This window comes from Streptomyces venezuelae (genome assembly GCF_008642375.1).
Lineage (GTDB): Bacteria > Actinomycetota > Actinomycetes > Streptomycetales > Streptomycetaceae > Streptomyces > Streptomyces venezuelae_G.
The window spans coordinates 7,317,332-7,375,002 of sequence record NZ_CP029194.1 but is presented as its reverse complement, the minus strand read 5'-3'; the positions used below and the strand labels follow the sequence as shown (position 1 = coordinate 7,375,002).

The 57,671-nt window shown below is 71.6% G+C and carries 23 protein-coding genes and 3 pseudogenes (2 of these 26 running past the window's edge); 15 read left to right on the top strand and 11 right to left on the bottom strand.

What is annotated here, in order from left to right; translation table 11 throughout:
- The 6 genes and pseudogenes from DEJ46_RS33605 to DEJ46_RS33585 all read left to right on the top strand — a co-directional run.
- A protein-coding gene (locus DEJ46_RS33605) for a type I polyketide synthase (RefSeq protein WP_150272409.1) crosses the window boundary here: on the top strand, positions 1–6,448 show its 3' portion. The gene continues 2,045 nt to the left of window position 1, outside the view; the window shows 6,448 of its 8,493 coding nt (coding positions 2,046–8,493); its start codon lies off the left edge, out of view; the stop codon is at positions 6,446–6,448.
- A 114-nt stretch (positions 6,449–6,562) separates the two neighbouring features.
- Positions 6,563–8,407: pseudogene (locus DEJ46_RS40980) on the top strand (type I polyketide synthase); the annotation flags it as partial.
- A pseudogene (locus DEJ46_RS40975) lies at positions 8,405–9,723 on the top strand (acyltransferase domain-containing protein); the annotation flags it as partial. The pseudogenes DEJ46_RS40980 and DEJ46_RS40975, both read left to right, overlap by 3 nt.
- A gap of 201 nt (positions 9,724–9,924) precedes the next feature.
- Complete coding sequence (locus tag DEJ46_RS33595; RefSeq protein ID WP_411757841.1) at positions 9,925–17,379, top strand: SDR family NAD(P)-dependent oxidoreductase; 7,455 nt, start codon at positions 9,925–9,927, stop codon at positions 17,377–17,379.
- 4 nt (positions 17,380–17,383) lie between these two features.
- A complete protein-coding gene (locus DEJ46_RS33590) occupies positions 17,384–29,065 on the top strand; it encodes a type I polyketide synthase (protein ID WP_150272403.1) in 11,682 nt (3,893 codons plus the stop codon).
- Between the two features lie 44 nt (positions 29,066–29,109).
- Positions 29,110–35,499 (top strand): type I polyketide synthase, encoded by a 6,390-nt coding sequence (locus tag DEJ46_RS33585; protein WP_150272401.1) that lies wholly within the window; start codon positions 29,110–29,112, stop codon positions 35,497–35,499.
- A 115-nt stretch (positions 35,500–35,614) separates the two neighbouring features.
- Here DEJ46_RS33585 and DEJ46_RS33580 read toward each other — a convergent pair whose 3' ends face one another.
- A complete protein-coding gene (locus DEJ46_RS33580; RefSeq protein ID WP_150272399.1) occupies positions 35,615–36,571 on the bottom strand; it encodes an AraC family transcriptional regulator in 957 nt (318 codons plus the stop codon).
- 81 nt (positions 36,572–36,652) lie between these two features.
- Here DEJ46_RS33580 and DEJ46_RS33575 point away from each other — a divergent pair, with 81 nt between their 5' ends.
- From DEJ46_RS33575 to DEJ46_RS33560, 4 genes and pseudogenes are all read left to right on the top strand, one after another.
- Positions 36,653–37,498, top strand: coding sequence for an NAD(P)H-binding protein (locus DEJ46_RS33575; protein ID WP_150272397.1), 846 nt, complete (start codon positions 36,653–36,655; stop codon positions 37,496–37,498).
- A gap of 557 nt (positions 37,499–38,055) precedes the next feature.
- Positions 38,056–39,558, top strand: a complete 1,503-nt coding sequence (locus tag DEJ46_RS33570) for a flavin monoamine oxidase family protein (protein WP_223835309.1) — start codon at positions 38,056–38,058, stop codon at positions 39,556–39,558.
- A gap of 223 nt (positions 39,559–39,781) precedes the next feature.
- A pseudogene (locus DEJ46_RS33565) lies at positions 39,782–39,946 on the top strand (methylmalonyl-CoA mutase family protein); the annotation flags it as partial.
- A gap of 172 nt (positions 39,947–40,118) precedes the next feature.
- Positions 40,119–40,331 carry a DUF5988 family protein gene (locus DEJ46_RS33560; RefSeq protein WP_150272395.1) on the top strand — a complete coding sequence of 71 codons (213 nt, stop codon included), beginning with the start codon at positions 40,119–40,121 and terminating at the stop codon, positions 40,329–40,331.
- 69 nt (positions 40,332–40,400) lie between these two features.
- Here the strand turns inward: DEJ46_RS33560 and DEJ46_RS33555 are convergent, their stop codons facing one another.
- From DEJ46_RS33555 to DEJ46_RS33535, 5 genes are all read right to left on the bottom strand, one after another.
- Complete coding sequence (locus DEJ46_RS33555; RefSeq protein WP_150272393.1) at positions 40,401–43,421, bottom strand: alpha-mannosidase; 3,021 nt, start codon at positions 43,419–43,421, stop codon at positions 40,401–40,403.
- Between the two features lie 30 nt (positions 43,422–43,451).
- Positions 43,452–44,717 (bottom strand): glycoside hydrolase 5 family protein, encoded by a 1,266-nt coding sequence (locus DEJ46_RS33550; RefSeq protein ID WP_150272391.1) that lies wholly within the window; start codon positions 44,715–44,717, stop codon positions 43,452–43,454.
- Between the two features lie 40 nt (positions 44,718–44,757).
- Positions 44,758–45,600, bottom strand: a complete 843-nt coding sequence (locus DEJ46_RS33545; RefSeq protein WP_150272389.1) for a carbohydrate ABC transporter permease — start codon at positions 45,598–45,600, stop codon at positions 44,758–44,760.
- Positions 45,601–45,603: 3 nt separating this feature from the next.
- Positions 45,604–46,476, bottom strand: a complete 873-nt coding sequence (locus tag DEJ46_RS33540) for a carbohydrate ABC transporter permease (protein ID WP_150272387.1) — start codon at positions 46,474–46,476, stop codon at positions 45,604–45,606.
- A gap of 158 nt (positions 46,477–46,634) precedes the next feature.
- A complete protein-coding gene (locus DEJ46_RS33535; protein ID WP_150272385.1) occupies positions 46,635–47,918 on the bottom strand; it encodes an ABC transporter substrate-binding protein in 1,284 nt (427 codons plus the stop codon).
- Between the two features lie 120 nt (positions 47,919–48,038).
- Between DEJ46_RS33535 and DEJ46_RS33530 the strand changes: the two genes are divergently transcribed.
- The 4 genes from DEJ46_RS33530 to DEJ46_RS33515 all read left to right on the top strand — a co-directional run bounded on the left by DEJ46_RS33530 (position 48,039) and on the right by DEJ46_RS33515 (position 53,461).
- A complete protein-coding gene (locus tag DEJ46_RS33530) occupies positions 48,039–49,055 on the top strand; it encodes a LacI family DNA-binding transcriptional regulator (RefSeq protein ID WP_150272384.1) in 1,017 nt (338 codons plus the stop codon).
- A 271-nt stretch (positions 49,056–49,326) separates the two neighbouring features.
- A complete protein-coding gene (locus DEJ46_RS33525) occupies positions 49,327–51,771 on the top strand; it encodes an endo-beta-N-acetylglucosaminidase (protein ID WP_150272382.1) in 2,445 nt (814 codons plus the stop codon).
- Between the two features lie 186 nt (positions 51,772–51,957).
- Entirely contained in the window at positions 51,958–52,374 is a 417-nt protein-coding gene (locus tag DEJ46_RS33520; protein ID WP_190623023.1) for an STAS domain-containing protein, read from the top strand.
- Positions 52,375–53,008: 634 nt separating this feature from the next.
- A complete protein-coding gene (locus tag DEJ46_RS33515; RefSeq protein WP_150272378.1) occupies positions 53,009–53,461 on the top strand; it encodes an SRPBCC family protein in 453 nt (150 codons plus the stop codon).
- Positions 53,462–53,801: 340 nt separating this feature from the next.
- Here the strand turns inward: DEJ46_RS33515 and DEJ46_RS33505 are convergent, their stop codons facing one another.
- The 5 genes from DEJ46_RS33505 to DEJ46_RS33485 form a co-directional block, all read right to left on the bottom strand.
- Positions 53,802–54,098, bottom strand: coding sequence for a DUF2188 domain-containing protein (locus DEJ46_RS33505; protein ID WP_141298334.1), 297 nt, complete (start codon positions 54,096–54,098; stop codon positions 53,802–53,804).
- 125 nt (positions 54,099–54,223) lie between these two features.
- Complete coding sequence (locus DEJ46_RS33500) at positions 54,224–55,345, bottom strand: glutamate--cysteine ligase (protein ID WP_150272375.1); 1,122 nt, start codon at positions 55,343–55,345, stop codon at positions 54,224–54,226.
- Between the two features lie 151 nt (positions 55,346–55,496).
- Positions 55,497–55,670, bottom strand: a complete 174-nt coding sequence (locus DEJ46_RS33495) for a CsbD family protein (protein WP_150272374.1) — start codon at positions 55,668–55,670, stop codon at positions 55,497–55,499.
- A gap of 86 nt (positions 55,671–55,756) precedes the next feature.
- On the bottom strand, positions 55,757–56,434 hold the full coding sequence (locus DEJ46_RS33490; RefSeq protein WP_150272373.1) for an HAD family hydrolase: 678 nt from the start codon (positions 56,432–56,434) through the stop codon (positions 55,757–55,759).
- A 10-nt stretch (positions 56,435–56,444) separates the two neighbouring features.
- Entirely contained in the window at positions 56,445–57,410 is a 966-nt protein-coding gene (locus DEJ46_RS33485; RefSeq protein WP_150272372.1) for an LLM class F420-dependent oxidoreductase, read from the bottom strand.
- 219 nt (positions 57,411–57,629) lie between these two features.
- On the opposite strand from DEJ46_RS33485, the gene DEJ46_RS33480 reads away from it, so the two are divergent.
- Positions 57,630–57,671, top strand: partial view of a HemK2/MTQ2 family protein methyltransferase gene (locus tag DEJ46_RS33480; RefSeq protein ID WP_150274990.1) — the start only. It continues 648 nt past the right edge of the window; the window shows 42 of its 690 coding nt (coding positions 1–42); it begins with the start codon at positions 57,630–57,632; its stop codon lies off the right edge, out of view.

The window sequence follows — 57,671 nt, the reverse complement described above, 5'->3', positions numbered from 1 at the left end:
GGTGAACGGTCCGTCGTCGACCGTCGTCTCCGGACCTGCCGCGGACCTGGAACGGCTGGTCGCCGAGTACGGAGCGGCAGGCGTCGACGCCCGCATGATCTCCGTCGACTACGCGTCCCACTCCGCGTACGTCGAGGAGATCCGCGACGAGGTGCTCGCGGCGCTCACCGACATCCGCCCCCTCGGTGCCGACCTGCCGTTCTACTCGACGGTGACCGGTGGCCTCCTCGACACCGCAGGACTGACCGGGGAGTACTGGTACCGCAATCTCCGGCAGACGGTGGAGTTCGAGCAGGCGATCCGGTCGGCGTCCGCGGACGGTCACCGGACGTTCGTGGAGTGCAGCGCCCACCCGGTGGTCGGGGTGGGCATCGGTCAGATCCTCGACGAGGTCGACGCGGACCGCTCCCCCGCCGACAGGTCGCTCGTCACCGGCACCCTGCGCCGGGACCACGGCGACCTGGCGTCGTTCTTCGACGCCCTCGGGCGTCTGCACGTCAACGGGGCCCCGGACACCGACGCCGTGGACTGGCACGCCGTCCACGCGGGCCGGCACGCCCGTCGCGTACCCCTGCCCACGTACGCCTTCCAGCGCAGCAGGCACTGGCTCGACGTGCTGGAGACGTCCGCGTCGCTCACAGAGGACGGAGAGAACGGAGAGAACGATGAAGCCAACGATGAAGCCTTCGAAGCCGTCGGGGATGTCAGAGACGTCAGGGGCGACAGGGGACTCCGGGCCGACGCGGACGTCGCGGACGGGGAGGGTGCCGGGCGTTCCGCCGACGACTTCCTCTCCGTCGTCCGCGAGGCCGCCGCGGTCGTACTGGGCCACTCCGCTTCTGAATCGGTACCCGTGGACCTGTCGTTCAAGGAACTGGGCTTCGACTCTGCGGGCGCCCTGGAGTTCCGGGTCACCCTGGGCGAGGCGACCGGACTGCGGCTGCCCGCCACGCTGACCTTCGACCACCCCACCCCCGGCGCCGTGGCCCGCCACCTCGCGGCGCTCACCGGCGGAACGGCGGGGAGCACCGCGCCGGACCGCACCAGACCGGCCGCCCCGGACGACGAGCCCATCGCGATCGTGGCGATGAGCGGCCGCTGGCCCGGCGGCGCCGACGACCCCGACCAGCTGTGGCAGCTCGCGCTCGACGGCGTGGACGCCATCACTCCGTTCCCCTCGAACCGCGGCTGGGACATCGAGGACCTCTACGACCCCGAGCCCGGCAAGCCGGGCAAGACCTACACGCGCCAGGGCGGATTCCTGCACGACGCCGACAGGTTCGACGGCGCGTTCTTCGGCCTGAGCCCGCGCGAGGCGACCGCGATGGACCCGCAGCAGCGGCTGCTCCTGGAGTCCGCCTGGGAGGTGGTGGAGCGGGCGGGCATCGACCCGGCCTCGCTGCGGGGCAGCAACACCGGTGTGTTCGTGGGCCTGATGCCGCAGGAATACGGCCCCCGGCTCCAGGACACTCCGGAGGAGCACCAGGGGCACGCCCTCACCGGCGGTTCGTCGAGCGTGGCCAGCGGACGGCTGTCCTACGTGCTGGGGCTGGAGGGCCCGGCGATCACCGTGGACACCGCGTGCTCGTCGTCGCTCGTCTCCCTGCACCTCTCGGTGCAGTCGCTGCGCCGCGGCGAGTGCGACCTGGCCGTCGCGGGCGGTGCGACGGTGATGTCGACACCGGGGATGTTCACCGAGTTCGGCCGGCAGCGCGGACTCGCCCCTGACGGCCGCTGCAAGTCCTTCTCGGACACGGCGGACGGCACCGCGTGGGCAGAGGGTGTGGGGCTGTTGCTCCTGGAGCGGCTCTCGGACGCGCAGCGCAAGGGGCGTCGCGTGCTCGCGGTGATCCGGGGCAGCGCGGTCAACCAGGACGGCGCATCCAACGGCCTGACCGCACCCAACGGCCCCGCGCAGGAACGCGTGATCCGGGCCGCCCTGACCGACGCGGGCCTCTCCGCACGTGACGTCGACGTCGTCGAGGCACACGGCACCGGCACGACACTCGGCGACCCCATCGAAGCCCAGGCCCTCCTGGCCACCTACGGACAGGACCGCCCCGCACACCAGCCCCTCTACCTCGGCTCGCTCAAGTCCAACATCGGCCACACCCAGGCCGCCGCAGGCGTGAGCGGCGTGATCAAGATGGTGCAGGCGATACGGAACGGCACGGTGCCCGGCACTCTCCACATGACCGAGCTGTCGCGCCATGTGGACTGGTCGGCGGGAACGGTCGCGGTTCCGAGCGATGCCGTGGCCTGGCCCGAGACGGGGAGGCCGCGCCGGGCGGGCGTGTCGTCGTTCGGCATCAGCGGGACGAACGCCCATCTGATCGTGGAGCAGGCACCTGCGGTGGAGGAGCCCGCACGGGCGGCTTCGGGTGTGGTCGTGCCGTGGGTGCTGTCCGGTCGTACGGATGAAGCCGTACGGGAGCAGGCGGCCCGGCTGGCGGAGCGGGTCACGCAGTCGCCCGAGATCGACCTGGCCAGTGTCGGGTTGACACTCGCCACCGCTCGAAGCCGCTTCGAACGAGGTGCCGTTGTCGTCGGGGCCGACCGCGAGGAGCTCCTGACCGCGCTGTCCGAAGTGACAGACGGCCGCACGCCGTTGGTGGCTCGGGCCGGAAGTGGGGTGGCGATGTTGTTCGCCGGCCAGGGTGGCCAGCGGGTGGAAATGGGCCGGGAGTTGTACGCCGCCCATCCGGTGTTCGCCACGGCCGTCGACGACGTCCTGACCGCCGTCGACAAGGAACTCGCAGGGTTCGTCGACCACCCCGTCCGCGACGTCCTCTTCGACACCACCGACACCGGCCTGCTCGACCAGACCGTCTACACCCAGAGCGCCCTGTTCGCCATCGAAGTAGGCCTCTACCGGCTCCTCGAATCCTGGGGCGTCCGGCCGGCCTGGCTCGTCGGCCACTCGATCGGCGAGATCGCGGCCGCCCACGTAGCGGGAGTGTTCACGCTGGAGGACGCGGCGCGCCTGATCGCCGCCCGAGGCCGGCTGATGCAGGCGCTGCCGGACGGGGGTGTCATGGCAGCGATCGAGACGACCGAAGCCGAAGTCGTGCCGCTCCTCGACAACGCCGTGGGCATCGCCGCGGTCAACGGACCCGCCTCCGTCGTCGTCTCCGGCGAACACACCGCCGTCGAACGTGTCACCGCTCACTTCGAGAACGCGGGCCACCGGGTCAAACGCCTCAAGGTCAGCCACGCCTTCCACTCGCCCTTGATGGAACCGATGCTCGACGACTTCGCCGAGGTCGTGAAAAGCCTGACGTTCCACGCGCCGTCGATACCCATCGTCTCCACCGTCACGGGACTCGCCGTCGAACCGGACACCCTCACCGACCCCGCCTACTGGGTCCACCACGTCCGCACCACCGTCCGCTTCCACGACGCCATCACCCACCTCGCCGACCACCACACCGGCGGATACGTAGAGATCGGCCCCAGCGGCGTACTCGTCGCACAGACACAACAGATCCTGGACGCCAAGGGCCGTGAAGGACACCTCGTCCTCCCCACCCTCCGACCCGGCCAGGCAGAAACCCACACCACCCTCACCACACTCGGCCGGCTCTACGCAGCCGGCACCGGCATCACCCCCCACTGGCAGACCATCCTCGGCAACCACACCCCCCTCACCGACCTCCCCACCTACCCCTTCCAACGCCAGCGCTACTGGCTCAACGCCTCGGACCCCACCGCAGACGCCGCCGCTCTCGGTCTCGCCCCCCTCGGGCACACGTTCCTGCACGGTGGCGTGGAACTCGCCGGGGGTGAGGGAGCGGTCCTCACCGGGCGGTTCTCGCTGGATTCCCATCCTTGGCTGGTGGACCACACAGTGCTCGGCCGGGTCCTGCTGCCGGGGACGGCCTTCGTCGAACTCGCCCTGCGAGCAGCCGATTTCATGGGATGCGCCCGGGTCGAGGACCTGACACTGTCCGCGCCACTGATCGTGCCCACGGACGGCGACGTCCAGGTCCAGGTGTCCGTCGGCGCGGCCGACGAGCGGGGCGGGCGGTCGCTGACGGTGCACGCGCGGGACGACGGCGGGGAATGGACCCGTCATGCCGAGGGGATGCTCGGCGCCGGCGCCGTGGCACCGGCCGGGGCCCAGGGGTCCTGGCCGCCCCCGGAAGCGGTTGCCGTGGACGTCGAGGCGCTCTACGACACCCTGCTGAGCGGCGGCTACGCCTACGGCCCCGCGTTCCGCGGCCTGCGGGCCGTCTGGCGGGCCGGCGACGAGCTGCTTGCCGAGGTCGTGCTGCCCGAGGGGTCCCCGGAAGGGTTCGGGCTGCACCCTGTTCTCCTCGACGCGGCCCTGCACCCGGTGGTCGGGCTCGCTCTCGGCGGGGAGGAGCCGACCGTACGGCTGCCGTTCGCGTGGACCGGGGCGACGCTGCACGCCACGGGCGCCTCCGAGCTGCGGGTGCGCATCACACCGGACGGCGAAGGGGCCGGGGGCGTGACGATCAGCGCGGTCGATCCGGCGGGCGCGCCCGTCGTCTCCGTACGATCGCTGCGTCTGCTGCCCGTCCCCCTCGACCGCATCGAGGCCGCCGACCGGGCGGTGCCGTACCGCGTGGACTGGTTGCCAAGTGACACGACGGCGACGGAGGCGGCCACACGGCCGACCGGTTCGTGGGTCCTGATCGGCGAGGGCGCCGGCGCGGGGCTGCCGGAGGTTCCCGTCCACCGCGGCCTGGGTGCGCTCGGCGACGACGCGCCGGAGGTGGTCCTGTTCGATGCCCGTGGCGGGCTGGACGGGTCCGGGGCGGACGACGACCGTTTGGTCGCGGACATGCACGCTGCCGTGGCCGGGGCGAGCGGCTTCCTGTGGTCCTGGCTCGCCGACGAGCGCTACGCCGAGTCGACGCTCGTCGTCGTCACCCGCGGTGCGGTCGCCGCCGGCGAGGGCGACGTGCCGGACCTGTCGACGGCGCCGCTGTGGGGCCTGGTGCGGTCCGTGCAGGCCGAGCACCCGGGCCGGATCGTTCTGCTCGACGTGGACGGGCACGCCGCGACGCCTGCGGCCGTCGTCGGTGCCGTGGCCGGTGGCGAGCCCCAACTGGCCGTCAGGGCGGGCTCGGTACTCGTGCCCCGGCTCGTCCGTGCGAAGCCGCGCGAAGGGGAGCAGGAGGCGGGGCTGTCGCCGACGGGCACGGTCCTGATCACCGGCGGCACCGGTACGCTCGGGGCGCTCGTGGCCCGGCGACTCGTCACCCGGCACGGCGCCCGGCACCTGCTGCTCACCGGCCGGCGCGGGCCCGAGGCGCCCGGCGCCACGGAGCTGGCGGCGGAGCTGACCGAGCTCGGAGCGCACGTCCGGATCGCGGCGTGCGACGTCGCGGACCCCGACGAGCTCGCCGCTCTGCTGGCGGGCGTTCCCGAGGAGCACCCGCTGACGGCGGTCGTCCACGCCGCGGGCGTACTGGCCGACGGCGCCTTCGCCTCCCTCACCGACGAGACGTTCGCGACGGTCCTGCGCCCCAAGGCCGACGCCGCCTGGAACCTTCACCGGCTCACCGCCGACGCCGATCTCGCCGCGTTCTTCCTCTTCTCCTCGGCCGTGGGCGTGATGGGCAACGCCGGCCAGGCCAACTACGGCTCCGCCAACTCCTTCCTCGACGCACTCGCCCAGTACCGCGCCGCACACGGCCTGCCCGCGACGGCGGCCGCGTGGGGGCTGTGGGCGGACGAGGGCGGAATGACCGAGGCCATGACGCAGGCCGATGTGGTCCGCATGGGCCGCCGCGGACTCGCCGCCATGTCCACCGCGCGGGGCCTCGACCTGTTCGACACCGCCCTGACGGACCGGGACCCGTTCCTGGTGACGGCGGTCGTCGACACGGCGGCGTGGGACCCGGAGAGCGGTTCTCCGGTGGTTCGGAGTCTGGTCCGGGGCCGGCGGCGCCCGGAGGCGGCCAGCGGTGCGGCGCCCGCGCGACCGCTGGAGCAGGACCTGGTGGGCCGGCCGGCCGAGGAGCAGCACGACGTGCTCCTCGACCTGGTCCGGCGTACCGCCGCGGGGGTGCTCGGGCACGGCAGCCCTGACGCCGTACCCCCGCGGACCGGCTTCCTCGAAGGCGGATTCGACTCCCTCGGCGCAGTCGAGCTGCGCACCCGGCTGAACCTGGCCACAGGCCTGCGGCTGCCCACGACATTGATCTTCGACTACCCGACTCCGGACGCGGTCGCCGACTATCTCCGTACCCGGCTCGTGGGCGAGACCACGGTCTCGGTCATGGCCGAACTGGAACGCTTCGAAGCCGTCGTGGCGGCGCTCGCCTCGGCCACGGAGGGCGGCGCCGAGCGCGCCGCCGTCGCCGGCCGCCTCGGCGAGCTGCTCCGGCGGCTCGACTCCGAAGCGGAGGCGGAGATCTCGGCGGCGACCAATGACGAACTCTTCGCGCTCATCGACGAGGAGCTCCAGCTGCCGTGATCCGGGGCCCGTAAACCGGCCCCCTGACCCAGCTCCCCCTTCCCAGCCCCCGATCTGCCGGACCCGGCCCCCCACTTGGCAAGGAGATTGATTTCCGTGGCGGACGACCAGAAGCTGCGTGACTACCTGAACCGGGTCACCGTCCAGCTCAAGCAGGCCCGCGCTCGCCTGCACGAACTGGACGAGCCCATCGCCATCGTCGGCATGGCCTGCCGCTACCCGGGTGACGTGCAGTCGCCGGAGGATCTCTGGCGGCTGGTGGACGAGGGGCGCGACGCCGTGACCGGCTTCCCCGCCAACCGCGGCTGGGACCTCGACGCCCTGTACGACCCCGACCCCACCACGACGGGGACGTCGTACGTGCGCGAGAGCGGGTTCGTGCACGACGCCGACGAGTTCGACGCGGAGTTCTTCGGCATCTCCCCGCGCGAGGCGCAGGCGATGGACCCCCAGCAGCGGCTCCTCCTCGAGTCGGCGTGGGAGGTGCTGGAGAGCGCCGGCATCCGGCCCGGTCCGCTGCGCGGCAGCTCGACCGGGGTGTTCGTCGGCATCATGGCCCAGGAGTACGGCCCCAGCCTGCTGAACCCGTCTCTCGACGCCGTCGACGGCTACCTGGTGACGGGCAATCAGCTCAGCGTGGCCTCCGGGCGCATCTCGTACACCTTCGGCTTCGAGGGTCCCGCGATGACCGTCGACACCGCGTGCTCGTCGTCGCTGGTCTGCGTCCACCTCGCCGCGCAGGCCCTGCGCAACCGGGAGTGCGACCTGGCCCTCGCGGGCGGCGTGGCGGTGCTCTCCACTCCCGGCTTCTTCATCGACTTCAGCCGGCAGCGCGGGCTCGCCGCGGACGGGCGCTGCAAGGCGTTCGCCGCGGCCGCGGACGGCACGAGCTGGAGCGAGGGCGTGGGCATGCTCGCGCTGATGCGCCTCTCCGACGCCGAGCGCCGGGGCCACCGGGTCCTCGCCGTGATCCGGGGCAGCGCGGTGAACCAGGACGGCGCGAGCAGCCAGCTCAGCGCCCCCAACGGGCCCTCGCAGCAGCGGGTCATCCGGCAGGCCCTGGCCGACGCCCGGCTGACTCCGGCCGATGTGGACGCCGTCGAGGCTCACGGTACGGGCACGCCGCTGGGCGATCCGATCGAGGCCCACGCCCTGCTCTCGACGTACGGGCAGGACCGTCCGGCGGACCAGCCGCCGCTCTACCTCGGTTCGCTGAAGTCGAACATCGGTCACACGCAGGCCGCGGCGGGCGTCGGCGGCATCATCAAGTCGGTCATGGCCATGCGCCACGGCGTACTGCCTCGCACCCTCCACGTCGACGCACCCACACCGCACGTCGACTGGCACGAAGGGGCGGTGGATCTGCTCACCGAGGCACGGCCGTGGCCCGAGACGGACCGGCCGCGGCGGGCCGCCGTCTCGTCGTTCGGGATCAGCGGCACGAACGCGCACGTCATCCTGGAGCAGGCACCGGCCGCGGCGCCCGCGGACCAGGAGACGGAGCCCGCGGACCAGGAGACGGAGCCCGCGGACCAGGAGACGGAGCGGCGGGACAGCCCCGGCGCAGAGGGCGCCGCCGAGGAGCGCGTCAAGGCCGGCGCCGCCGAGGACCGCTTCGAGGCCGGCGCCCCCGGGGACACGGACGTGCCCGTCCCCTCGCTGTGGGTCCTCTCGGGAAGCACGGAGCAGGCTGTACGGGACCAGGCGGCTCGGCTCCTCGCGCACGTGACCGGCGCCCTCGCCGGCGACCCCGCGATCCGCCCCGCGGACATCGGCTTCTCCCTGGCCGAGACGCGGACCCACTTCGACCGGCGAGCCGCGGTGGCGGGCGATCACGAGGAGCTCCTCAGCGGCCTCGCGGCCCTCGCGGAGGGGCAGCGTGACGTGGGCCGGGTGCCCGTGTCCGGCCCACGTCCGGTGTTCGTCTTTCCCGGCCAGGGCTCACAGTGGGTGGGGATGGCGGCCGAACTGGCCGCGTCGTCACCGGTGTTCGCCGAGTCCCTCGACGCGTGCGGGCGAGCCTTGGCGCCGTTCGTGGACTGGTCCCTGACGGACGCGCTGTCCGACCCGGAACTGCTGGAGCGCGTCGACGTGGTGCAGCCGGTGCTGTTCGCGGTGATGGTGTCGCTGGCGCGGCTGTGGGAGTTCCACGGTGTCGTGCCCGCAGCGGTCGTGGGGCACTCGCAGGGCGAGATCGCCGCCGCCGTCGTGGCCGGAGCACTCTCCCTCGACGACGGCGCCCGTATCGTCACCCTCCGCAGCAAAGCCATCGGCGAACTCCTCAGCGGACACGGCGGCATGATGTCCCTCGCCACCTCCGCCGAACGAGCCGCCCAACTCATCACCGAAACATCCCAAGCCGACAATGCTTACGATGCCGACCTGGCGGAGCGCGTCGGCGTCGCCGTCGTCAACGGCCCCGCCTCCGTCGTCATCGCCGGCGAACCCCAAGCACTCGCACTGATCGCCGCCGCATGCGAGGCCCGGAACATCCGCCACCGCCTCCTCCCCGTCGACTACGCCTCCCACAGCCCCCAGGTCGCCACCATCGAGGAACGACTCCTCACCGACCTCGAACCCGTCACCCCCCACACCTCCACCACCCCTTCTACTCCACCGTCACCGGCACCCTCCTCGACACCACCCAACTCGACGCCACCTACTGGTACCGCAACCTCCGCCAGACCGTCCTCTTCGAAAACACCACCCGCACCATCGCCGACACCGGAACCCACCTCTTCATCGAGATCAGCCCCCACCCCGTCCTCACCTCCAGCATCCAGGACACCCTCGCCGAACAGGCCCCCGAGACGGTGGCCTTCGGCACGCTGCGCCGCCGCAACGGCGGCCTCGGACGGTTCCTGAGCGCCGTCGGCGAGTCGTACGCGCACGGGCTGACCCCCGACTGGTCCACGGTCTTCGGCGACCGGACCCGCCGCGTCGACCTGCCCACGTACGCCTTCCAGCGACGCCGCCACTGGCTGGACCCGGTCGCCCCGGCCGACCCCACGCAGCTGGGGCTCGCCGTCACCGAGCATCCCCTGCTCGGTGCGGTCGTGCACGCGGCCGACAGCGACACGGTCCTGTTCACCGGCCGCGTCTCGCTGACGGCCGATCCCTGGCTGGACGACCACCAGGTCTTCGGCACGGTCCTCGTTCCGGGCGCCGCCCTGGTCGAGCTCGCCGTCCACGCCGGTGACCACGTCGGGGCGGCCGTCCTCGACGAGCTGGTCATCGAGACGCCCCTCGTCCTCACGCCGGACCGGCCTCGACTGCTTCAGGTGTCCGTGGGCCCGGAGGGCGACGGCAGCCGCTCGCTCGCCGTGCACAGCCGGGCCGATCAGGAACCCGCCGAGTGGACCCTCCATGCCACGGGATCGCTGGGCACGGACGCGGGCACGGGAACCGGAACGGGCGCGGGCACGGACGCGACGCTCTGGCCGCCGGAGGGGGCGCGCGAGCTGGACCCCGCCGCGATGTACGACACGCTCGCCGACCTCGGTCTGTCCTACGGCCCACTGTTCCAGGGAGTCCGCAGCGCGTGGCGCGCCGGCGACGCGCTCTACGCGGACGTCGTCCTGGACGCGGAGGCGGAGGCGGACACCGGCTTCGGCATTCACCCCGCGCTGATCGACGCGGCACTGCACACCTATGCCCACGAGGCCTTCACGGACGGAACCGTCCGGCTGCCGTTCGCGTGGAGCGGTGTCCGGCTGCACGCCACCGGAGCCACCGCCCTCCGCGTACGCCTCACCCCCACCGGCGACAACACCGTCACCCTCCACGCCACCGACCCCACCGGCCAACCCGTCCTCACCGTCGACACCCTCACCACCCGACCCATCGCCGCCGACCAACTCGCCACCGCCGCACGCGCCCCCGGTGAGGAGACGCTGTACGAGGAGTCGTGGACACCCACGTCCCTGCCCGGGGCCGAGCCCGCCACCCTGTTCCCTGCGGACGACGTCCTCGACGGCAGCGAACCGGGCGACGGCATCGTCGTGCTGGACGTCCCGGCCACCCCGGGAGAACCGCTCACCCCGCTCACCACCACCCGTACCACCGTCCACCGTGTCCTCGACGTCCTGCAGCGCTGGCTGGCCGACGAGCGTTGCGCCGAGTCGACGCTGGCCGTGGTCACGCACGGACACTTCGACGCCGATCCGGCCGCCTCGGCCGTCTGGGGCCTCGTGCGGTCCGCGCAGTCGGAGCACCCCGGCCGGATCGTGCTCGTCGACACCGCGTCCGAGGGGGGGCCGGACCTCTCGACACTGGTGCCCGCGGCTCTCGTGCTCGGCGAACCGCAGCTCGCAGTAAGGCCCGACGAGGTCCTGGTGCCGCGTCTCGGACGCTTCGCACGCTCCAGCGCGCCCCTCAGCGCGCTCCCCGGCACGCTGCCCACCGAGCCCGCGCCGGAGCTCTCGCCCGGGATCTCTCCCGAGCCCGGTTCCGACCCCACGCCCTGGCGGGCGGACGGCACGGTGCTGATCACCGGCGGCACCGGGACGCTCGCCGCACTCGCGGCCCGGCACCTGGTGACCGCGCACGGCGTCCGCCATCTGCTGCTGACGAGCCGGCGCGGCATCGCCGCGACGGGCGCCCCCGAACTGGTGGCGGAGCTGGAGGAGCTGGGCGCGAGCGTGACGATCGCGGCCTGCGACGTCGGCGACCGCGACGCCCTCGCCGCCCTCCTCGCGAGCATCCCCGGCGAGTACCCGCTCACCGCCGTCGTGCACACGGCAGGTGTCCTGGACGACGGCCTGGTCACCTCCCTGACCGAGGACATGACGGAAGCGGTCCTGCGCCCGAAGGCCGACGCCGCCTGGCACCTGCACGAGCTGACCCGGGACCTCGACCTGTCGGCCTTCGTCCTCTACTCGTCGTTGTCCGGCCTGATCGGCGGGCCCGGGCAGGCCAACTACGCCGCGGCCAACTCGTTCCTGGACGCCCTGGCACGGCACCGCACCGAGCTGGGCCTGCCCGCCGTCTCCCTCGCCTGGGGCCTGTGGGCCGACGCCAGCGCCATGACCGGTCAACTCTCCGACCTCGACCACCGGCGCCTCACCCGTACGGGCCTCGCCCCGATCGACGCCGAGGCCGGCATGGCGTCCTTCGACGCCGCCCTCGCCCTCGGGCGCCCCGTCGTCGCGATCACCCCGATCGACCGGGAGGCGCTGCGCGCCGCCGACCCCGTACCGGCCCTTTTCCGCAGCCTGGTCCGCGGCGCGCGCCGGCGCGCCACAGGCGGGGCCGCCGAAGCGGGCCCGCTCGCCGACCGGCTGCTCCGGCTGCCGGAGGCCGAACAGCGGGAAGCCCTCCTCACGGTCGTCCGCGAACAGGTCGCCCTCGTCCTCGGGCACACCGACGCGTCGGTGGTCCGGATCGGGCAGGCGTTCCGGGACCTCGGCTTCGACTCCCTCACCGCGGTCGAACTGCGCAACCGGCTGACCAAGGCCACCGGCACCCGACTCCCCGCCACACTCGTCTTCGACCACCCCACCCCCGAAGCGCTCGCCCTGTTCCTGGGCGCCAGGCTGGGGCTCGGCGAGACCAGGACGACCCAGGCCGCCCCGGCCGCGACGACCGACGAGCCCATCGCGATCGTCGGCATGGCCTGCCGCTTCCCCGGAGACGTACGCACCCCGGAAGAGCTGTGGCAGCTGCTCGAATCCGGCACGGAAGCCCTGTCCGACCTGCCGGGCGACCGAGGCTGGGACCTCGGCAGGCTGCGCGACGACCCCTCGGACCCGGACGCCGTCGCCATCTTCCGCGGCGGATTCCTGCACGACGCCGCGGAGTTCGACCCGTCCTTCTTCGGGATCTCGCCCCGTGAGGCGACGGTCGTCGACCCGCAGCAGCGGTTGCTCCTGGAGACCGCCTGGGAGGTGGTGGAACGGGCGGGCATCGACCCGGCCTCGCTGCGGGGCAGCAACACCGGCGTGTTCGCCGGCTCCATGCACCGTGACTACAGCGCACGGTTCACCGGCAGCCCGGACGGCTACGACGAGGTGCTCGGCACCAGCAACGCTGGGGGTGTCGTCTCCGGCCGGATCTCCTACACCTTCGGTTTCGAGGGACCTGCGGTCACGCTGGACACGGCCTGCTCGTCGTCGCTCGTCGCCATGCACATGGCCGGGCAGTCCCTGCGGTCGGGCGAGTGCGACCTCGCCCTGGCCGGCGGTGTCACCGTCATGTCCACCCCGGAGACCCTCCAGGAGTTCAGCCGCCAGCGCGGCCTCTCCACCGACGGCAGCTGCAAGGCGTTCGCGGCCGGGGCCGACGGCACGATCCTGTCCGAGGGCGTGGGGGTGCTGCTCCTGGAACGGCTCTCGGACGCGCAGCGCAACGGACACCGCGTGCTCGCGGTGATCCGCGGCAGCGCGGTCAACCAGGACGGCGCCTCCAACGGCCTGACCGCACCCAACGGCCCCGCGCAGGAACGGGTCATCCGCCGGGCACTGGCCAGCGCCGGCCTGTCGGCGGCGGACGTCGACGTCGTCGAGGCCCACGGCACCGGCACGACACTCGGCGACCCGATCGAGGCCCAGGCCCTCCTGGCCACCTACGGGCAGGACCGTCCCGCAGACCAGCCGGTACTGGTGGGGTCCCTGAAGTCGAACATCGGCCATACGCAGGCCGCGGCAGGCGTCGGCGGCGTGATCAAGATGGTCGAGGCACTCCGCCGTGGGGTCGTCCCGAAGACGCTCCACGTGGACGAGCCGAGCCCGCACGTGGAATGGGACAGCGGAGCGGTGGAACTCCTCACGGAGAACCGCACCTGGCCCGAGACAGGAAGGCCGCGCCGGGCAGGCGTGTCGTCGTTCGGCATCAGCGGCACCAACGCCCACGTCATCGTCGAGCAGGCACCCGAGGTCGAGGAGCCCGCACGGGCGGCTTCGGGTGTGGTCGTGCCGTGGGTGCTGTCAGGCCGTACGGATGAAGCCGTACGGGAGCAGGCGGCCCGGCTGGCGGAGCGGGTCACGCAGTCGCCCGAGATCGACCTGGCCAGTGTCGGGTTGACACTCGCCACCGCTCGAAGCCGCTTCGAACGAGGTGCCGTCGTGGTCGGGGCCGACCGGGAGGAGCTCCTGACCGCGCTGTCCGAAGTGACAGACGGCCGCACGCCGTTGGTGGCTCCGGTCGGCAGTGGTGTGGCGATGATGTTCGCCGGCCAGGGCGGCCAGCGAGTCGGCATGGGCCGAGAACTCTACGAGGCCCATCCCGTCTTCGCCACGGCGGTCGACGACGTCCTGACCGCTGTCGACAAGGAACTCGCAGGGTTCGTCGACCACCCGGTCCGCGACGTCCTCTTCGACACCACCGACACCGGCCTGCTCGACCAGACCGTCTACACCCAGACAGCCCTGTTCGCCATCGAGGTCGGCCTCTACCGACTCCTCGATTCCTGGGGTACACGACCGAGCTGGCTCGTCGGCCACTCGATCGGTGAGATCGCAGCCGCCCACGTAGCGGGCGTCTTCTCCCTGGAAGACGCCGCCCGACTGGTCGCGGCCCGAGGCCGGCTGATGCAGGCGCTGCCGGAGGGAGGCGCGATGGCGGCTGTCGAAGCCCCGGAAGCCGATGTACTCCCGTTCCTCGACGATGCCGTCGGCATCGCCGCGGTCAACGGACCCACTTCCGTCGTCGTCTCCGGCGAACTCACGGCAGTCGAACGCGTCATCACACACTTCGCAAGCGCCGGCCACCGGGTCAAGCGGTTGAAGGTCAGCCACGCCTTCCACTCACCGTTGATGGAACCGATGCTCGACGCCTTCGCCGCCATCGTGGACGAACTCTCCTACCAGGAACCGTCGATACCCATCGTCTCCACCGTCACCGGCCTGCCGGTCGAACCGGACACCCTCACCGACCCCGCCTACTGGGTCCGACACGTCCGCACCACCGTCCGCTTCCACGACGCCATCACCCACCTCGCCGACCACCACACCGGCGGATACGTAGAGATCGGCCCCAGCGGCGTACTCGTCGCACAGACACAACAGATCCTGGACGCCACCGGCCGTGGAGGACACCTCGTCCTCCCCACCCTCCGACCCGGTCAGGCAGAAACACACACCACCCTCACCGCACTCGCCACGCTCCACGTCGCAGGAACCGGTCTCACACCCCACTGGCAGACCATCCTCGGCAACCACACCCCCCTCACCGACCTCCCCACCTACCCCTTCCAACGCCAGCGTCACTGGCTCAACGCCCCCACGATCCGCGACGGTTCGGGCAGCAGCACGAGCCATCCCCTGCTCGGATCGGTCGTCGAAGTCGCCGACAGCGGCGGACTCGTCCTCTCGGGCCGCCTGTCGACCGCGGCACAGCCCTGGCTCACCGACCACCTCGTCCTCGGATCCGTCGTCCTGCCGGCCTCGGCCTGGATCGAAGTCGCGCTGTACGCCGCCGGCCAGGGCGGAGCCTCCACGCTCAAGGAACTGCTGATCGAGCGACCGCTCGTCATCGACGAGAACGACTCCCCGCACCTCCAGGTACACGTCGCCACCGACGACGAAGGCGTACGCACCATCAGCATCCACTCCCGGCCCGACGACGAAGACACCACCTGGACACGACACGCCACCGGCATCCTCGGCACCGAACCCCCGCCCCCGACCGACACATTCACACACTGGCCGCCCACCGACGCCATCGCCCAGGACCCCGACCAGCTCTACGCCGCTCTCACCGAGTCCGGCCTCCTCTACGGCCCCGTGTTCCAGGGGGTGGAGTCGGCCTGGCGCAGGGGTGACGAGCTCTTCGCCGAGGTCGTACTGCCCGAGGCCGTCGAGGCCGACGGGTACGTCATCCACCCGGCGCTCCTCGACGCCGCGCTGCACCCGCGTGCTCGCGACCTACTCGCCGACGGCGGGGTCCAGCTGCCCTTCGTGTGGAGCGGGGTCCAGCTGGGCACGACCGGGGCCACCCGGCTCCGGGTCCGGCTCGCTCCGGCAGGCGAGGAGGGGGTGTCGCTCCAGGCGACCGACATGACGGGCACCCCTGTGCTGACCGTCGAGTCCGTGACGACGCGTCCCGTCGCCGCGGAGCAACTCGCCCTGCCCGGACGTCAGTCCGAGGGCGCGCTGCTTGAGCTCGCCTGGTCGCCCGTACCTCACCCGACCGGCCCCACCTCGGTCGTCGTGACTCCGCTGGCGGATGCCCTGGACTCGTCCGAGCCGCTCGACGGCGTGGTCGTCGTGGACCTGACGGACGTGACCCACGGGGCCGACCTGTCCGACGCGGCGGACGTGCCGACCGCTGTGCATGCCGCCACCGGTCAGGTGCTCGACCTCATGCAGCGCTGGCTCGCCGCACCGCACCTCGAAGGGACACGGCTCGTCGTACGTACGGCAGGCGCTGTGGCCGTGGAGCCGGCGGAGTCCCCGGACCTGGCCGCCGCGACGGTGTGGGGTCTGGTGCGTTCGGCGCAGGCCGAGCATCCCGGCCGCATCGTCCTCGTCGACGGGGAGCTGGACGCCACGACGGACCTGCCGTCGTTCCTGTCCGCCGACGAACCACAGCTTGCGATGCGGGGCGGGCGCCTGCTCCGCCCGCGCCTCACCCGTCTTCCGGTACCGACGTCGGCATCGACATCGGCGTCGGCGTCTGACGCGTCGCCCTGGAACACCGAAGGCACCGTCCTCATCACCGGCGGAACCGGCTCACTCGGCTCCGCCGCAGCCCGACACCTCGTCCACCACCACGGCACCAAACACCTCCTCCTCACCAGCCGAAGCGGACCCAACGCCCCCGGAGCCACCCAACTCCACACCGAACTCACCCAAGCAGGCGCCCACGTCACCATCACCGCCTGCGACACCACCGACCCCACCCAACTCGCCACCCTCCTCACCACCATCCCCACCCACGCCCCCCTCACCGCCATCATCCACACCGCCGGCACCCTCCACGACAACCTCATCACCACCATGACCCCCACCCAACTCCACAACGTCCTCCGCCCCAAAGTCGACGCCACCTGGAACCTCCACCACCAAACCCAACACCTCAACCTCACCGCCTTCGTCCTCTACTCCTCCGTCGCCGGAGTCCTCGGCACCCCCGGCCAAGCCAACTACGCCGCCGCCAACTCCTTCCTCGACGCCCTCGCCCAACACCGCACCACCCACCACCAACCCACCACCTCCATCGCCTGGGGACTCTGGGCCAACACCACCGCCATGACCAACCACCTCACCCAGGCGGACCTGGCCCGGCTCACCGGCAACGGCCTCGGCCCGATCAGCACCGACGCGGGTACGGCGCTGCTGGACGCCGCCGTGAGGGCGGGCCGGCCCGCCCTCGCCGCGTCCGCGGTGCACGGAGTCGCGCGCGGTGACGTGCCCGCCGCACTGCGGGATCTCGTCCGCACGGCACGGCGCCGCGAGACGGCGGCGCCCGGTGCCGGGGGCTCGCTCGCCGAGCGGCTGCGCCCGCTCACCGGGCCCCAGCGGACCACGTTCCTCATCGGCCAGGTCCGCGAGCAGGTCGCCCAGGTGCTCGGGCACGACGATCCGGCCTCCATCGGCCAGGAGCAGTCCTTCCAGGACCTCGGGTTCGACTCGCTGACCGCCGTCGAGCTGCGCAACCGGCTGTCCACGCTCGCCGGTGAACGGCTCCCCGCGACGGTGGTGTTCGACCACCCCACGCCCCACGCGCTCGCCGCGCTCCTGCTCGACCGGCTCGTCCCGCACCCGCACGTGGCGGCACGGGCCAAGGTCGACGAACTCGACGTCTTCCTGGCCGAGCTCGCCCTCGCGGACGAGGACAGGTCACTGATCACCACGCACCTCGAAAGCCTGATCGACCGCTGGCGCGACCGTGCGCCGAACACGCCCGGGGGCCCGGAGTCCGAGGAGGCCGATCTGGACTCCGCCTCCGACGAGGAACTGTTCCGCCTGGTCGACACCAGCCGAAAGGAATGACGGGATGTCCAACGAGGCCAAGCTCCGCGAATATCTGAAGAAGGCCATCGCCGACACCCGCGAGGCACAAGGACGGCTGCGGGACCTGGAGGACGCGGCCAGCGAGCCCATCGCCATCGTCGGTATGGCCTGCCGCTACCCCGGCGACATCCGCTCGCCGGAGGACCTGTGGCGAGCGGTGTCCGAAGGGGTCGACTGCATAGGCGAGTTCCCCGGGGACCGGGGCTGGAACGCCGACCGCCTGTACGACCCCGATCCGGACGCCGGCGGCACCACGTACACCCGGCACGGAGGCTTCCTCCACGACGCCGGGGAGTTCGACGCGGGATTCTTCGGGATCTCGCCCCGGGAGGCGACCGCCATCGACCCCCAGCACCGTCTGCTCCTGGAGACGGCGTGGGAGGCGGTCGAGGACGCGGGCATCGCTCCCCGGACGCTGCGGGGAAGCCGTACGGGAGTCTTCGCCGGCGCGATGTACCAGGACTACGCCCCTCGCCCGGCGGAGACGCCGCCCGCCCTCGAAGGGCTGATCGCGGGCGGCACCGCGGGCAGCATCGCCTCGGGGCGGGTGGCGTACACCCTGGGTCTCGAAGGGCCCGCGGTCACCATTGACACGGCGTGCTCGTCGTCCCTGGTGGCGCTGCACCTGGCCGCCCAGGCCCTGCGCTCCGGAGAGTGCGACCGGGCGCTCGCCGGAGGCGTCACGGTGATGGCCACCCCCACCGTGTTCGTGGAGTTCAGCCGGCAGCGCGGGCTCGCCCCGGACGGACGGTGCAAGGCGTTCGCCGCGGGCGCCGACGGCACGGGCTGGGCCGAGGGCGTCGGCTTCCTGGTGCTCGAACGGCTCTCCGAGGCGGTGCGCGACGGTCACCGGGTGCTCGCCCTCGTACGGGGCAGCGCCGTCAACCAGGACGGCGCGAGCAACGGCCTCACGGCGCCGAACGGGCCCTCCCAGGAACGCGTCATCACGGCGGCGCTCGCCAACGCCCGGCTGACCACCGGCGATGTCGACGCCGTCGAGGCGCACGGCACCGGTACGACGCTCGGCGACCCGATCGAGGCCCACGCGCTGCTCGCCACCTACGGCAGGCACCGTCCGGCGGACCGGCCGTTGTGGCTGGGCTCGCTGAAGTCGAACATCGGGCACTCCCAGGCCGCCGCGGGCGTGGGCAGCGTGATCAAGATGGTGCAGGCGATGCGCCACGGCGTCCTGCCGAAGACCCTGCACGTGGACGAACCGAGCCCGCACGTGGAATGGGACAGCGGAGCGGTGGAACTCCTCACGGAGAACCGCGACTGGCCCGAGACAGGAAGGCCGCGCCGGGCAGGCGTGTCGTCGTTCGGCATCAGCGGCACCAACGCCCACGTCATCGTCGAGCAGGCACCCGAGGCGGAGGAACCGGCACCGGTTGCGGACGGCGGTGCGGTGCCGTGGGTCCTGTCCGGCCACACCGAGGAAGCCCTGCGCGGCCAGGCCGTCCGACTCGCCGATCATCTGTCGCGGCACCCCGAACTGCACCCCGCGGACGTGGGGTTCTCCCTCGCGACGACCCGCGCGCACCTCGACCGGCGCGCCGTGGTCGTCGGGCAGGACCGGGAAGCCCTCCTGGCGGGCCTGTCCGCCATCGCGGCGGGTACCGCGACCGGCGTGGCGGCGGCCGACGGTGCGCAGCCGGTGTTCGTCTTCCCGGGCCAGGGTGCCCAGTGGGCGGGCATGGCCGCGCCGCTCCTCGACTCCTCTCCCGAGTTCGCGCGGGCGATACGGGAGTGCTCCGCCGCTCTCGCCCCGTACGTCGACTGGTCCGTGGAGGACGTGCTGCGGTCGACCCCCGGCGCGCCGGGGCTGGAGCGCGTCGACGTGGTGCAGCCGGTGTCGTTCGCGGTGATGGTGTCGCTGGCGCGGCTGTGGGAGTTCCACGGTGTCGTGCCCGCAGCGGTCGTGGGGCACTCGCAGGGCGAGATCGCCGCCGCCGTCGTGGCCGGAGCACTCTCCCTCGACGACGGCGCCCGTATCGTCACCCTCCGCAGCAAAGCCATCGGCGAACTCCTCAGCGGACACGGCGGCATGATGTCCCTCGCCACCTCCGCCGAACGAGCCGCCCAACTCATCACCGAAACATCCCAAGCCGACAGTGCTTACGATGCCGACCTGGCGGAGCGCGTCGGCGTCGCCGTCGTCAACGGCCCCGCCTCCGTCGTCATCGCCGGCGAACCCCAAGCACTCGCACTGATCGCCGCCGCATGCGAGGCCCGGAACATCCGCCACCGCCTCCTCCCCGTCGACTACGCCTCCCACAGCCCCCAGGTCGCCGCCATCGAGGAACGACTCCTCACCGACCTCGAACCCGTCACCCCCCACACCTCCACCACCCCCTTCTACTCCACCGTCACCGGCACCCTCCTCGACACCACCCAACTCGACGCCACCTACTGGTACCGCAACCTCCGCCAGACCGTCCTCTTCGAAAACACCACCCGCACCATCGCCGACACCGGAACCCACCTCTTCATCGAGATCAGCCCCCACCCCGTCCTCACCTCCAGCATCCAGGACACCCTCGCCGACCGGGCGGCGGTGGCGACGCTGGGCACGCTCCGCCGCGACCACGGCGGCCTCGAACAGTTCCTCACCGCCCTCGGCCTGGCCCACGCCCACGGCGTCTCCCCCGACTGGTCCACGGTCTTCGGCGACCGGAGCCGCCGCGTCGCCCTGCCGACGTACGCCTTCCAGCGACAGCGCTACTGGTGGACCCCCGCCCGGTCGGCCGACCCTGCCCACTTCGGTCTGACGCCCACCGGCCACCCGCTGCTGGGGTCGGTCGTGCACACGGCCGACGGTGATTCCGTCCTCTTCACCGGCAGCCTCTCCCTCACCACCCACCCTTGGCTGGCCGATCACGGCGTCCTGGGCTCGGTGATCCTTCCGGGGACCGCTCTCATCGAGATGGCCGTCCACGCCGGCGATCACGTCGGGGCATCCGTCCTGGACGAACTCGTCATCGAGGCGCCGCTGCTGCTCGCCGCGGACCAGCAGGTCCACCTCCAGCTCGCCGTGGGCCCGGCCGACGCCGACGGCAGCCGGCCCGTGACCGTCCACAGCCGGCCCGATCGGCCGGACAGCGCGTGGATCCTCCACGCACGGGGCGTCCTCGGTACCGAAGCGGCTCCCGGCTTCGACGCCACCGCCGGCCTCACCGCCTCCGCCTCCGCCTCCGCCCCCGTCTCCGCCCCCGTCTCCGTCTCCGTCGAGACCGCCGACACCGCATGGCCGCCGTCCGGCGCCACGCCGCTCGACGTGTCCGACGCCTACGAGGTCCTCGCCGCGACCGGCCTGGACTACGGGCCCTTCTTCCAGGGGCTGACGGCGGCCTGGCGCTCCGGGCAGCACCTGTACGCCGAGGTCGGTCTGCCCGCCGACGACGCCACCGGGTTCGGGATCCACCCCGCCCTCCTGGACGCGTCGCTGCACGCCTTCGCCCACGACAACCTCGCCGTCGGCACCGGGGTCTCCCTCGCCTTCGCGTGGAGCGGTGTCCGGCTGCACGCCACCGGTGCCACCGCCCTCCGCGTACGCCTCACCCCCACCGGCGACAACACCGTCACCCTCCACGCCACCGACCCCACCGGCCAACCCGTCCTCACCGTCGACACCCTCACCACCCGACCCATCGCCGCCGACCAACTCGCCACCGCCGCACGGGCGGCGCGCCCCGACGCCCTGTTCGACCTCGTCTGGACGTCGCTCGACCCGGCCCGCGTCGAGCCCTCCCCCGTGACCGTCGCCGACACGGTGGCCGAGGACGGTCCCGTACCCGACTTCCTCCTCCTCGTCCCCGACCTCTCCGGTGCCGATGCACTCGCCGCGACGCACACGGCGACGCGGGCCGTGCTCGCCCGCCTCCAGGCGTGGCTGGCCGACGAGCGGCTCGCCTCCGCGCGCGTCGCCGTCCTGACCGCCGGCGCGGTGGCGGTGGACGACGGCGAGGACGTCGACCCGGCCGCGGCCGCCGTCTGGGGCCTGGTGCGTTCCGCCCAGGCCGAGCACCCCGACCGCATCGTCCTGGTCGACGGCGAGCCGGGAGCCGAGTCCGACCTGCCCGCCGTACTGGCCGCGGCCACGGCCGCCGGTGAGCCCCAGGTCGCCGTGCGCGGCAGCACCGTCCGCGCGCTCCGGCTCGCGAGGCCCGCCCCCGATCCGTACACCCCGCCCGTCGGCGACGCATGGCGGCTGCGTGTCCTCGACCCCGGCGACCTGGCGAGCCTGGCACCCGTGCCGGACCCGGACGGGCCTGCCACGCTCGCGCCCACCGAGGTGCGTGTCTCCGTCCGGGCGGCGGGGATCACCTCCCGCGACCTGTCCGTCGCCCTCGGCCGTGTATCCGACGGCCCGCCGACCACCGGTGGCGACCTCGGTGGCGTCCCTGGCGGGGAACTCGGGGGCGTCACGGGCGGGGAACTCGGGAGCGAACTTGCCGGTGTCGTCACGGCAGTCGGCTCCGACGTGACCGAACTCGCCCCGGGAGAAAAGGTCATGGGACTGGGGACCGGCACCCTCGGACCGACGGTCGTCACCGATCACCGACTGCTCGTCCGCATTCCCGCAAGACTGACGTTCACTCAGGCGGCGTCCATGCCCGTCGCGTTCCTCACCGCCCTCCACACTCTGCGCGACCTCGGCGGCCTCACCTCCGACGAGACCGTCCTGATCCACTCGGCCCCCGACGCCACGGCCCTTGCCGCCGTGCAGGTCGCCCGGCACCTCGGCGCTCACGTCCACGCGACGGCCGGACCCGCCGACCGCGGTGCCCTGCTCGACCTCGGCGTAGATCCCGAACGCATCGCCGACCCCGGGTCACCGGAGTTCGAGCAGGCCGTCCTGCGCGCGACCGAGGGCCGCGGCGTCGACGTGGTCCTGAACTCGCTCACCGGCGAGTCGGTCGACGCGTCGCTGCGCCTCCTGCCGCGCGGCGGGCGCTTCCTCGAACTGGGTGAGAGCGAGCGACGCGACCCGACCGAGACGGCCGTCCTCCACCCCGGAGTCGAGTACGCGGCACACGACCTGGGCCGGACGGACCCGGACCTGATCCGGGCGCTGCTCGCCGAGCTCGTCGAGCTCTTCGACAGCGGGGTGCTGCGCCCGCTGCCCGTGTCCGCGTGGCCGCTCACCCGGGCCGAGGCCGCTCTCCGGCACCTGGACCGGGCACAGAGCGCCGGCAAGATCGTACTCACCGTCGACCGCTCCCTTGACCCCGAAGGCACAGCATTGGTGACGGGCGGAACCGGCGCCCTGGGCAGCGTCGTCGCCCGGCACCTGGTGACCGCGCACGGCATACGCCATCTGCTGCTGACGAGCCGGCGCGGCATCGCCGCGACGGGCGCCCCCGAACTGGTGGCGGAGCTGGAGGAGCTGGGCGCGTGCGTGACGGTCGCGGCCTGCGACGTCGGCGACCGCGACGCCCTCGCCGCCCTCCTCGCGAGCATCCCGGGCGCGCACCCGCTCACCACTGTGGTGCACACCGCGGGCGTCGTCGACGACGGACTGCTCGCCTCGCTGAGCGACGAGCAGATCGCCACGGTCCTGCGCCCCAAGGCCGACGCCGCCTGGCATCTGCACGAGCTGACCCGGGACCTCGACCTGTCGGCCTTCGTCCTGTACTCGTCGCTCGCCGGCACGCTCGGCGGTCCCGGCGTCGCCAACTACTCCGCGGCCAACGCCTTCCTGGACGCCCTCGCCCAGCGGCGCCGCGCCCAGGGCCTCCCCGCCGTCTCCATGGTGTGGGGCCTGTGGGAGGAGGAAGGCGGCATGATCCAGCGCCTCTCCGCGGGCGACCGGACCCGGATGGCCCGCGACGGCCTGCGCCCGATCACCGGTGATCACGGCATGAGCATGCTGGACTCGGCTCTCGCCCGGTCCCGACCGGTGGTCGTGGCCACCCCGTTCGACCCGTCCGCAGTGCGGGGTGAGGTCGCCGCCGCGCTGCGCGGCCTCCTCCGGACGACGGGACGGCGCACCGCCGCAGGCCAGGGTGCCGTCGACGGCTCCCTGGCCCGCCGGCTGGCCGCACTCGGGGCGGGCGAACAGCGCGCCCTGCTCGCGGAACTGGTCGGCGAACACGCCGCCGCCGTCCTCGGACACACCGACGCGTCGGCCGTCCGGGCCGGACAGGCCTTCCGGGACCTCGGCTTCGACTCCCTCACCGCGGTCGAGCTGCGCAACCGGCTCGGCGCCGCGACCGGCATACGCCTCCCCGCCACGCTCGTCTTCGACCACCCCACACCGGAGGCCCTCACGGACTTCCTGCACGTCAAGCTGGGGGGAGCCACGGCGGCCGGCGCCGAAGCGGCATCCGCGACGGCGACGGACGAACCCATCGCGATCGTCGGCATGGCCTGCCGCTACCCCGGCGGGGTCGCCGACAGCGACGGGCTGTGGCGCCTGGTCGCCGACGGCGTCGACGCCATCACGGAATTCCCCACCAACCGCGGCTGGGACATCGACGGCATCTACGACCCCAGCGGTGAACGCCCCCGCAGCACGTACGCGCGCACCGGCGGCTTCCTCCACGACGCCGACCGCTTCGACAGCGACTTCTTCGGCCTCAGCCCCCGCGAAGCGGCCGTCATGGACCCGCAGCAGCGGGTCCTGCTGGAGAGCGCATGGGAGGTGGTGGAGCGGGCGGGCATCGACCCGGGCTCGCTGCGGGGCAGCAACACCGGCGTGTTCGTCGGCCTCGTGCAGCAGGAGTACGGCCCCCGGTCGGACGTGATCGGCGAGCAGCACGAGAGCCACTTCCTCACGGGCGGCACGGCCAGCGTCGCCTCCGGGCGGATCGCCTACACCATGGGCTTCGGCGGTCCCGCGGTCACGCTGGACACGGCCTGCTCGTCGTCGCTCGTCGCCATGCACATGGCCGGGCAGTCCCTGCGGTCGGGCGAGTGCGACCTCGCCCTGGCCGGCGGCGCGACCGTCATGGGCACCCCGGGGCTCTTCACCGGCTTCAGCCGCCAGCGCGGCCTCTCCTCCGACGGCCGCTGCAAGGCGTTCGCGGCCGGGGCCGACGGGACGGGCTTCGGCGAAGGCGTGGGGGTGCTGCTCCTGGAGCGGCTCTCGGACGCGCAGCGCAACGGACACCGCGTGCTCGCGGTGATCCGCGGCAGCGCGGTCAACCAGGACGGCGCCTCCAACGGCCTGACCGCACCCAACGGCCCCGCGCAGGAACGGGTCATCCGCCGGGCACTGGCCAGCGCCGGCCTGTCGGCGGCGGACGTCGACGTCGTCGAGGCCCACGGCACCGGCACGACACTCGGCGACCCGATCGAGGCCCAGGCCCTCCTGGCCACCTATGGACAGGACCGCCCCGCAGGCCAGCCCCTCTACCTCGGCTCGCTGAAGTCGAACATCGGCCACACGCAGGCCGCCGCGGGCGTGGGCAGCGTGATCAAGATGGTGCAGGCGATGCGCCACGGCGTCCTGCCGAAGACCCTGCACGTGGACGAACCGAGCCCGCACGTGGAATGGGACAGCGGAGCGGTGGAACTCCTCACGGAGAACCGCGACTGGCCCGAGACAGGAAGGCCGCGCCGGGCAGGCGTGTCGTCGTTCGGCATCAGCGGCACCAACGCCCACGTCATCGTCGAGCAGGCACCCGAGGCGGACGAGCCAGCGCCCACGGCTGCAGGCGCTGTGATGCCGTGGGTGCTGTCCGGCCGTACAGACGAGGCCGTACGGGAACAGGCGGCCCGACTGACGGAATGGCTCGCCCACGCCCCTGAACTGGGCTTGGCGGACGTGGGGTTGACGCTGGCCTCCGCGCGTAGCCGGTTCGAACGAGGTGCCGTGGTGGTGGGCGCAGACCGTGAGGAGCTGCTCTCCGCCCTCACCGCAGTCGCCGACGGCCGCACGCCTGGAGTGGCTCGGGCCGGAAGTGGGGTGGCGATGTTGTTCGCCGGGCAGGGTGGCCAGCGAGTGGGAATGGGCCGCGAGTTGTACGCCGCCCATCCGGTGTTCGCCACAGCCGTCGACGACGTCCTGACCGCCGTCGACAAGGAACTCGCAGGGTTCGTCGACCACCCCGTCCGCGACGTCCTCTTCGACACCACCGACACCGGCCTGCTCGACCAGACCGTCTACACCCAGAGCGCCCTGTTCGCCATCGAAGTAGGCCTCTACCGGCTCCTCGAATCCTGGGGCGTCCGGCCGGCCTGGCTCGTCGGCCACTCGATCGGCGAGATCGCAGCCGCCCACGTAGCGGGAGTGTTCACGCTGGAGGACGCGGCGCGCCTGATCGCCGCCCGAGGCCGGCTGATGCAGGCGCTGCCGGACGGGGGTGCCATGGCAGCGATCGAGACGACCGAAGCCGAAGTCGTGCCGCTCCTCGACAACGCCGTGGGCATCGCCGCGGTCAACGGACCCGCCTCCGTCGTCGTCTCCGGCGAACACACCGCCGTCGAACGCGTCACCGCTCACTTCGAGAACGCGGGCCACCGGGTCAAACGCCTCAAGGTCAGCCACGCCTTCCACTCGCCCTTGATGGAACCGATGCTCGACGACTTCGCCGAGGTCGTGAAAAGCCTGACGTTCCACCCGCCGTCGATACCCATCGTCTCCACCGTCACGGGACTCGCCGTCGAACCGGACACCCTCACCGACCCCGCCTACTGGGTCCACCACGTCCGCACCACCGTCCGCTTCCACGACGCCATCACCCACCTCGCCGACCACCACACCGGCGGATACGTAGAGATCGGCCCCAGCGGCGTACTCGTCGCACAGACCCAGCACATCCTGGACGCCACCGGCCACGAAGGACACCTCGTCCTCCCCACCCTCCGACCCGGCCAGGCAGAAACCCACACCACCCTCACCACACTCGGCCGGCTCTACGCAGCCGGGACCGGCGTCACCCCCCACTGGCAGACCATCTTCGGAAGCCACGCCCACCTCGTCGAACTCCCCGCCTACCCCTTCCAACGCCAGCGCTACTGGCTCAACGCCTCGCCCATCACCACCGATCCAGGGTCCGGGACGGGTCATCCCCTCCTGGGATCGGTCGTCGAAGTCGCCGACAGCGGCGGACTCGTCCTCTCGGGCCGCCTGTCGACCGCGGCACAGCCCTGGCTCACCGACCACCTCGTCCTCGGATCCACCGTGCTCCCTGGCTCGACCTGGATCGAACTCGCGCTGTACGCCGCCGGCCAGGGCGGAGCCTCCACGCTCAAGGAACTGCTGATCGAGCGACCGCTCGTCATCGACGAGAACGACTCCCCGCACCTCCAGGTACACGTCGCCACCGACGACGAAGGCGTACGCACCATCAGCATCCACTCCCGTCCCGACGACGAAGACACCACCTGGACACGACACGCCACCGGCATCCTCGGCACCGAACCCCCGCCCCCGACCGACACATTCACACACTGGCCGCCCACCGACGCCATCGCCCAGGACCCCGACCAGCTCTACGCCGCTCTCACGGAGGCGGGGGTGGACTGCGGTGCGCGCGCGCTGACCGCCGCGTGGCGTCGAGGCGACGAGTTCTACGCCGAGGTCGGTGCGGCCGACGACGTGGCCGACAACTTCGGTGTCGTACCGCTGCTCCTCGACACCGCTCTGTACGTCGGTGACGACGCGTCGCCGGAGGAGGGCGTGCGCTTGCCGTCCTCGTGGCGGAACGTCCACCTGTACGCGAGCGGCGCTACGACGCTGCGCGTCCGCGTCGCCGCGTCCGTCGGCGGCGCCGCCGACGACGACGACCACAAGGGTTCGGTTTCCCTGTACGCCGAGGACACCTCGGGACAGACCGTGCTCACGGCGGAGTCCGTCCGGTCTCGCCCGGTGACACCCGAGCAGGTGGCCGGCGGTCGGCCGTCCCCCCGGGGCGCGCTGTGGGAAGTCACCTGGCAGCCCGTCGACCGACGGGACGAGCTCCCCTCCGGTCTCGACGTGCTGGAGCTCGACGGGTCCGGCACCGAGCCCGTCGTGAAGGCGCGCGAGCTCGTCGAGCAGGTCGTGGACCGTCTCCAGCACGCGCTGGAGACCGGGGCACCCCTGCTGGTGGTGACCCGCGGTGCCGTGGCCACGGGGCCCGGGGAAGCCGCCGATCCGGCCGGATCGGCGGTGTGGGGCCTTCTCAGGTCCGTCCAGCTGGAGCACCCTGACCGTGTCGTCGTGATCGACGTCGAACCGGACACCGAGTGGCAGCCCGGTCCGCTACCGGAGGCAGAGCCTCAACTCGCCTTCCGGCAAGGGAGGATGCTGGCTCCGCGTCTGGCCGCCGCCACGCCCGTGACGGGCGATCACGTCCCATGGGGCGAGGGAACGGTCCTCGTCACCGGGGCCACGGGCCCGCTCGGTGCGGCCGCGGCCCGGCATCTGGTGGCCGAGCACGGGATACGACACCTGTTGCTCACCACGGATCCCCGGACGGAGCGGGGAGCCGAAGGCTCGGACCCGACCGCAGCCCCGACCGCGGATGACCCGACCGCGGAGCAGGTCGATGAACAGGTCACTGAACAGGTCACTGAGCTGGTCGCGGAGCTGGCAGGTCTCGGCGCCGACGTGAAGGTGGCCTCGTGCGACCTCACGGACCGGGAGGCCGTCGCCGCACTCCTCGCGGCGGTGTCCACGGAGCACCCGCTGACCGGTGTGATCCATTCCGCGCCCGGACCGGTCGTCGAGAACGCGGGCGGCTCGACCGAGGACGGGGAGAGCGAGTCCGGGCCGGCGCTGCGGGCCAGGGCCGGAGCGGCCTGGAACCTGCACGAGCTGACGAAGGGCCCCGGCCTCACCCACTTCGTGCTGCTCTCCTCGCCGCGCGGCACCGTCGGCGGCCTGGGCCCGGGCGGGTTCGCTGCGGCGGACGGGTTCCTCGACGGGCTGGCGGCGTACCGGCTCGCACTCGGCCTGCCGGCGCTGGCCGTTGCGTACGGAGACGACCGCTCCGGGGCGTACGGGCTCCGGCCCCTCGCCCCCGAGGAGGCTCCCGCGCTGCTCGACGCCGCACTCGCGACGGGCCGGCCCGCTCTCGTGGCCGCCCCGCTCAACAAGGCGCTCCTGCGGGCGGGCCACGACGTCCCGCCGATCCTGCGCGATCTGGCTCCCGCGCGTGCCTCCCGCGCCTCGCACGGCCGGACGCCCGGCGGAGAGGCACTGGCCGACCGGCTGGCACGGCTCACCGTGCCGGAACGGGACACGCTGCTGGTCGGCCTCGTCAGCGAGCACGTCGCCACCGTCCTCGGTCACGCCGACGCCGAGGGCATCGACCACGATCACGCCTTCCAGGAGATCGGGTTCGACTCCGTGACGGCGGTCGAGCTCCGCAACCGCCTCGGCGCGGTCACCGGCGTACGGCTGCCCACCACCGTCGTGTTCGACCACCCGACGCCCGCGGCGCTCGCCCGGTGGCTCCGGGACAGGCTCGTACCCGAGTCGGACCCTGCCGTGGCGCTGCAGAAGGAACTCGACGGCCTGGAGGCCCGCCTCACGGGCGCGGCAGACCTGGACCCGAGCGGGCGCCGGGCCGTGGCCACCCGCCTGCGCGGCATCCTCGACCACTGGTCGCGTTCCCAGGAGTCGGAGACGTACGGGACCCAGGAGGCGACCGAGGCGGAGGACGCGCTGGAGTCCGCGTCGTCCGGCGACCTCTTCGACTTCATCGACAACGAACTCGGCCGTGCGGCCGGATGACCCGCTCAGGTCAGACGGAACCAACACAAGGGGAGTCCAATCCGATGTCCGACGAGCAGAAGGCTCTCGAGTACCTGAAGTGGGTCACGTCCGATCTCAAGAAGACCAGGCAGCGCCTGGCCGAGGTCGAGGCCGCACAGCACGAACCCATCGCGATCGTCGGCATGGCCTGCCGCTTCCCCGGCGACGTCGCGTCCCCCGAGGACCTGTGGCGGCTCGTGGCCGAAGAGGGGGACGCCATCACGGAGTTCCCCACCGACCGCGGCTGGGACATCGCCGGCCGCTACGACCCCGAGCCCGGCAAGCCCGGCAAGACCTATACACGGCACGGCGGATTCATCCGCGACGCCGCAGAGTTCGACCCCGCGTTCTTCCGGATCTCCCCGCGCGAGGCGACCGCGATGGACCCGCAGCAGCGGCTGCTCCTGGAAACCTCCTGGGAGGCGATGGAGCGGGCCGGGATCGCTCCGGGCACGCTGCGCGGCGCGCCGGTGGGAGTCTTCACGGGGATCGCCGCTCAGACGTACAACCTCACCCTGGACCAGGAGGAGTACGCGGGCTACTTGGCCACGGGCGTGCTCGGCAGCATCGCCTCGGGCCGCATCTCCTACACCTTCGGTTTCGAGGGACCTGCGGTCACGCTGGACACGGCCTGCTCGTCTTCGCTCGTCGCCATGCACATGGCGGCGCAGTCGCTGCGGTCGGGCGAGTGCGACCTCGCCCTGGCCGGCGGCGCGACCGTGGCCGCGAGCATGGACGGCTGGCTGGAGTTCAGCCGCCAGGGGAACCTCGCGAGCGACGGCCGCTGCAAGGCGTTCTCCGCCACCGCGGACGGCACCGGATGGTCCGAAGGCGTGGGGGTGCTGCTCCTGGAGCGGCTCACGGACGCGCAGCGCAAGGGGCGCCGCGTGCTCGCGGTGATCCGGGGCAGCGCGGTCAACCAGGACGGCGCCTCCAACGGCCTGACCGCACCCAACGGCCCCGCGCAGGAACGCGTGATCCGGGCCGCCCTGACCGACGCGGGCCTCTCCGCACGTGACGTCGACGTCGTCGAGGCACACGGCACCGGCACGACACTCGGCGACCCCATCGAAGCCCAGGCCCTCCTGGCCACCTACGGACAGGACCGCCCCGCACACCAGCCCCTCTACCTCGGCTCGCTCAAGTCCAACATCGGCCACACCCAGGCCGCCGCAGGCGTGAGCGGCGTGATCAAGATGGTCGAGGCACTCCGCCGTGGGGTGGCGCCGAAGACGCTGCACGTGGACGAGCCGAGCCCGCACGTGGAATGGGACAGCGGAGCGGTGGAACTCCTCACGGAGAACCGCGACTGGCCCGAGACAGGAAGGCCGCGCCGGGCGGGCGTGTCGTCGTTCGGCATCAGCGGCACCAACGCCCACGTGATCATCGAGCAGGCACCCGAGGTGGAAGACCCGGCACCGGTGGCCGATGGCGGTGTGGTGCCGTGGGTGCTGTCGGGGCGAACGGACGAGGCTGTACGTGAGCAGGCGGCGCGGCTGACCGAGTGGATCTCGCAGGCACCCGAGCTCGACGTGGCCGGCGTGGGGTTGACGTTGGCCACCGCGCGCAGCCGCTTCGAACGCGGCGCCGTGGTGGTGGGCGCCGACCGCGAGGAGCTCCTGACCTCGCTGGCCGAGGTCGCAGACGGCCGCGCACCCCTGGTCGGTCCTTCCGGTAGCGGCGTAGGCATGCTGTTCGCCGGTCAGGGCGGTCAACGAGTGGGAATGGGCCGCGAGTTGTACGCCGCCCATCCGGTGTTCGCCACGGCCGTCGACGACGTCCTGACCGCCGTCGACAAGGAACTCGCAGGGTTCGTCGACCACCCCGTCCGCGACGTCCTCTTCGACACCACCGACACCGGCCTGCTCGACCAGACCGTCTACACGCAGAGCGCCCTGTTCGCCATCGAAGTCGGCCTCTACCGACTTCTCGAATCCTGGGGCGTCCGGCCGGCCTGGCTCGTCGGCCACTCGATCGGTGAGATCGCAGCCGCCCACGTAGCGGGCGTCTTCTCCCTGGAAGACGCTGCCCGACTGGTCGCGGCCCGAGGCCGGCTGATGCAGGCGCTGCCGGAGGGCGGTGCGATGGCGGCTGTCGAAGCCGCTGAAGCCGATGTACTCCCGTTCCTCGACGATGCCGTCGGCATCGCCGCGGTCAACGGACCCACTTCCGTCGTCGTCTCCGGCGAACACACCGCCGTCGAACGCGTCACCGCTCACTTCGAGAACGCGGGCCACCGGGTCAAACGCCTCAAGGTCAGCCACGCCTTCCACTCGCCCTTGATGGAACCGATGCTGAACGACTTCGCCGAGGTCGTGAAAAGCCTGACGTTCCACCCGCCGTCGATACCCATCGTCTCCACCGTCACGGGACTCGCCGTCGAACCGGACACCCTCACCGACCCCGCCTACTGGGTCCACCACGTCCGCACCACCGTCCGCTTCCACGACGCCATCACCCACCTCGCCGACCACCACACCGGCGGATACGTAGAGATCGGCCCCAGCGGCGTACTCGTCGCACAGACCCAGCACATCCTGGACGCCACCGGCCACGAAGGACACCTCGTCCTCCCCACCCTCCGCCCGGGCCAGTCGGAGACCCATACCATCCTCACCGCCCTGGGCCGGCTCTACGCAGCCGGGACCGGCGTCACCCCCCACTGGCAGACCGTCTTCGGCGACCGCACCACCCTCACCGACCTCCCCACCTACCCCTTCCAACGCCAGCACTACTGGCTCCACGCCTCATCCCTCAGCGGCGATCCGGCCGATCTCGCGCTGACTCCGTCCGGGCACGCGCTTCTCGGCGCCGCCGTGTACCCCGCAGGCAGTGACACCGCTCTCTTCACCGGCAGGTTGTCGACGGCCACCCACCCGTGGCTGGTCGAACGTACGGACCAGAGCGAAGGCACCGTGCCTCACGGTGTCCTGGTCGACCTCGCCCTGCACGTGAGCGACCAGCTCGACTGCGACGTCCTGCGGGACCTGACCGTGGTGGCACCCATGGTCCTGTCCGACAGTGAGGGCGGAGCGCTGCACGTTCAGTTGGCCGTGGAGGCGCCTGACGCCGACGGTGTGCGCACGGTGACCGTTCACTCCCGGCCCGACGATCCGGACAGCGTGTGGACCCTGCATGCCACGGGTGCCGTCCACCGTGGTGCCCGGGAGACAGGGCGCTCCGACGCGGAATGGCCCGGGTCCGGAGCGGAGGCCGCCGATCCCGGTGCGCTCCCGCCGGGGGTGACCGCGATGTGGCGACGCGGCGAGGAGATCCTCGCCGAGATCGCCCTTCCGGACGAACTGGCGGATCGCGTCGCGGACTTCGGGATCCATCCGCTCCTGGTGGACAGCGCGCTCCGCGTGGCGTCCTGGGAGGGTACGGACGGGGACACCGTCCCGTACGAGTGGACCGGTGTCCGGCTGCACGCCGTCGGCGGCACCAAGCTCCGCGTGCTCCTGACACCGCGCGGCGACGGGGTGTTCGGACTCCACGTCGGCGATGCCGCCGGGCAGCCGGTGCTGACCGTCGAGTCCGTCGCCCTCCGGTCCGTCGCTCCCCCGTCCGTGGCGCTCCGGCCGGCCCCGTCAAGCGCCGCGGCGAAGGACGCCCTGTTCCGCATCACCTGGTCCCCGACCCTGCTTCCGGCGGCGGGCGGTGAAGGCCGGCGGGGCGAGGACGGCTCGAACGTCCTCATCCGGACCGTGCCGCCCACCCTCCCGGGGGCCGATCCCGTCGCCGCCACTCACGCGGCGGCCCAGAGCGCGCTGGCGCTCGTACAGGAATGGCTGTCCGACGAGCGGCAGGCGGCGACCCGGCTCATCGTGCTCACCGCGGGTGCCGTGCCGGTGGAGGAGGGCGCTCCCGTGGACCTCGCGCACGCCACGGTGTGGGGTCTGTTGCGTTCGGCGCAGGCCGAGCATCCCGGCCGGCTGGTGCTGGTGGACGGTGAGACGGGCTCCGAGCCGGAACGGCGTGACGTCCTGGCGGCGGCCGCGCTCGGGGAACCGCAGGTCGCTCTGCGAGGCGTCCGGGCTTTCGTCCCTCGCATGACACGCCTTCCGGTACCGACGTCGGCATCGACATCGGCGTCGGCGTCTGACGCGTCGCCCTGGAACACCGAAGGCACCGTCCTCATCACCGGCGGAACCGGCTCACTCGGCTCCGCCGCAGCCCGACACCTCGTCCACCACCACGGCACCAAACACCTCCTCCTCACCAGCCGAAGCGGACCCAACGCCCCCGGAGCCACCCAACTCCACACCGAACTCACCCAAGCAGGCGCCCACGTCACCATCACCGCCTGCGACACCACCGACCCCACCCAACTCGCCACCCTCCTCACCACCATCCCCACCCACACCCCCCTCACCGCCATCATCCACACCGCCGGCACCCTCCACGACAACCTCATCACCACCATGACCCCCACCCAACTCCACAACGTCCTCCGCCCCAAAGTCGACGCCACCTGGAACCTCCACCACCAAACCCAACACCTCAACCTCACCGCCTTCGTCCTCTACTCCTCCGTCGCCGGAGTCCTCGGCACCCCCGGCCAAGCCAACTACGCCGCCGCCAACTCCTTCCTCGACGCCCTCGCCCAACACCGCACCACCCACCACCAACCCACCACCTCCATCGCCTGGGGACTCTGGGCCAACACCACCGCCATGACCAACCACCTCACGGAAGCGCAGCTGAATCGCATGGCGCGTGAGGGTATGCGGCTCCTGCCCACCGACCTGGGCATGGAGATCCTCGACACGGTGACCGGTACCAACCACCCCTCGGTGATCGCGCTGCCCGTGGACCTGGCCGCAGCGCGTGCGTACCCCCGGCAGCCCGCGGTGCTGCGCGCCCTGACGCGGGTGCGGCACCGGCCGGTGGCGGTGGCGGACGGAGCACTGGGCGGCGCGGGCCACGGTCTCGACGGCCTGGCCGGGCTGGACGAGCGCGAGCGGCACCGTGTCCTCCTCGCTCTGGTCATCGAGCAGGCGACGGCGGCTCTGGGGCGCGGACCCGACGCACCGGTCCGTGCGGACCAGTCCTTCCAGGACGTCGGGGTCGACTCGCTGACCGCCGTCGAGCTGCGCAACCGGCTGACGAAGGCGGTGGGGCTGCCGCTGCCGGCAGGCCTGGTCTTCGACCACCCCACCCCCGAGGACCTGGCCCAGCGGCTGCTGTCCGACCTGGCCGGCGGCTCGGCGGACGCGCGGGGCGGCGTCGACTTCGCGGCGGAGGTACGGCTCGCGCCGGACATCGTCGCCACGCCGGACGTCCACCTCACCGACGATCCCCGGCACATCCTGCTGACCGGAGCCACCGGCTTCCTCGGCTCCTTCCTGCTGAGGGACCTCCTGCGGAACACGTCGGCGCGGATCCACTGCCTGGTCCGCGGCGCGGACGTGTCGGACGCCCGCGCACGCCTGACCGCCGCGGCCGCGTGGTACGAGACGGAGGCGGACCTCGACTTCGACAGGATCGACATCGCCGTCGGTGATCTCGCGGAGCCGTCGCTCGGGCTGGACGGGGACGCCTTCGACGAACTGGCCCGGGTGGTCGACGTCGTCTACCACGCGGGCGCCAGTGTCAACTGGCTCTATCCGTACGAGGCGTTGAGGCCCGCCAACATCGCGGGCACCGAGGAGGTGCTGCGGCTCGCGGCCCGGCACCGGACCGTGCCCGTGCACTACATCTCGTCCACCGGCGTCTACGCTCAGGAGCCGGCCGAGGGCCTGCGCATCGCCGTCGACGACCCGATCGGCCCGCCGGAGCTGCTGTCCAACGGATACCGGCAGGCGAAGTGGGTGGCCGAGGGGGTCATCGACATCGCCCGGTCGCGCGGCATCCCCGTCTCGGTGTACCGCGTCGACGTCGTCTCCGGCGACCAGGTCAACGGAGCCTGCCAGACACAGGACTTCGTGTGGCTGAGCATCCGCGGCATGCTGGAGGCCGGTGCGGCTCCCGCGGGGATCTCCGGCTACTTCCATCCGACGCCGGTCGACTACGTGAGCGGGGCGATCCGGTGGCTCTCCACCCGGGTCACGGGCGTGGGAGACACCTACAACCTGTCCAATCCGCACCGTCTGCACTTCGCCGAGGTCGTCGAGCGGCTCCGCGCCCTCGGCCACACGCTCGTGGACCTCGACCCGGCCGAGTGGAGCCGGTCCGTACGGAAGGATCCGGAGAACTCGCTGCTGCCGCTGCTCGACGTCTTCGAGGCGGCGATCGCGGGCACCGGCGGCTATCCCGACATCGACACGGACGGGACGGAGGCGGCCCTGGCCGGCAGCGGTGTCCACTGCCCCCGGGTGACGGGTGACCTGCTGGTCCGGTACCTGGAGTTCTTCACCGACAAGGGCTACTTCCCGGCCCCTGACCGTGAGGGAGCCGTGTCCGCGGAGGCATAACAGCCGCCGGCCGCCCCGACCGAAGCCCCCAGGCCCAGCCGAACCTGCCCAGCCCCACCCAGTCCCGAGGACCCCGGCGGCCACACGCCCGCCGGGGTCCTCGCACGCCCTCGGTTCAGGCGGTCAGCCCGCGGCTGTGCAGAACCGCCGCACGGTGCTGGGTGGGGGTGATGCCACGGCAGCGCTTGAAGGCGACGCTGAGGGCGAAGGTGTTGGAGTACCCCACCTTGTGGGCGATGGAGCTCACCGTGTCGTCGGTGTCGCGCAGCAGGTCGGCCGCCAGGGCGACGCGCCACGTCGCCAGGTAGGTCATGGGCGGCTCACCGACGTGGCGGGCGAAGCTGCGGGCCAGCCCCGACCTGGAGGCCCCCACCTTGGCGGCGAGGGTGGCCACGGTCCACGGGTGTGCCGGGTCGTCGTGCATCAGCCGGAGGGCGCTCGCGACGACGGAGTCGTCCGTGGGCCGGTACCACGCGGGTGCGTGGTTCTTGGGGCGGTCGAACCAGGCGCGCAGCGTGGAGACCAGCATCAGGTCGAGCAGCCGGTCCAGGACGGCCTGCTGGCCCGGCTTGTCGCGGCGTACCTCCTCCGCGACCAGGCCAAGAAGGGTACGGTCGCTGTCGGCCTCCGGTACGACGAGGACGTCCGGCAGGGCGTCCAGGAGACGGTCGCTGATGCCGGTCCGGCCTTCGTAGGCGCCGCTGATCAGGAGGGCCGAACCCGGCTCGTCGGCCCCGCAGGTACGCGGGTCGAGGGCCGGCTCGCCGACGACGACCGCCCGGGCGGTCCGCGCGCAGTAGTCCGCGCTGGTGATGACGCGTCCGGGCGGCGAGGCGGGATCCTCGGCGACGGTGTACGGGGCGGGGCCGCGCAGGACGGCGATGTCACCGGAGCCGAGTTCCATCGGCTCGCCGTCGGCGGGTGTGATCCAGACCCGGCCGTTCAAGGCGGCGACCAAGGTCAGATGGGCGCCGCTCGCGAAGCGCAGGGACCATTGTGGGCTCATGACCGTCCGGGTGAACACGGCACCGCGTGCCCGTACCCCGTCCAGCAAGTTCGCTAACGTGTCCACCCCTCCAATGTAGACGCTCGAACATCGACCTGGGTGTCTCAGCCATGGCCGCGTCCCCGCTCCGAAGGATTTAGTTGCCCCATGACTGAGCACCCGATTCTGATCACTGGTGGTACGGGCAAGGTCGGCGGTCGCGCCGTGGCCCAACTCGGCTCGAAGGGTGTCACGGTGCGCGTGGGATCGCGTTCCGGCGAGCCCCGTTTCGACTGGACGGACAGGAGCACGTGGGACGCCGCTCTGGACGGCGTGAAGAAGGTCTTCCTCGTGCCGCAGGACGGCGAGCAGCTGACGCGGCCGTTCGTGCAGCGCGCGAAGGAACTGGGGGTCGAGCGCATCGTGCTGCTGTCGGGCCGCGGCGCCGACGTCCCCGGTTACGCCAAGGAGGACAGCATCGCGGGCCGGACCCACATCGACGGCGAGGACGCCGTGCGCAACAGCGGTCTGGAGTGGACCGTCGTGCGGCCCGCGTGGTTCGCGCAGAACTTCAGCGAGGGCTTCTTCCGCGACTCGGTGCTCGGCGGGGAGCTGCGCCTGCCCGCGGGTGACGGCGCTGCGAGCTTCGTGGACGCCGAGGACATCGCCGCGGTCGCGGTCGCCGCGCTCACCGAGGACACGCACGTGGGCAAGACCTACGAGCTGTCCGGTCCGAGCGCGCTGACCATCGGCGAGGTGGTGGACCTCATCTCCGACGCCACCGGCCGCTCGGTGCGCTACGTGTCCCTGTCGCCCGAGGACTTCGTGGCCGAACTGGTCGCCGAGGGCTGGCCCACGGCGGACGCCGAGGACTACGCCGACTCGGTCGGCCCGATCCGCCGGGACATGGACAGTCACCTGTCCGACGGCGTGCAGGCCGCGCTCGGCCGGCCGCCCCGTTCCTTCGCCCTGTTCGTGAAGGAGGCCGCGGCCGCCGGCGCCTGGCGCGACTGACGTGAGCGACGGCCGGTGACCGTCACTGCCCGCACGAGGAGGCCCCCGCTGTCACGACGCGGGGGCCGCACCACCGGAACCACACGCATCACAGGAACCACCGGAACCACACGCACCGCCTGAACCATCCATCCGAAGCACACACGGTGCCAGTCTCGGCACGCTGCACGCTGGAACGCCTGCGTCTGCGTCTGCCTACGCCTCTGCGTACGGGTCGCACAGCAGGTGAACGGGGAATTGCACGAGTTTACGGGGGAGCTGCACCGGAGGCAGACCGACGCGACCGCGCACGCGGAGTCGCTCGGTCCCGCCGCCGTGATGGGTCCAGGACGTTCATCCGGGCCCGATCCGCACTGAGTTGGCATCATTCCGATCGCCCTGCCTCGCGAACGCGGGCTGCATCCGCCGGTCCGTGGCCGCACGGCCCCGCTCCGCCATGTCTCGAACGGCGGAGCGGCGTCCTGCGCTCACGGTCCCGCGCGGGCAGCCGTCGATTCCTCACATCGCCCTTCCACGTTCCATGTACGAGCGATCACAGGAAACCTGAGGACAACCCAGTGAGTACAGACAACCAGCCTGGCATACGTCGGGCCGACGGCTTCACCCGTCGGCGCCTGCTCAAGGTGGGCGGGCTCACCACCGCTGCCGCCGCGATCGGCGCGATCCCCGCTCCCTTCGGCAGCACCGTCGCCCATGCCGCCGATGCCTCTGCCGCCGAAGCCCGTGGCTGCTACGACGCCATCGTCGTGGGCCTCGGCTTCGCGGGGGCGATAGCCGCGCGGGAGCTGAGGGCCAAGGGCCTCAACCCGCTGCTGCTTGAGGCCCGCGGCCGGGTCGGCGGCCGCACCTGGACGGACACGTTCGTCAACCAGCCCGTGGAGATGGGCGGTCAGTTCGTCGACGAGTCCCAGCCGCTCATCACCGCCGAGCTCAACCGCTACGGCATCGCCACCGCGCACGGGCTGCTCCCCGCGCACGCGGTCATGCCGACCCCGGACGGCCCCGCGCCCTTCTCCCTCGCCGAGCTGCAGACCCGGCAGGGTGCGCTCCTGGAGAAGCTCTTCGAGGGGTCGAAGACCTTCTTCCCGGACCCCTACAACCCCCTCGCCCGACGCGATCTGGTCCGTGAGGTCGACGGGCTGTCGCTGCGCAACCGGCTCGACCAGCTGAACCTCAGCGCCGCCGACGAGAGCTGGATCAACGGCATCACGGCCGGCCAGTCCGGCGGATCGAGCACCTACGGCTCGTACACGGCCCTGGCCCAGTGGTGGTCCCTCGCGGGCTGGAGCACGGACACGTGGTACCGCGCACAGAGCAAGCGCGTCTCCACGGGCATGAGCAGCGTCATCCGGGCGATCCTCGCCGACGCCAGGGCGGAGATCCGGCTGAACGCCCCGGTCGCGTCGATCACCGACACGGGTACGTCGGTCAGGGTCGTGACCACGGCGGGCCAGGCCTTCACCGCGCGTACCGTCGTGGTGGCGGTACCGGTGAACGTATGGAAGACCATCACGTTCAACCCCGGTCTGCCCTCGGTGCACAGCACCGCCACGCAGCAGGGCGTGGGCGTGGCGAACAGCCGCAAGCTCTGGCTCCACGTGCGCGGCATGACTGAGGCGAAGGTCGTCAGCGGCGCCGAGGGCGACCCCTTCATGACCGTGCTCTCGCACAGCGAGACCCCGGAGGGCCAGCTCCTGATGGCCCTCAACAGCAAGCCCGCGATCAACGTCTCCAACCGGGCGGAGATCGAGGCCGCGCTGAGGACCGTCCTCCCGGAAGCCCGGCTCATCGACTACCGGGCACAGGACTGGGGCGCGGAGCGCTATTCGCTCGGCGGCTGGGCGCTGCGCCGCCCGGGCCAGTTGCTGGCCCAGCTGCCGGCGATCCAGCGACCGCACGGCAGGATCGCGTTCGCCACCAGTGACATCGCCAGCGGCTGGGTGGGCTTCGTGGAAGGCGCGATCGAGGCCGGCTTCCGCGCGGCGGACCAGGCCGCCGGCATCGCGGGGGCCACCAGGACCGCTTCGGCACAGGCTCGGCGCGGGCTCAGCACCGTGTGAGCACCGGCTGAACGCCGGTCGGGCACCGGCGGGCCGAGAAGCACGACGGCGGGCGTCTGCCGGGGAATCTCCCCTGCGGGCGCCCGCGTCCGTTGCAGCGGCGAGACGCCGTGCCGAAAGCCCGCGATTAGATCGCCGGGAGCACCGTGTTAGCCCGCCCGTCGATGCTCGTAACCGTGGGCTTCGGCTCCTGTGGACCTGTCGGGCAAGGGAGGCACAGCACATGGCGCGCGAGTCGGAGTCGGGGCTGCCGATCGAGCCGGTCTACGGGCCAGATGCTCTGGAGGGCTGGGATCCGGCCGGGAAGTTGGGCGAGCCGGGTGCGTATCCGTTCACGCGTGGTGTGTATCCGTCGATGTACACGGGCCGGCCGTCGTCGAGCCGAAGAAGGCGGCGGAAGGCACGGACAACGTCCTCCACCCGATGAAGGACGCCCTCAGGGCCCGGGCCACCGTCGGCGAAGTCATGCAACGCCCTGCGCGAGGTCTGGGGCACCTACGCCCCGACCGACGCCTTCTGACGCACGCGTCCGACCGATTCGAGATGGAGGAAGGATCTTCATGAGCAACCGACCCAACGTGATCCTGCAGGGTGGCCGGGCCGTTCCCGACCAGGAGAGGGTTCGCTACGTCGAGAACACCGAGGACACGTTCAAACTCTTCCTCGGGAACCGCTACGAGCACTACAGGGCCAACGGCTCCACCCACGCGCACCACGACGGACGGGGCCTCCTGGTGTTCGAGTGGATGTACCGCACCTACGTGGCCGAGTGAACGGGTGGCACGTCGCCGTGCCACCCGTTGCCTCGGGTACGACGTGTGCCTAGTGGTCAGGGCGACCCATCAGGCGCGGGTGAAGCGGAGGGTGAGCAGCTGGAAGGGCCGCAGGTGGAGTTCGACGCGGCCGTCCGTCGGCTCGACGTCGCCGACCGGCCGTTCGAGCAGGTCGCATGTGCGGACCGGCCCGTGCTCGAACGCCGGCGTGAGGCGGGTACGGGCACGGCCGCCCCGGGCTTCGTACAGTCGCACCACCACGTCGCCGCTCTCGTCGTCCGCGAGCTTCACCGCGCTGACCACCACAGCGTCGTTGTCGAGCGTGACGAGCGGGGCGACGTCCGCGGTGCCGGTGACCCGTCGCTCGGGCAGGTTGATGCGGTAGCCCTCCCGTACGGCGTCGCCGATGTCGGCTCCGGGGACGAGTGCGTGCCGAAAGCGGTGCAGCCCTTGGTCGGTGTGCGGGTCGGGAAAGCGGGGGGCGCGCAGGAGGGAGACCCGGACGGTGGTCGTGGTGCCGCCGTCCTCGGGGCGCACGGCACGCGTGACGTCGTGGCCGTATGTGGAGGCGGTGACCAGGGCGACGCCCCAGCCGGGTTCCTCCAGGTGGACGAAGCGGTGGTTGCAGGCTTCGAACTTGGCGGCCTCCCAGCTGGTGTTGGTGTGGGTGGGGCGGTTGAGGTGGCCGAACTGGGTCTCGGAGGCGTAGCTGTCGGTCCGCAGGTCGAGCGGGTAGGAGGCCTTCAGGAACTTCTCGGTCTCGTGCCAGTCGACCTCGGTGGCGAGGTCGAGCCGTGCTTCCCCGGCGGCGAGGGTGAGCGTCTGGACGGCGCGGGAGGAGCCGAAGGAGCGGGTGACCCGTACGGTCACGAGGTGCGGGGTGTCGGTCGCGATCTCGACCGCGTCGGCGTCCGTCAGATCGGTGACGGTGTTGCGGTAGAAGGAGTCGACGTCCCAGGCGTCCCACATGTTGGGGAAGTCGGGGTGGATCTGCAGCAGGTTGGCGGCCGCGCCGGGGGCGAGGGTCTCCCGCCCGGAGCGCAGATCGAGCACCGACACCGCCAGCCCTCGCGCGTCCACGGCGACCCGCAGCAGCCCGTTGTCGAGCACGTACCCGCCTTCCGGCCGGCCGGTCACCGTACAGCCGGAACCTGGTCCGGTCACCGGCGTCGCGCCACCGGCCGGGACCCCGCCCCGTGCGTGCGGAGCGGCGTTGAAGGCGACGGTGCCCTCCCCGGTGCCTGCCAGGGCCCGCTGTGCCCGGTCGACGATGCCGTTCAGCTCCTCGGCCGCGGCGGCGTACGTGCGTTCCGCCTCCCGGTGGACCCAGGCGATCGAGGAACCGGGCAGGATGTCGTGGAACTGGTGCAGCAGCACGGTCTTCCAGATCCGGTCCAACTCCTGGTACGGGTAAGGCGTTCCGACGCGAACGGCCGCGGTGGCGGACCATAGTTCGGCCTCCCGCAGCAGGTTCTCGCTCGCCCGGTTGCCCTGCTTGGTCCTCGCCTGACTGGTGAGGGTGGCCCGGTGGAGTTCGAGGTACAGCTCGCCCACCCACACCGGCGGTTCGGGGTACTCGGCCTCGGCCTTCGCGAAGAAGTCGGCGGGTCGCTCCCACCTCACCCGTGCCGAGCCCTCCAGGTCACGCAGCCGCGCGGCCTTGGCGACCATCTCGCGGGTCGTCCCGCCGCCCCCGTCGCCCCATCCGGTCGGGGCGATCGAGTGCCTGGCGCGGCCCTTGTCCTTGAAGTTCCGTGCGGCGTGGGCGATCTCCTTGCCGCGCATGGAGCAGTTGTACGTGTCGACGGGCGGGAAGTGGGTGAAGATCCGGGTGCCGTCGATGCCCTCCCAGAGGAAGGTGTGGTGCGGGAAGGTGTTGATCTGGCTCCACGAGATCTTCTGGGTCAGCAGCCACTTGGAGCCGGCCGCCTTGATGATCTGCGGCAGGCCGCCGGCGAAGCCGAAGGTGTCCGGCAGCCAGGCCTCCTCGTTCTCGACGCCGAACTCGTCCAGGAAGAACCGCTTGCCGTGGACGAACTGACGGGCCATCGCCTCGGAGGAGGGCATGTTGGTGTCGGACTCCACCCACATGCCGCCGGCCGGGACGAAGCGGCCCTCGGCGACCGCCTTCTTGACCCGCGCGTACACCTCCGGCCGGTGCTCCTTGATCCAGGCGTACTGCTGCGCCTGGGACATCGTGTAGATGAACTCGGGTTCGTCCTCCAGCAGGGCGGTCATGTTGGCGGTGGTGCGGGCGACCTTGCGGACGGTCTCGCGGAGCGGCCAGAGCCAGGCCGAGTCGATGTGGGCGTGACCGACGGCGCTGATGAGGTGCGCGGACGGCTCGGCCGGCGTGGCGAGTACGCCGACCAGCTCCGTACGGGCCTTCGCCGCGGTCCCGTTGACGTCCTGCAGGTCGAGCGCGTCGAGGGCTCGCTCGACGGCACGCAGGATCTCCCACCGGCGCGCGCCCTCGACCGGAAGCTCCGCCATCAGCTCACCGAGCACCTCGAGGTCGATGACGAGCTGCCACACCGTCTCGTCGAAGACGGCCAGGTCCATCCGTTCCAGCCGGTACTGCGGCTTGTCGCCGGCCGTCTCCTTCTCGCCCAGCTCGGTCGGCAGGAAGGGGTGGTAGTCCAGGACGACGGGGTTGGACGCGGCCTCGACGTGCAGCAGCACCTCCTCCCCGCCGACCGCCGGGCCGGCGATCCGTACCCACTGGTTGCGGGGATTGAGGCCCTTCACCGGTGTGCCGTCGGGCCGGTAGACCAGGCCTTCACACTGGAATCCGGGCATGTTGGCGTCGAACCCGAGGTCGATCAGCGCCTCGACGGTGCGACCCGCCCACTCGGGCGGGACGGTGCCGGAGACGGTCAGCCAGCTGGTGCCCCAGGGCGCGCCCCACTCCGTGCCGACGGCGATCGGGGTGCGCGGCGCGGCCAGTCCTTCCGCGACGGGTACGGGTTCGTCGGGGGCGGTCCAGATGGCGACCGCCAGCGGGACGGACTCGGGGTACACGGCCGGGCGGATGCGCTCCTCCAGGACGCGCTTGAGGCGGGACTCGACGAGGCTGCGGTCGTCGTGCATGGAATGTGACTCCCTATGGGTGACGGTTGGTCAGCTGGTCCTGTCGACGGTGACGAGTTCGGTGATACCCCGAGCGGCCAGGTGTTCCGCGTTCTCGGAGTCTCGGGCGAGGACGGCGGTCGGCCTGACTCCGTCGGCGGCGAGTCGCATGAACGCCTCGAAGTACGCTCCACCGGGCGCGCAGAGCGACCGCTTGGGCGCCTCGTCCGGCAGGTCGAGGACCAGCGCGGTCGAGCGGACGGGCGGCGGCGACCAGCCCGCGCGGACGTCCGCCACCAGCGAGGCGATGACCGCGCCGGCCGGCTTGACCTGCCGGCCGTTGGTCAACAGGCCGAGGCTGTACTCGAGTTCGGGGAAGTCGGCGAGCGACCGGTCGACGTCGTGGGAGCACCACCAGGTGACACCCCAGAGGTCGGGGCAGTCCAGCGCCGCGGCGACGGTCGTACGGGCGAACCGGCCGGCTCCCTCGGCGGGGATGTGCGGGGCGGGTGCGCCGACCTCCTGGAGCCAGACCGGGCGCCGGGGGTCGTGGGCCCAGGCCTTGGAGAGCTCGATCAGGTAGGCGGCGTGCTGCTCCGTGGCGACGGCGGTGGGGCCGTGTCGCTGCGCGGTGCCGTTGAAGACCCAGGAGTGCACGGCGGTGGCCGCGCCGATCCGGGTGCAGTGCACGGGGGTGAAGGGGTGGTCGTCCTCGTACCAGGCGGCGTCGTACTCGGCGTGCAGGTGCAGTCGGCCGGGGGCTCCCTCCTCGCAGGCGGCGAGCATCCGGTGCAGCCAGGCCTCGGCCTGGCCGGGGGTGATCGGGTCGGGGTCGGGGTGGGCCTCGCCGGAGAACTGGTTGATCTCGTTGCCGACGGTCATGCCGAGGAAGTTGGGCCGGTCGGAGAGTGCGGCGGCGAGGGTGCGCAGGTAGGTGGCCTGTCCGTCGAGGACCTCGGGGTCGGTGAAGAGGCTGCGCCGGTGCCAGGTGGTGGTCCAGGAGGGCAGGAAGTCGAAGCTGGAGAGGTGGCCCTGCAGGCCGTCGACGGCGACGTCCAGACCGCGCTCGGCGGCGGCGTCGGCGAGCTGGACCAGCTGTTCGACGGCCCGGGGGCGGATCAGGGTGCGGTTGGGCTGGAAGAGCGGCCAGAGCGGGAAGACACGCAGGTGGTCGAGGCCGAGAGCCGCCACGGAGTCGAGGTCGGCGCGGACCGTGTCGAGGTCGAAGTCGAGCCAGTGGTGGAACCAGCCCTCGCTCGGGGTGTAGTTGACGCCGAAGCGCGGGACTCGTGGGCGGTCCTGGGATGAGTTGGTCATGCTCGGGCGTTTTCCTTTGTGAGTGCGTTCTCCGGCGCGGTCATCCCTTGACCGCGCCTTCTTCGACGCCGCGGAAGAAGAAGCGCTGGAGGGTGGCGAACACGGCGACGATCGGCAGGAAGGCGATCATGGTCCCGGCGGCGATCACCCGGGGATTGGCACTGAACGTGCCGTTCAGGTACTGCAGGCCGACGGTGAGCGTGTACTTGCCGGGGTCGTTGAGGACGATCAGCGGCCACAGGAAGTCGTCCCAGGCTCCGATGAAGGTGAAGATGACGACCACGCTGAGCATGCCGCGCACGTTCGGCAGGCCGACGTGGACCAGCCGCTGCCAGACGTTCGCCCCGTCGACCAGCGCGGCGGCGTCCAGGTCCGGTGGGACGGCCGCGAAGGCGGTGCGCATCAGCAGCACGTTCAGCATCGCGATCGCACCGGGGAGGGCGACGCCGGTCAGGGTGTCGGTCAGGCCGAGGCTGCGCACGGTCACGTACTGGGAGACGATGGTGACCTCACCGGGCAGGACGAGTGTGGCCAGGAACAGGCCGAGCACCAGCCGTACGCCGCGGAAGCGCAGCCGGGCCAGCGCGAATCCGGCGAGGGTCGCCCCGACGGCGTTGCCGACCACCGCGATCGCCGCCACCACCAGCGAGTTCGCCGCATACGTCCAGACCGGGACGGTATCGGCGACCTTCGCGTAGTTGGCGAACGTCAGGTCGTCGGGCAGGAAGCCGGGGGTGCGGGAGTAGACGTCCTCGCCGGGGCCCTTGAGCGAGGTGGACAGCTGCCAGAGGAAGGGGCCGATGGTGAGCAGCAGGACGAGGAGGAGGAGCAGGTAGCGGACCGTCTTCTCGCCGGCCGACGGGGTGCCGAAGCCTCGGGCCATCGCTCAGGCCGCCTTCCTGCCGAGCCGCGCCAGCAGCAGCATCGGCCCGATGGTGATCACGAAGAGCAGCAGGCTGAGCGCGGAGGCGTACCCGATGTGCCCGCTGAAGCCGCGGCTGTACATCTGGATGAGCATCACCACCGACATGTCCCGGCCGCCGGGTCCGCCGGTGCCGTTGGAGAGCACGTACAGCTCGGAGAAGACCCGGAGGGCGGAAACGGAGATCAGCACCGAGACCAGCAGCATGGTGGGCCGCACCCCGGGGACCGTGACGTGCCAGAAACGCCGGAGGGCGGAGGCGCCGTCGACGGCGGCGGCCTCGTGGAGCTCCCGGCCGACGTTTCCCAGCGCCGACAGGTAGATCACCATGTAGTAGCCGAGGCCCTTCCAGGTCGTGAGGGCGATGGCGCTGAACAGGAGCAGCCAGCGGTCGGTGAGGAACGAGACGGGCCGGTCGGTCAGGCCGAACTGTCCGAGCAGGCCGTTGAGCAGACCGCGGTCGTCCAGGACCCAGCCCCAGATGAGCGCGACGACGACGGCGGACGCGACCACCGGGGTGTAGAAGGCGGTGCGGAAGAAGGTGATGCCGGGCAGTTTCCGCTCCACCAGCAGGGCCAGCAGCAGCGGCAGCAGCGTGAGAAGCGGCAGGCAGACGGCCAGGTAGACGATGCTGTTGACCAGCGCGTCGGCCAGCTGCTCGTCATTGAGCGCGCGTTCGTAGTTGTCGAGGCCGGTGAAGTGCCCGCCGCCGAGCGGCTTGGCGTTGGTGAAGGAGAGGATCACCGTGTTGGCGGCAGGCCACAGGTTGAAGGCCACCAGCCAGAGCACGGCAGGCCCGGCGAGCAGCCAGGGGGTGAACCAGCGTCGGTGGGTCATGGAGGTGCCTTCCCGGAAGGTGACGGCCGACGGGGGCAGCGCGGGCGGTGCGCGCCGGGCGGCGCGGTGGCCGGATCGCGGGCGGAAGGCCGCCGCGCCACGGCTTCGGCGCGTCGGACGGACCAGGCTGAAGACCGCCGCACCGCGACTTCGGGGCGTCAGCCCTTCAGGAGCTGGTTGCAGCGGCTGACCGCGGTGTCCAGTGCCTGCTTGGAGTCGGTCTCACCGCTGATCGCGAGTGCGATCTGCTGGTTGACCACCGTCTTCATCGCGTCGTTGACCTCGACGGGCTGGAGTATCCGCGCCTTGGCCAGCGAGGTGAACGCGATCACCTTGGCGTCACCGGCGTTGCCGCCGTCGCTCTGGTGGAAGAACGGGTCTGCGGCGGAGGTCTTGGTGGAGGGGAAGATGCTGGTCAGGCGGGCGAAGGCGGCCTGGTTCTCGGCGTTGGTCACCCACCGGGCCAACGCGACGGCCGCGGCCGGGTTCTTGGTGTTCCGCGCGACCGAGAGTCCCTGCACGTAGAGCGGCGGGGTGCCCATCGCCGCGGAAGGGACGACCTTGGGGGCGAGGGTGGGGTTGTCGGTGGCGAGGCTGGTGATGTAGTTGCCTCCGCCGGTGGTCCACGCGACCGTGCCGGCATTGAACAGCTTGGCGTTTCCTGCGTAGGTCTCGGTGAGAACGTCCTTGGGCAGCAGGCCGTCCTTGAAGGCGCTCCGGTACTTGTCGAGTACGGCGGCGGCCTCGGGGGTGTTGAAGGTGAAGCTCTTGCCGTCGTCGGCCATGATCTTCACCCCGGCGTCCGCGAGATCACCCAGGCCGGGCTTGCGGCTCATCAGGTACGTGGCGCCGCCGGACTTCTCCTTGACCGTCCGGGCCTGGGCGATCAGCTCGTCCAGGTCGTTCGGCGGCTTCCGGGCGTCCAGGCCGTACTTGGCGAGCAGTTCGGAGTTCCAGTAGTTGACGTCGGTGTTGAGGTACCAGGGGTAGCCGTAGGCGCCGTCCTTGCCCGCGAAGCGGTAGGCGTCGATGCCGCCCTCGATGTAGTCGCCGGCCAGCTTCGGGTCGGCCTTGGCGACGTCGAGGAGCATGCTCTGCCTGGCGAGCGGCAGCGCGAAGTCCGGCGGGAGGTTGACCACATCGGGCAGGGTGCCGCCGGAGGCCTGGCTGAGGACCTTGTCGGAGTAGCCCTCGCCGGGCTGGTCGAGCCACTCGACCTGGACTCCGGGGTACTTCGCCTCGAAGGCGTCGATGACGCCTTCCATGTAGTCGGTGAATTTCGGCTTCAGGGCCCAGGTCTGGAGCGACACCTTGCCCTTCACCTCACCGGTGGCGGCGGCGGCCGGGCCGTCCGAACCGTTCGGGTCGCCGAGGCCGCAGCCCGCAAGCGTCGCGGCTGTGATCGAGGCCAGTGCCAACCGTGCCCAGTGGGTGCTTCGCATCAGTGAGGTCTCCCTGTCTGGCGAGCAGATCTACTAAACCGCTTCAGTGCTGCCGCAGCATCCACCTGGCTACAATCGCTGTCAAGAGAGCGCACAGCACGAGGCAGGCGGGGGATCTTCATGGCCAGACCGACGATCGCCGACATCGCCCGTGAGGCCGGGGTCTCCCAGGGCGCCGTGTCGTTCGCACTCAACGGCCGGGCGGGTGTCAGCGAGGCCACTCGGGAGCGCATCCTGCGCATCGCCGAGAAGATGAACTGGCGCCCCCACAGTGCGGCGCGCGCCCTCGGCGGAGCCAGGGCGGGAGCCGTCGGCCTGGTGCTCGCGCGACCGGCCCGCACCATCGGCCTGGAGCCCTTCTTCGGACAGTTGCTCTCCGGCCTGCAGGCCGGCCTGTCCGCCTCGGGCACCGCGCTGCAGCTGCTGGTGCTCGAGGACACCGCCGCCGAGATCGAGGTCTACCGGCGCTGGACGTCCGAGCACCGCGTGGACGGCTTCGTCGTCGTCGACCTGCAGGTCCGCGACCCCCGGATCCCCGTGCTGGAGGAGCTCGGCATCCCCGCGCTCGTCATCGGCGGCCCCGGCCGGCACGGCAGCCTGCCCAGCGTCTGGGCGGACGACCGGGAGGCCATGGTGTCGATCGTCGACTACCTCGCCGCCCTCGGCCACCGCCGGATCGCCCACCTGGCCGGCCTGCCCGCCTTCCAGCACACGCAGCGCCGGATCCGCGCGGTGCGCGACAGCGCCCGCCGGCTCGGCCTGACCGAGGCCGTCTCCCTGCCGACCGACTTCAGCGACGCCGAGGGCGCCGCCGCCACCCGCATGCTGCTGGCCCGGCCCGACCGGCCCACCGCGATCATCTACGACAGCGACGTGATGGCGGTCGCCGGCCTGGGAGTGGCCGCCGAGATGGGTGTCGCGGTACCCGGTGAGCTGTCGCTCGTCTCCTTCGACGACTCGGCCCTCGCCCGGATCGTCCACCCCTCACTCACCGCGCTCTCCCGCGACACCTTCGCCCTCGGTGAGCAGGTCGCCCGGGAACTGCTCGCCGTGATCGCCGACCCGTCCTCGGCGCGCGATGTGCAGAACCCCACCCCGCGTCTGACGGTCCGCGAGTCCACGGCCCGCCCGCGGTAGGACCTCGACGCCTCACGTCCGCTCCGCCGGGCGCGAGCGCCGCACCGCGCAGGAGCCGCCACAGTCGGCTTCACGCCCTTCTCGATCAGCCTGACAATTTCGGCAGCATCAAACCTTGACCGTGCGGACTAAAGGGCTTTAGCCTCCCGGACTGAGCCTGCGGGGTCGCCGCGGCGGACCTCCCGTACCGCGTCATCGACCGTCGCCGCTTCGCGTCATCCGTACCACCAGAGCGCCAGTACCCACTCCTCCTGCTGGACCGGAGCCCCGGATGAACCGACGCCTGCTACCCCTGATCATGAGCGCCGTGGCCGCCGTCGCCATGGCCCTCTCCCCCGCCCCGAGCACCGCTGCCGCCCCGGCCACGGCTGCCACCACCCCCACCGCTGCCGCTGCCACCGGCAGCCAGCCGTACGCTTCGTACTGGCACCCGAACACCATCCTCGACTGGGACCCGAGCACCGACCCCGACGCCCCGTTCAACCGCTCGCGCGTCCCCCTCCGGCCGCGCACCTCGGACCCGGCGCTCAAGGCCAACGCCAACGCCCGGGCCGGCGAGGGCAAGGTGGTCTCGCTGGTCTCCTTCGGTCCCACCTCCGACAACCCTTCCCAGGGCTCCGACAGCCCGAACCACTACGCCTTCGGGCACTGGCAGTACGTGGACACCCTGGTGTTCTGGGGCGGCTCCGCCGGCGAGGGCCTGATCCTCGCGCCCAACCCCACCGTGATCGACGCCGCCCACCGCAACGGCGTCAAGGTCTACGGCACGGTGTTCTTCCCGCCCGCCGCGTACGGCGGGCAGCTGCAGTGGGTGAAGGACTTCACCCGGAAGTCCGGCAACCGCTACCCGGTGGCCGACAAGCTCGCACAGGTCGCCCAGCACTACGGCTTCGACGGATGGTTCGTCAACCAGGAGACCGGCGGCGGGGACGCGGCCCTGGCGACCGAAGTACGCAACACCATGCGCTACGCCCGCACGCTGGGCCCGGTCGAGTTCATGTGGTACGACGCGATGACCGAGTCCGGCCCGGTGAGCTGGCAGAACGCGCTCACCTCGGCCAACGACGCCTTCCTCCAGGAAGGTACGCAACGCACCACTGACTCGATGTTCCTGAACTTCGACTGGAGCGCGTCGGGGCTCGGCTCCTCGCGGAATCTGGCCGGTTCGCTGGGTCGCGACGCGTACGAACTCTTCTCCGGCATCGACACCGAGGCCAACGGATACAACACCTCGGTCGACTGGGCCTCGCTCTTCCCGGCCGGCCGGCCACATGTCACGTCGCTCGGCCTGTACCGCCCCGAGTGGACGCACACCTCCGCGAGCTCCCGGGCCGACTCGTCCGCCCGCGAGGCCCGGTACTGGGACGGTGCCAACGGCGACCCCTCCGACACCACCACCGGCTCCAGCTGGAAGGGCCTGGCGCACTACATCCCCGAATCCTCCCCAGTGACCGCCAAGCCGTTCGTCACCTCCTTCAACAGCGGCCAGGGCGACTTCCACAACTCCGGCGGCGTGCGGGTGAGTTCAGGCGGCTGGAACAACCTCTCGCTCCAGGACGTACCCCCCACCTATCGCTGGCTGGTCGCTTCCACCGGCTCCGAGCTCACCCCGTCGATCGACTTCACCGACGCCTACGAGGGCGGCTCCTCGCTGCGCCTCACCGGCACCCTCGACGCGGAGAACACCGTCCGGCTCTACCAGACCCGGCTGCCGGTCGCCGCCGACACCCGGCTGTCCGTCGTCGTGAAGACCCCGGCCGCCGGGCCGACCCGCCTGAAGGCCGCCGTCTCCTTCACCGACTCGCCCACCACCTTCACCACCCTCGACCTCGGCTCCACCACCACCGCCGGCTGGGAGCGCCGAACCTTCGACCTGTCGGCGTACGCCGGACGCACCATCGCCCAGATCGGCCTGCGGACCACCGGCACCGCCCCCACGTACGACCTGAAACTCGGCCAACTCGCCGTCTACGACGGGACGGTGGACAGCGCCGCCGCGCCGACCGGGCCGACCGTGCTGGGCACCAGCGACGTCAGCTCCACCCGCAAGTCGCTGCGGCTGTCCTGGACCGCCTCGGCCACCGGCTCGGTCCATCACTACGAGGTGTACCGGCGCAACCCGGACGGCAGCCGCACCTTCCTCGGCGCCACGCCGAACGACGCGTACTTCGTCCCCCGGCTCGACCGGGTCGGCACCGAGGCCTCCACCACGCTCGACGTGGAGGCCGTCTCCACCGAGTACGGCCGCTCGGCACCCGCCACCATCACGGTGAGCTGGTCCGGCACCACCTCGACCAACCTGGCGCTGAACCGTCCGGCGACCGCCTCCGGCCAGTGCAGCAGCACCGAGACGGCGGCCAAGGCCGTCAACGGCTCGGTCTCCGGCGGCAACAGCGACAAGTGGTGCACGCTGACCACCGCCAAGTGGCTGGAGGTGGACCTCGGTTCGTCCCGTAGCCTGACCGGCTTCGTGGTCAAGCACGCCCAGGCCGGCGGTGAGAGCGCGAACTGGAACAGCCGCGACTTCACCGTCCAGGTGCGCAACACGACGAGCGACCCGTGGACGACCGCCGCCACCGTCACCGGCAACACCGCGGGCACCACCACCCACCCGGTCAGCCTGACCGCCCGCTACATCCGCCTGACGATCACCCGACCGACGCAGACCACCGACCCGGCCGCCCGTATCTACGAACTCGAGGCCTGGGGCGGGTAGCACCCGGGGAACGTCCGCCCGGACCCCGGCAGCGGTGCTGCCGGGGGCACCGGCCGCACCGCAGGCGTATCACTGCCTCGTACGGGTGAGATCTTTCCCTCTCACCGGGGATCGGTGCTGGTCGCATGGGGTGAAACGGCCGCGTGTCTCGTGCCCTGGCGCCGGGGGAAGGCCGTTGATGGAGATGTGAGCACCTCAAGCACCGCCCCGATACTGCCCGTCACTCCAGCGCCTCCGGCCGGTCCCCTCGTGCACGACTCGGGCGCGGACACCGCGCCCGGCGTCATAGTCGTCGACTCCTGCACCAGCCTCGGCACCACCCTGGTCGTCCATCTCAGGGGAGAGATCGACCACTGCAGCTCCGCTCCGCTGCGGGCGCTTCTGGCTTCGGCGGCCGACCACGGTTACACCGGCCTCGTACTGGACACGTCGCAGGTCACCTTCTGTGACTCCGAACTCCTCGCCATCGTCGAGTCGTGGCCCCGGCACGGACGCCGCGTCAGGCTCGCGAACCGCTCCCGGGCCGTCCAACGCCTCCTGGCCGCCGCTGCCAGGGCAGGACGGCAGCCGGCCCAGGCGCCGACGATGGCAGCCACGTCATGACGTTCATACTCCTGACCTGCGTCCCGATGCTCGCGGCACTCCTTCTTGCGCGCTGGAAACCCGCGAACAGCGACGCCGGCGTGTCGCCCGGCCGCCCCGGCCCACATTTCGCAGGACCTTGATCGACAGCCGATCGGCGGCCCTGCTCCTGGGCCCCATGGCATGACCGGGGAAAGGTGTGGGGGCGCCGCCAGCCCGCGGGGCCCCCACACCTCGCCGACCTCCGTGCCCGGCCAGAGGTCACGCCCGGTCCCGCCGTCGACGGCCGCCGGCTTGACGGCGTCCTCCGCTCCGCGCCTCTGGTCAACGACGGGCGTCCTTGGACCAGCTGGGAGGCCGTCGGAGGACGAGGTCCCGGCCTTCGTCACCCCGCACTCCCCCGCGTTGCGGCGAGGTGAACCGGGGCATCGGACCGCTGCGCGCGTCCCGGTCCGGCGATGCTCGTACGCTCCGGATTGGGTGAGATGCGAGGACATACGAGTGCGCGCACCATGACTATGGAGACAGCACGCACTCGGCGAACCGGTGCACGCGGCGGCGGAGGGGTTCGCTCCGATCCTCGCAGGACGCGGTCGCACCGCATGATGCGAACCGCGTCGCCCGCCTTCACGAAGGCGCAAGGAGGATTTCTTCCATGGCTGTACGTCACCAGCTGATCCGGTGTTCCCCGCGCGCGGTGTGGGCCGTACTCGCCGATCCGACCCGGTACGCGGAGTGGGTCGTGGGCCCGTCCGAATCCACGCCGCTCGATCACGCATGGCCCGATGTCGGATCCCGGCTCCGCTACACCGTGCCCTTGGGTCCCTGGTCGGCCGAGGGAGTGACGACCGTACGCCACCGCGAGTCCGGCAAGGAGCTGGAACTGGAAGCGGCGTTCAAGGCTCTCGGTACGGCGAGGATCTTCCTTCAGCTCCGCCCTTGGGGCGAAGAGACCCTCCTCGTCTGCGACGAGCACCCCCTACGCGGCCTGGGTGGGACGTTCCACAACCCCGCCTTCGAAGTACTGCTCCAGCTCCGCCACCGAGGAATGCTGGCCCGCCTGGCCAAGGTCGTGGAGCAGGAGCACGCAGGTGCCCGCCACGCCTGAGCCGGCGTTCGGTCGTCGGAGATGCGAATCGCCGCTCCCGGTGCCAGCTTGGTAGGGGCGGAATACTCTCGTCCGTACGGTGGAGGAGTTGTCGCCATGGGCGGTATGCAGGACAAGCGCCAGGAACCCGGCAAGGGCCGCGAAGAGCAAGAACGCCAGATCCATGATCAGGACCCCGCGCACCCAGAGCCCTCCGCGCCGTCCCGCGGGAAGCAACCCGAACCCGTGAGGCGCAAGGGGAGCCGGAAGAGCGACAGGGCACGCGAGCGCGACGAGGGCCTCTGACCGGGGCCCGCCGTCCCACTGGAGGCTCCGGGTCACCCGACCCGTCGGACAGGACCTAGAAGAGGCCCCCGCGCGCCCCTGCCCTGCGGCCGCGTTCATCGGGGGATGCCATGGGGGCGTCGCCGTAGGTGTAGGCGGTTCGGATGTGCCCGTCGCGGGCATGGACGATGACCTGTGCGGGGGTGTGCTCCTTGGCGTGCCGGCGTGCGGAGTCGATCGCGTCCTTCTGTGTGCGGTGTGGCTCGTGCATCAGCCGGCGGCCTTCCCTGCCCTCGACCTGCCACTTCACACCCGCAGCCGCCGCCCGCTCGCCGGACGGTGCGACGTGGTAGACGGTCCGTTTCGCTGCCATGACCCTTCTCCTCGCCTTCAAGCGGACTTCCGGCGCCGGAATGTCGCCGCCTGTCGCCGCCTTCTACGGAGCCGGCTTCGTGGCCGGGGCCTTCCTCGCCCGCCTCCTTCGTCGGTCCCGGCACCTCAGGCTCGGGAGCCGCTCGTGATACGCGCGCACTGGGTGACCACCGAGGTGAGAGTGCCATGGGTGCGCAGGAGCCGGCGCTGGACGCGAGCCCCGTTACCCCCTTCCAGCAGGCCGGCGATGCCTTCGCGGACCCGTTCGTCGTCGCCGCTCTCGATCAGGGCCTCTCGGACATGGGCGTACAGCACCTGGACGACCTCCGTCGCCGGCGCCTCTCGCATGGTTTCGGGATGGAGGAGGGGGCCGTCCAAGCCTGACCGGCTGGCCTGCCATGCCGCCAACCGAAGCAGGTCCGTGCTCACGCGGGAGGGCGGATCCCCTCCGCACCAGGACCTGGCGGCAGTCTCGACGAGCGCGCGCACCAAGGCGGCGAGGAGTACGGGCGTCGACGCTTCGAGGCACACGTCGGCCACTCTGACTTCCACCGTGGGGTAGGTGGCCGACAGCCGGGCGTCGAAGTAGATCATCCCCTCGTCGCGCAGGACGCCGGTGTCGAGCATGGCACGGACCTGCTCGTGGTAGCGATCGGCGGAGCCGAAGACGTCCATCGGGCCGGCCGAGGGCAGCCTGTTCCACACCCGGCTGCGATAACTCGAGTACTTGCTGTCCTCACCCTGCCAGAAGGGCGAGTTCGCGCTCATCGCGGTCAGAACGGAAAGCCAGGGCCGGATCCTGTCCAGTACGGCGACCCCTTCCTCGTCCGACTCGACCGAGACGTGGACGTGGCAGCCGCAGGTGAGTTGTTCCTGCGCGGTCAGGCCGAACTGCTCGCCCAGCCACGCATATCGCTTGCCCGCGTTCAACGAGGGCCGGGCGGGTAGCGGCGAGGTGGCGAGGGCCGCCACGAGGGCGCCTGCGGACGCGGCGTGCCGACAGGCCTCGGCGCGACACCGGGTGATTTCATCCTCGAGTTCGCCCATCTCCGTCACGGGTCTGGTGGCGAACTCCACCTGCTCCTTCTGCAGTTCCTTCTCGAAGACGTGCGCTGGCGCGCCGTCTTCGTGCGGCCGCTGCCTTCCGAACCGGTCCGCAGCCGCGAGGACGGCACCTGCCAGAGCGAGGGGCTCCCCGCTGCGGGCATGCACGAGAAGCAGCTCTTCCTCCACGCCCACGCTTCTCATTCGGCCACCGCCGTTCACCCCTCTCCATGAGCGGGAAGACCGGACGTCTCACAGGGTGCCCCTGAGGCGGTCGTGGGCGAACGGTTCGTCGCCGCTCCATGGTGCTCGACAACCACTGCGGCTCCTCGCCCACGACTCACACCATCGCGGGTCAGCCCTTGAAGACGTCCTTGATCTTCTCCTTGGCCTGGCGGGCGTTCCCCTTCGTCTTCTCGGCACGGCCCTCGGCGGTCATGCGCTCATTGCCCACCGCACGGCCCGTAGTCTCCTTGAGCTTGCCTTTGGCCTGCTCGGCCTTGGCCCTGCCCTTCTCCTTGTTCGACACGATCGATCACTCCCTGAAAATAGGACCAAGCGGTACATATAGCTTCTGACCGGCATTCCGACCGGCAAACCTGGGGCGTCACGGGATCACCCGGCTCCGGCCGACACGGCGGCGAGCGGGCTGCCAGCGAGATGGGCCAGCAGATCGGCGGGATCGCGGTACACGGCGGCGGCACCGGCCTCTTCCAGGTCGGCCCGCGGGATTCCGCCGCAGAGAAGGCCCACGGCAGTCACACGAGCACGGGTGGCCGCCTTCATGTCCCACACCGTGTCGCCGACGAACACCGCCCGCTCGGGTGGCACCCCGGCCAGTCGAAGGGCGTACTTGACGGGCTCGGGTGCGGGTTTGCCTTCCTCGACGTCATCGGACGTGCTGGTTTCGGCGATGGCGTCGTCGGCGTCGATGGCTCGGCGCAGGGCCGAGAGTTCGCTGTCCTTCGCCGACGTGACGAGGACGACCCGCCAGCCGCTGCCGGCAAGCGCACGCAACAGGTCGGCGGCCGACGCCAGGGCGGGCAGGCGGTCGAAGAAGGTGGCGTACAGGGTGTGGTGCGCGGCGCTCAGGCGGTCATCCTGCGCCGGGTCGCGGTCGCCTCCCAGGAGGTGGTCGAGCAGATCCTTGCCGGGCAGACCGATCGCCCGGTGGACGGACTGCATCGGCACCTGGTGGCCGGCCTGGCGCAGGGCCTCCCACCATGCCACCACGTGAAGGTAGTTGGTGTCGGTAAGGGTCCCGTCGACATCGAAGAGCACGGCACGGTCCATGGTTCCCTCCTCACAGTTCCCGCAGGGCGGGGAGCAGCTCCGCCTGTGCCCAGCGGAGGAAGGGCTCCTGCTGGTCGCCGCCGATTTGGACGAGGGCGATCTCGGTGAACCCCGCGTCGTGGAACGGACGTACCGCCTCAACGAACGCGCGTACATCTCCCCCGCAGGGAATGACGTCCGCTACGTCCTCGGGACGGATGTGCGTGCCGGCCTGTTCGAAGCCGGCGGGACCGGGAAGTTCCGCGTTCACCTGCCAGCCGCCGAGGGACCAGCGGAACTGCTCGTGTGCCCGCGCGACCGCCACGTCGCGGTCGGTGTCGTAGCAGACGGGCAGCTGGCCGATGCGCGGCTTGCCGGCCCCACCGTGCGTGTCGAACGCCTCCAGCAGCTCCCGGCCGGGCTCGGTGGCGATCACCAGGTCCCCGTACCGGCCGGCGATTTCGCAGGAGCGTTCCCCGGACACCGCGATGCCGATCGGCGGGGGATCCTCGGGGAGATCCCAGAGTCTGGCGTTGTCGACGCGGAAGTGAGGGCCGCGGTGGCTGACCGTGTCCCCTGCCAGCAAGGAACGAATGATCCCGACGGCCTCTTCGAGCATCTCCAGGCGCACCGGGGCCGCGGGCCAGCCGGCGCCGACGACGTGCTCGTTGAGGTTCTCGCCCGAGCCGAGGCCGAGCCGAAATCGGCCCCCGGACAGAATCTGCATGGTCGCGGCCTTCTGGGCGATCACTGCCGGGTGGTACCGGAAGGTGGGGCAGGTCACGAAGGTCATGAGCGGCAACGTGGACGTGGCCTGCGCGGCCGCGCCGAGAACACTCCATGCGTACGGCGCGTGCCCTTGCGACTCCAGCCAGGGAAACGTGTGGTCGGAGATGACGGAGAAGTCGAAGCCGGCCCTCTCGGCGCCCACCGCGTGCGCGACCAGTTCGCGGGGCCCGGCCTGCTCGGTCATCATCGTGTAACCGAAGTGCACCATATACACCACCTTGGCGGGTTTCTCCCGTTCGCACGAGCCGACAGCGAAGCCAGGCCACCGACAAGCTCTTCCTCCGGCGCCTCTCTCCGTGGCCCGCCGTCCCGAGGCCCGGTCGCCCGTATGCGTCGAGCGGCGGACGAGGCGGCCCCGCGCCACAATGGAGCCGTGTTCCGGCTGGAAGGAGCCCCCCTCCCCGCGAACTCGGAGATCCGGAGGTTCATGGTGCCCCGTACGGCTCTGGCCTTCGGCACGCTTCCCAGG

Coding starts and splice junctions, on each gene's coding strand:
- DEJ46_RS33595 (WP_411757841.1), top strand. CDS start 9,925: ATGTACGACACGCTCGCCGACCTCGGTCTGTCCTACGGCCCACTGTTC.
- DEJ46_RS33590 (WP_150272403.1), top strand. CDS start 17,384: ATGTCCAACGAGGCCAAGCTCCGCGAATATCTGAAGAAGGCCATCGCC.
- DEJ46_RS33585 (WP_150272401.1), top strand. CDS start 29,110: ATGTCCGACGAGCAGAAGGCTCTCGAGTACCTGAAGTGGGTCACGTCC.
- DEJ46_RS33575 (WP_150272397.1), top strand. CDS start 36,653: ATGACTGAGCACCCGATTCTGATCACTGGTGGTACGGGCAAGGTCGGC.
- DEJ46_RS33560 (WP_150272395.1), top strand. CDS start 40,119: ATGAGCAACCGACCCAACGTGATCCTGCAGGGTGGCCGGGCCGTTCCC.
- DEJ46_RS33555 (WP_150272393.1), bottom strand. CDS start 43,421: ATGCACGACGACCGCAGCCTCGTCGAGTCCCGCCTCAAGCGCGTCCTG.
- DEJ46_RS33550 (WP_150272391.1), bottom strand. CDS start 44,717: ATGACCAACTCATCCCAGGACCGCCCACGAGTCCCGCGCTTCGGCGTC.
- DEJ46_RS33545 (WP_150272389.1), bottom strand. CDS start 45,600: ATGGCCCGAGGCTTCGGCACCCCGTCGGCCGGCGAGAAGACGGTCCGC.
- DEJ46_RS33540 (WP_150272387.1), bottom strand. CDS start 46,476: ATGACCCACCGACGCTGGTTCACCCCCTGGCTGCTCGCCGGGCCTGCC.
- DEJ46_RS33535 (WP_150272385.1), bottom strand. CDS start 47,918: ATGCGAAGCACCCACTGGGCACGGTTGGCACTGGCCTCGATCACAGCC.
- DEJ46_RS33530 (WP_150272384.1), top strand. CDS start 48,039: ATGGCCAGACCGACGATCGCCGACATCGCCCGTGAGGCCGGGGTCTCC.
- DEJ46_RS33525 (WP_150272382.1), top strand. CDS start 49,327: ATGAACCGACGCCTGCTACCCCTGATCATGAGCGCCGTGGCCGCCGTC.
- DEJ46_RS33515 (WP_150272378.1), top strand. CDS start 53,009: ATGGCTGTACGTCACCAGCTGATCCGGTGTTCCCCGCGCGCGGTGTGG.
- DEJ46_RS33505 (WP_141298334.1), bottom strand. CDS start 54,098: ATGGCAGCGAAACGGACCGTCTACCACGTCGCACCGTCCGGCGAGCGG.
- DEJ46_RS33500 (WP_150272375.1), bottom strand. CDS start 55,345: ATGAGAAGCGTGGGCGTGGAGGAAGAGCTGCTTCTCGTGCATGCCCGC.
- DEJ46_RS33490 (WP_150272373.1), bottom strand. CDS start 56,434: ATGGACCGTGCCGTGCTCTTCGATGTCGACGGGACCCTTACCGACACC.
- DEJ46_RS33485 (WP_150272372.1), bottom strand. CDS start 57,410: ATGGTGCACTTCGGTTACACGATGATGACCGAGCAGGCCGGGCCCCGC.